Annotated in this window: 57 protein-coding genes (2 of these 57 running past the window's edge); 26 read left to right on the top strand and 31 right to left on the bottom strand. The window is 67.6% G+C overall.

The annotated features are described in order from the left end of the window. Window positions 1-288, bottom strand: partial view of an ATP-binding protein gene (locus LQ953_RS00865; protein WP_231028563.1) — the beginning only. It extends 921 nt beyond the left edge of the window; 288 of the gene's 1209 nt are visible here — the first part of the coding sequence; the start codon lies at window positions 286-288; the stop codon falls past the left edge of the window. A gap of 82 nt (window positions 289-370) precedes the next feature. Between LQ953_RS00865 and LQ953_RS00860 the strand changes: the two genes are divergently transcribed. The 4 genes from LQ953_RS00860 to LQ953_RS00845 are packed head-to-tail and all read left to right on the top strand — an operon-like array spanning window position 371 to window position 2898. Then, the gene (locus LQ953_RS00860; RefSeq protein ID WP_231028562.1) at window positions 371-760 is read left to right on the top strand and encodes a hypothetical protein; all 390 of its coding nucleotides are present in this window, start codon (window positions 371-373) and stop codon (window positions 758-760) included. Between the two features lie 4 nt (window positions 761-764). After that, complete coding sequence (locus LQ953_RS16300) at window positions 765-1049, top strand: HPr-rel-A system PqqD family peptide chaperone (RefSeq protein ID WP_231028561.1); 285 nt, start codon at window positions 765-767, stop codon at window positions 1047-1049. Next, a complete protein-coding gene (locus tag LQ953_RS00850; RefSeq protein WP_231028560.1) occupies window positions 1037-1897 on the top strand; it encodes an HprK-related kinase A in 861 nt (286 codons plus the stop codon). The genes LQ953_RS16300 and LQ953_RS00850 overlap by 13 nt, the downstream gene beginning before the upstream one ends. After that, window positions 1882-2898 carry a nucleotidyltransferase domain-containing protein gene (locus LQ953_RS00845; RefSeq protein ID WP_231028559.1) on the top strand — a complete coding sequence of 339 codons (1017 nt, stop codon included), beginning with the start codon at window positions 1882-1884 and terminating at the stop codon, window positions 2896-2898. The genes LQ953_RS00850 and LQ953_RS00845 overlap by 16 nt, the downstream gene beginning before the upstream one ends. Before the next feature lies 1 nt (window position 2899). Here LQ953_RS00845 and LQ953_RS00840 read toward each other — a convergent pair whose 3' ends face one another. Continuing rightward, window positions 2900-3691: an SDR family NAD(P)-dependent oxidoreductase gene (locus tag LQ953_RS00840; protein ID WP_231028558.1), complete on the bottom strand. Its 792-nt coding sequence runs from the start codon at window positions 3689-3691 to the stop codon at window positions 2900-2902. A gap of 120 nt (window positions 3692-3811) precedes the next feature. Here LQ953_RS00840 and glmU point away from each other — a divergent pair, with 120 nt between their 5' ends. From glmU to LQ953_RS00820, 4 genes are all read left to right on the top strand, one after another. Then, window positions 3812-5164, top strand: coding sequence for a bifunctional UDP-N-acetylglucosamine diphosphorylase/glucosamine-1-phosphate N-acetyltransferase GlmU (gene glmU / locus LQ953_RS00835; RefSeq protein ID WP_231028557.1), 1353 nt, complete (start codon window positions 3812-3814; stop codon window positions 5162-5164). 1 nt (window position 5165) lies between these two features. Then, on the top strand, window positions 5166-6989 hold the full coding sequence (gene glmS / locus LQ953_RS00830) for a glutamine--fructose-6-phosphate transaminase (isomerizing) (protein ID WP_231028556.1): 1824 nt from the start codon (window positions 5166-5168) through the stop codon (window positions 6987-6989). Window positions 6990-7281: 292 nt separating this feature from the next. Then, window positions 7282-8598: an SIR2 family protein gene (locus LQ953_RS00825; RefSeq protein ID WP_231029217.1), complete on the top strand. Its 1317-nt coding sequence runs from the start codon at window positions 7282-7284 to the stop codon at window positions 8596-8598. Further along, entirely contained in the window at window positions 8588-10597 is a 2010-nt protein-coding gene (locus LQ953_RS00820; protein WP_231028555.1) for an ATP-binding protein, read from the top strand. Before LQ953_RS00825 ends, LQ953_RS00820 begins: the two co-directional genes overlap by 11 nt. Window positions 10598-10639: 42 nt before the next feature. Here the strand turns inward: LQ953_RS00820 and LQ953_RS00815 are convergent, their stop codons facing one another. Further along, window positions 10640-12046, bottom strand: coding sequence for a nucleotidyltransferase (locus tag LQ953_RS00815; protein ID WP_231028554.1), 1407 nt, complete (start codon window positions 12044-12046; stop codon window positions 10640-10642). Between the two features lie 7 nt (window positions 12047-12053). Beyond that, a complete protein-coding gene (locus tag LQ953_RS00810; RefSeq protein ID WP_231028553.1) occupies window positions 12054-13040 on the bottom strand; it encodes a CBASS cGAMP-activated phospholipase in 987 nt (328 codons plus the stop codon). Between the two features lie 568 nt (window positions 13041-13608). Here LQ953_RS00810 and LQ953_RS00805 point away from each other — a divergent pair. Continuing rightward, the gene (locus LQ953_RS00805) at window positions 13609-13818 is read left to right on the top strand and encodes a hypothetical protein (RefSeq protein WP_121075362.1); all 210 of its coding nucleotides are present in this window, start codon (window positions 13609-13611) and stop codon (window positions 13816-13818) included. A 38-nt stretch (window positions 13819-13856) separates the two neighbouring features. On the opposite strand, the gene LQ953_RS00800 is transcribed toward LQ953_RS00805, so the two are convergent. From LQ953_RS00800 to LQ953_RS00760, 9 genes are all read right to left on the bottom strand, one after another. Further along, window positions 13857-14297, bottom strand: coding sequence for a DUF411 domain-containing protein (locus tag LQ953_RS00800; RefSeq protein WP_231028552.1), 441 nt, complete (start codon window positions 14295-14297; stop codon window positions 13857-13859). A gap of 58 nt (window positions 14298-14355) precedes the next feature. Then, window positions 14356-14733, bottom strand: a complete 378-nt coding sequence (locus LQ953_RS00795; protein WP_231028551.1) for a DUF305 domain-containing protein — start codon at window positions 14731-14733, stop codon at window positions 14356-14358. Window positions 14734-14781: 48 nt separating this feature from the next. Continuing rightward, window positions 14782-15498: a PepSY domain-containing protein gene (locus LQ953_RS00790; protein ID WP_121075371.1), complete on the bottom strand. Its 717-nt coding sequence runs from the start codon at window positions 15496-15498 to the stop codon at window positions 14782-14784. A gap of 24 nt (window positions 15499-15522) precedes the next feature. Then, the gene (locus LQ953_RS00785) at window positions 15523-15966 is read right to left on the bottom strand and encodes a DUF305 domain-containing protein (protein ID WP_231028550.1); all 444 of its coding nucleotides are present in this window, start codon (window positions 15964-15966) and stop codon (window positions 15523-15525) included. A 35-nt stretch (window positions 15967-16001) separates the two neighbouring features. Continuing rightward, window positions 16002-17174: a copper resistance protein B gene (locus tag LQ953_RS00780; RefSeq protein WP_231028549.1), complete on the bottom strand. Its 1173-nt coding sequence runs from the start codon at window positions 17172-17174 to the stop codon at window positions 16002-16004. Beyond that, entirely contained in the window at window positions 17171-19099 is a 1929-nt protein-coding gene (locus tag LQ953_RS00775; RefSeq protein WP_231028548.1) for a copper resistance system multicopper oxidase, read from the bottom strand. Before LQ953_RS00775 ends, LQ953_RS00780 begins: the two co-directional genes overlap by 4 nt. Window positions 19100-19174: 75 nt before the next feature. After that, window positions 19175-19741: an RNA polymerase sigma factor gene (locus LQ953_RS00770; RefSeq protein ID WP_231028547.1), complete on the bottom strand. Its 567-nt coding sequence runs from the start codon at window positions 19739-19741 to the stop codon at window positions 19175-19177. Next, window positions 19738-20178 (bottom strand): periplasmic heavy metal sensor, encoded by a 441-nt coding sequence (locus LQ953_RS00765; RefSeq protein WP_231028546.1) that lies wholly within the window; start codon window positions 20176-20178, stop codon window positions 19738-19740. The genes LQ953_RS00770 and LQ953_RS00765 overlap by 4 nt, the downstream gene beginning before the upstream one ends. Continuing rightward, window positions 20175-20450 (bottom strand): hypothetical protein, encoded by a 276-nt coding sequence (locus LQ953_RS00760; protein ID WP_205494238.1) that lies wholly within the window; start codon window positions 20448-20450, stop codon window positions 20175-20177. Before LQ953_RS00760 ends, LQ953_RS00765 begins: the two co-directional genes overlap by 4 nt. Before the next feature lie 146 nt (window positions 20451-20596). On the opposite strand from LQ953_RS00760, the gene copC reads away from it, so the two are divergent. Together copC and copD are read left to right on the top strand one after the other, a co-directional pair. After that, window positions 20597-20971, top strand: coding sequence for a copper homeostasis periplasmic binding protein CopC (gene copC, locus LQ953_RS00755; RefSeq protein WP_231028545.1), 375 nt, complete (start codon window positions 20597-20599; stop codon window positions 20969-20971). Between the two features lie 2 nt (window positions 20972-20973). Then, complete coding sequence (gene copD, locus LQ953_RS00750) at window positions 20974-21900, top strand: copper homeostasis membrane protein CopD (protein WP_231028544.1); 927 nt, start codon at window positions 20974-20976, stop codon at window positions 21898-21900. A 37-nt stretch (window positions 21901-21937) separates the two neighbouring features. Here copD and LQ953_RS00745 read toward each other — a convergent pair whose 3' ends face one another. Continuing rightward, window positions 21938-22654, bottom strand: a complete 717-nt coding sequence (locus LQ953_RS00745) for a glutaredoxin family protein (protein ID WP_231029216.1) — start codon at window positions 22652-22654, stop codon at window positions 21938-21940. A 109-nt stretch (window positions 22655-22763) separates the two neighbouring features. Here LQ953_RS00745 and LQ953_RS00740 point away from each other — a divergent pair, with 109 nt between their 5' ends. Continuing rightward, on the top strand, window positions 22764-23156 hold the full coding sequence (locus LQ953_RS00740) for a MerR family transcriptional regulator (RefSeq protein WP_231028543.1): 393 nt from the start codon (window positions 22764-22766) through the stop codon (window positions 23154-23156). A 217-nt stretch (window positions 23157-23373) separates the two neighbouring features. Here LQ953_RS00740 and LQ953_RS00735 read toward each other — a convergent pair whose 3' ends face one another. The 7 genes from LQ953_RS00735 to LQ953_RS00705 are packed head-to-tail and all read right to left on the bottom strand — an operon-like array spanning window position 23374 to window position 31378. After that, the gene (locus LQ953_RS00735; protein ID WP_231028542.1) at window positions 23374-24291 is read right to left on the bottom strand and encodes a cation diffusion facilitator family transporter; all 918 of its coding nucleotides are present in this window, start codon (window positions 24289-24291) and stop codon (window positions 23374-23376) included. Beyond that, window positions 24281-27511, bottom strand: a complete 3231-nt coding sequence (locus LQ953_RS00730; protein WP_231028541.1) for an efflux RND transporter permease subunit — start codon at window positions 27509-27511, stop codon at window positions 24281-24283. Before LQ953_RS00730 ends, LQ953_RS00735 begins: the two co-directional genes overlap by 11 nt. Before the next feature lie 3 nt (window positions 27512-27514). After that, window positions 27515-28666, bottom strand: a complete 1152-nt coding sequence (locus LQ953_RS00725; protein WP_231028540.1) for an efflux RND transporter periplasmic adaptor subunit — start codon at window positions 28664-28666, stop codon at window positions 27515-27517. After that, window positions 28663-29928, bottom strand: coding sequence for a TolC family protein (locus LQ953_RS00720; RefSeq protein ID WP_231028539.1), 1266 nt, complete (start codon window positions 29926-29928; stop codon window positions 28663-28665). Before LQ953_RS00720 ends, LQ953_RS00725 begins: the two co-directional genes overlap by 4 nt. A gap of 54 nt (window positions 29929-29982) precedes the next feature. Then, window positions 29983-30318 carry a hypothetical protein gene (locus LQ953_RS00715; RefSeq protein WP_443026524.1) on the bottom strand — a complete coding sequence of 112 codons (336 nt, stop codon included), beginning with the start codon at window positions 30316-30318 and terminating at the stop codon, window positions 29983-29985. 47 nt (window positions 30319-30365) lie between these two features. Next, the gene (locus LQ953_RS00710) at window positions 30366-30734 is read right to left on the bottom strand and encodes a DUF3703 domain-containing protein (protein ID WP_231028538.1); all 369 of its coding nucleotides are present in this window, start codon (window positions 30732-30734) and stop codon (window positions 30366-30368) included. Further along, window positions 30731-31378, bottom strand: a complete 648-nt coding sequence (locus LQ953_RS00705) for a cation transporter (RefSeq protein WP_121075406.1) — start codon at window positions 31376-31378, stop codon at window positions 30731-30733. Before LQ953_RS00705 ends, LQ953_RS00710 begins: the two co-directional genes overlap by 4 nt. 81 nt (window positions 31379-31459) lie before the next feature. Here LQ953_RS00705 and LQ953_RS00700 point away from each other — a divergent pair, with 81 nt between their 5' ends. Both LQ953_RS00700 and LQ953_RS00695 read left to right on the top strand, forming a co-directional pair. Beyond that, window positions 31460-31870, top strand: a complete 411-nt coding sequence (locus tag LQ953_RS00700) for a MerR family transcriptional regulator (protein WP_231029214.1) — start codon at window positions 31460-31462, stop codon at window positions 31868-31870. After that, the gene (locus LQ953_RS00695; protein ID WP_231028537.1) at window positions 31867-32694 is read left to right on the top strand and encodes a hypothetical protein; all 828 of its coding nucleotides are present in this window, start codon (window positions 31867-31869) and stop codon (window positions 32692-32694) included. Before LQ953_RS00700 ends, LQ953_RS00695 begins: the two co-directional genes overlap by 4 nt. 135 nt (window positions 32695-32829) lie before the next feature. Here the strand turns inward: LQ953_RS00695 and arsH are convergent, their stop codons facing one another. From arsH to LQ953_RS00660, 7 genes are all read right to left on the bottom strand, one after another. Further along, window positions 32830-33576 carry an arsenical resistance protein ArsH gene (gene arsH, locus LQ953_RS00690; RefSeq protein WP_231028536.1) on the bottom strand — a complete coding sequence of 249 codons (747 nt, stop codon included), beginning with the start codon at window positions 33574-33576 and terminating at the stop codon, window positions 32830-32832. Next, window positions 33573-34013, bottom strand: coding sequence for an arsenic resistance N-acetyltransferase ArsN2 (gene arsN2, locus LQ953_RS00685; protein WP_231028535.1), 441 nt, complete (start codon window positions 34011-34013; stop codon window positions 33573-33575). Before arsN2 ends, arsH begins: the two co-directional genes overlap by 4 nt. After that, entirely contained in the window at window positions 34010-35038 is a 1029-nt protein-coding gene (gene arsB / locus LQ953_RS00680) for an ACR3 family arsenite efflux transporter (RefSeq protein WP_231028534.1), read from the bottom strand. Before arsB ends, arsN2 begins: the two co-directional genes overlap by 4 nt. Further along, window positions 35038-35466: an arsenate reductase (glutaredoxin) gene (gene arsC, locus LQ953_RS00675; protein ID WP_231028533.1), complete on the bottom strand. Its 429-nt coding sequence runs from the start codon at window positions 35464-35466 to the stop codon at window positions 35038-35040. Before arsC ends, arsB begins: the two co-directional genes overlap by 1 nt. A gap of 10 nt (window positions 35467-35476) precedes the next feature. Further along, window positions 35477-35809, bottom strand: coding sequence for an ArsR/SmtB family transcription factor (locus tag LQ953_RS00670; protein WP_121075423.1), 333 nt, complete (start codon window positions 35807-35809; stop codon window positions 35477-35479). A 147-nt stretch (window positions 35810-35956) separates the two neighbouring features. Continuing rightward, window positions 35957-37135 (bottom strand): abortive infection family protein, encoded by a 1179-nt coding sequence (locus tag LQ953_RS00665; protein ID WP_231028532.1) that lies wholly within the window; start codon window positions 37133-37135, stop codon window positions 35957-35959. A 57-nt stretch (window positions 37136-37192) separates the two neighbouring features. Next, on the bottom strand, window positions 37193-37558 hold the full coding sequence (locus LQ953_RS00660) for an ArsR/SmtB family transcription factor (protein ID WP_231028531.1): 366 nt from the start codon (window positions 37556-37558) through the stop codon (window positions 37193-37195). Window positions 37559-37773: 215 nt separating this feature from the next. Here LQ953_RS00660 and LQ953_RS00655 point away from each other — a divergent pair, with 215 nt between their 5' ends. From LQ953_RS00655 to LQ953_RS00600, 12 genes are all read left to right on the top strand, one after another. Next, the gene (locus LQ953_RS00655) at window positions 37774-38511 is read left to right on the top strand and encodes a hypothetical protein (RefSeq protein ID WP_231028530.1); all 738 of its coding nucleotides are present in this window, start codon (window positions 37774-37776) and stop codon (window positions 38509-38511) included. Window positions 38512-38567: 56 nt separating this feature from the next. Beyond that, window positions 38568-39449: a 3'-5' exonuclease gene (locus LQ953_RS00650; RefSeq protein WP_231028529.1), complete on the top strand. Its 882-nt coding sequence runs from the start codon at window positions 38568-38570 to the stop codon at window positions 39447-39449. Further along, window positions 39446-40138, top strand: coding sequence for a hypothetical protein (locus LQ953_RS00645; RefSeq protein WP_121075434.1), 693 nt, complete (start codon window positions 39446-39448; stop codon window positions 40136-40138). The genes LQ953_RS00650 and LQ953_RS00645 overlap by 4 nt, the downstream gene beginning before the upstream one ends. Continuing rightward, a complete protein-coding gene (locus tag LQ953_RS00640) occupies window positions 40135-41025 on the top strand; it encodes a hypothetical protein (RefSeq protein WP_231028528.1) in 891 nt (296 codons plus the stop codon). Before LQ953_RS00645 ends, LQ953_RS00640 begins: the two co-directional genes overlap by 4 nt. A gap of 22 nt (window positions 41026-41047) precedes the next feature. After that, window positions 41048-41719, top strand: a complete 672-nt coding sequence (locus LQ953_RS00635) for a multiubiquitin domain-containing protein (protein ID WP_231028527.1) — start codon at window positions 41048-41050, stop codon at window positions 41717-41719. Then, entirely contained in the window at window positions 41694-42890 is a 1197-nt protein-coding gene (locus LQ953_RS00630) for a ThiF family adenylyltransferase (RefSeq protein ID WP_231028526.1), read from the top strand. Before LQ953_RS00635 ends, LQ953_RS00630 begins: the two co-directional genes overlap by 26 nt. 64 nt (window positions 42891-42954) lie before the next feature. After that, complete coding sequence (locus LQ953_RS00625) at window positions 42955-43356, top strand: hypothetical protein (RefSeq protein WP_231028525.1); 402 nt, start codon at window positions 42955-42957, stop codon at window positions 43354-43356. A gap of 286 nt (window positions 43357-43642) precedes the next feature. Beyond that, entirely contained in the window at window positions 43643-44449 is an 807-nt protein-coding gene (locus tag LQ953_RS00620) for a TnsA endonuclease N-terminal domain-containing protein (RefSeq protein ID WP_231028524.1), read from the top strand. Then, window positions 44449-46611, top strand: a complete 2163-nt coding sequence (locus tag LQ953_RS00615) for a transposase family protein (protein WP_231028523.1) — start codon at window positions 44449-44451, stop codon at window positions 46609-46611. The genes LQ953_RS00620 and LQ953_RS00615 overlap by 1 nt, the downstream gene beginning before the upstream one ends. Beyond that, window positions 46608-48260 carry an ATP-binding protein gene (locus tag LQ953_RS00610; protein ID WP_231028522.1) on the top strand — a complete coding sequence of 551 codons (1653 nt, stop codon included), beginning with the start codon at window positions 46608-46610 and terminating at the stop codon, window positions 48258-48260. The genes LQ953_RS00615 and LQ953_RS00610 overlap by 4 nt, the downstream gene beginning before the upstream one ends. 2 nt (window positions 48261-48262) lie before the next feature. Further along, complete coding sequence (locus tag LQ953_RS00605) at window positions 48263-49978, top strand: TnsD family Tn7-like transposition protein (protein WP_231028521.1); 1716 nt, start codon at window positions 48263-48265, stop codon at window positions 49976-49978. Between the two features lie 53 nt (window positions 49979-50031). Beyond that, window positions 50032-51747, top strand: a complete 1716-nt coding sequence (locus tag LQ953_RS00600) for a TnsD family Tn7-like transposition protein (protein ID WP_231028520.1) — start codon at window positions 50032-50034, stop codon at window positions 51745-51747. A gap of 575 nt (window positions 51748-52322) precedes the next feature. Here LQ953_RS00600 and LQ953_RS00595 read toward each other — a convergent pair. The 3 genes in view from LQ953_RS00595 to cysN are tightly spaced (at most 46 nt apart) and all read right to left on the bottom strand, a layout consistent with a single transcriptional unit that may run on beyond the window. Further along, the gene (locus tag LQ953_RS00595) at window positions 52323-53192 is read right to left on the bottom strand and encodes an HpcH/HpaI aldolase/citrate lyase family protein (RefSeq protein ID WP_231028519.1); all 870 of its coding nucleotides are present in this window, start codon (window positions 53190-53192) and stop codon (window positions 52323-52325) included. Between the two features lie 46 nt (window positions 53193-53238). Further along, the gene (locus LQ953_RS00590) at window positions 53239-53994 is read right to left on the bottom strand and encodes a 3'(2'),5'-bisphosphate nucleotidase CysQ (RefSeq protein WP_231028518.1); all 756 of its coding nucleotides are present in this window, start codon (window positions 53992-53994) and stop codon (window positions 53239-53241) included. Then, on the bottom strand, window positions 53976-55582 hold the 3' portion of the coding sequence (gene cysN, locus LQ953_RS00585) for a sulfate adenylyltransferase subunit CysN (RefSeq protein ID WP_231028517.1). Its footprint extends 307 nt past the window's final position; the window shows 1607 of its 1914 coding nt (coding positions 308-1914); its start codon lies off the right edge, out of view; the stop codon is at window positions 53976-53978. Before cysN ends, LQ953_RS00590 begins: the two co-directional genes overlap by 19 nt.

Raw genomic sequence — 55582 nt, 5'->3', positions numbered from 1 at the left:
ATTCGCAGCCTCGACATGGTGGTTGGCGATGACCAGCAGCGGCTCCGCAATCGCTTCGATCACTGCCGCTATCGGGAAATCCTGTTGAGGGGCAGGCGGAGGCGGCGAGGGAATGGCGGCAGGCGGCGCATCCTCTGCGCCTCCCGACGCGACCAGGACGCCGGCTATACCCGACACCAGCACCACCAGGGCAGTCTGCGCGTCGCCGTTCATCAACAGACTGACAAGCGTCCCCAAGGTGACGACGGCGACGGCCAGGAAAGTGCGCAATCCAAGAATTACAGGCATGATCAGGTCCTATCGCAGGTGCACCGCCCTGCGAGAAGCGATTTACGATTGCGAAACGGGCGATGGTGCAGAACAAGTGCCCATGGCGGATGATCAACAAGGACCTGAGGCGACCCGGCGTCGCGCACTCATGCTGGGTGCGGCGGGAGCATCGGCGATCGTGTCGATCCGTCCGGCTCTGGCGCAGACCAGTGCCTCGATCACCAATTGCGAGATCCCCGTGCCCGATGCAGGCCGGGCTGGCAGCTACATCGCGGCGGATGGATCCCTTGTTCCGGCCGGTACGCCTGGCGCGTTCCCGCCACCTAGCGCACCGTTCAAGGCAGAGGATGTCCGCCGCGCGCTTGCTGGTGGCAACTTGCCGGGTGCCGATTACGACAGCAGCCGAGCCTACACCAACTACATCCGCCGCTTGCAGTCGGGTACCAGCGGCTTCACCTGTTTCGCGTCGTTGCAGATGCCGCGCGGCTGAGGCCGTGGAGGCAGCCACCTATCGGGCAGCGCCAGACGCGACGCTTCGTGTCGTTCCGCTCGATGCGCTTACCCTCATATTTCACCGCGCTTCAGGCATCACGCATGTGGTGGACTCGCCCGTGCCGGAGATTCTGGAGCTGCTCGGAGATGACGCACTGACCACGGAGCAGCTGCTGGCGCGTCTTGCCGACCATTTCGCCGTAGCGGATGCAGACGCCGATGCGCTTCGTGCGCGGCTGGATGAACTTGTGGTCGCGGGTCTGGTGGAGCGCCGATGCGCCACCTGACTCATGTACGGATCGGTCCGGTAGGGTTTCGGGTCGGCAGCGACTGGCGCGAGCCGATAGCGTCCATTCGCGACCTGTACCGGGACTATCCTGCTCCAAATGGCGGCGTTCCCGACTTCAATGTGCACCTATACGCGGGGCGTCCTTGGCGCCGTTTGATCCGCCCCGCCGTGCACATAGGCGGCGATTTCATCATCCCAGACGCCGCGCCCTTGCCGCTGCGACAGGGCTTGCTGGCGGCGGAGATGGGGATGAACCTGCAGATGGCGCTCGGGCAGCGCCGCTACCTGCTTCTCCACGCCTCCGCAGTGGAGCGCGATGGCAAGGCCCTTGTCATGACGGGCTTGTCGGGTGCCGGCAAATCTACGCTTGCAGCGCTGCTGATGGCCCGCGGCTGGCGGCTGATGGGGGATGAGTTCGCGTTGATCGATCCTGCCACTGGCCTCGTATATGGATTCCCACGGCTCATAAGCCTCAAAAATGCGGCGATCGAGGAAGTGTCACGCACACTGCACGGGGCGCACTTCGGCCCCGTTCTTGAGCGCACGCCCAAGGGCACGATCCGCCATCTGGTGCCAAACGGTGCATCGATCACAGCGATGGAACAGCCCGCGACACCTGCGCTGCTGCTGTTTCCAAGCTTCGGCTTCGACGCGAGCGTGCGCGATGTGCTGCCGAGCGAAGTATTCGTGCGGCTGACCCAGGCGTCGACCAACTATGTCGCGATGGGCGAGCGCGGCTTCGCAGCACTCACGGACCTGGTGCGAACCATACCGGCGCGCGCGATCGACTATCCCGACACTCGAACCGCGTTGGCGCAGGTCGAGCGGCTATGGAGCGAGTTGTGACCGACGGTCTCCTGCTGGTGAGGGCACTGCGGGAGCCCTTGTCCACAAGGCTGGATGCAGATGGGTGGACGGCGCTGCTCGCCATCGCGCGGGCCGAGCAGATCATCGGTACCTTGGCCTTTCGGCTCGGCGGGTTGGATGTGCCTGCACCCGTCGCGCGAATCCTGGAGGAAGCAAGGCAATCAGTCGAGCAAGGCCGTGTGGCGGCACTGTGGGAAGCCGAGATGGCGCGGCGAGCGCTTGCGAATTCGGCCATCCCTGTGATCCTGCTGAAAGGCACCGCCTTTGTTGCTGGAGGGCTGTCGGCCGGGGTAGGACGGTCGATCGGCGATCTGGACATCCTGGTACCACGTGAGCGCCTGGAGGATGCCGAAGCCCTGCTGCTTCAGGCGGGGTGGGAGTGGGTAAAGCCCGACACATATGACGACGCGTACTACCGCCGTTGGATGCACGAATTGCCGCCGCTGATCCATCGCGAGCGAGATCGCATGATTGATGTCCACCACACGATCCTGCCGCTCACCGCGCGGATCAGGCCGGACGCAGAGGCGCTGATCGCTCACAGCGTGGCCTTGCAGCCGGGGCTGCGCATGTTGTCGCCGCCGGACATGCTCTGCCATGCCGCCGCGCATCTGTTTGCCGATGGCGAACTGGCTGGCGGATTGCGCAACCTTTGGGACATACACTGCCTGATCGGCGAGTTCGGGACCGACGGACTACGCGAACGCGCCGAACTGCATGGATTGGGAGGCGCCGTGGCCCGCGCGGCGCGGCTGTCGCACGCGTTGTACGGGACGGAAGTTCCAGCAGCTTGGCGTGGGTTGCGCGGTGCCGATGCCCTGTACCTGCGGCGTCTGGCCGCGCGCGATGGCTGGGGCAGGCCGACACGACGCATCACCCGGCTGGCCTTCTATGTGCGAAGCCACTTCATCCGCATGCCGCTGGCTATGCTCTTGCGCCACTTGTGGACCAAGTGGCGCAAAGGGCATGTGCCACGATAGCTCAGGCGCCGTGGTACCGGGGCGCCGGTCTGTCGTGTGAGGAGTCCTTCGCGACCAGCGCTTCGGCGGCGACGTAATTGTCCCAGTTGCGGATGTCTGGCAGTGAGGGGATGCATACCGGCTCCTCCATCTCCAGTGCACGGAGCGACGCCACCACCAGATCGTCGGGTTGCATCACGCGTTCGGGTGGGAAGTTATCGAGGGAGTTTCCGGCGATCTCGTGGAAGTCGGTGGCGATCACGCCGGGGACCAGCAGCTGGACGCGGACGCCGGTTCCCGCGGCTTCGGCCTGCATGTGGCGGGTGAAGGCCATCACGTAATTCTTCGACGCGCCGTAGCCAGCGTTGCCGGGTAATCGCATGAAGACGGTGCCTGAGCATAAGTTGACGATAGTGCCGCGGCGAAGGGCCGTCATGGACCGCATCGCCGAGGCGGAAAGCTTGCTGAGCGCTACTATGTTGACACTTAGCATTGCGGCGAGCGCCTGCGTGTCCAGTTCGGTGACCTTTCCGCGAGCGGCGTAGCCTGCATTGTTGACCAGGAAGGCGGTGTCACCTTTGTCGATCCGGGCCGTCACCGCATCCACGCCGTCGTCAGTGCCGAGGTCGGCGGGGAGCACTTCTACTTCGGCCTGCGTGGCCTCCCGCAACTCGGCGGCGAGCGTTTCGAGGCGATCGGCGCGGCGGGCGACGAGGACAAGATCGTGGCCGGTGCGGGCAAGGTGCTCGGCATAGCTCTTGCCGATACCGGCGGACGCGCCGGTTACCAGTGCGCGGGGACGTGCATCATTCATGCTATGCTCCTGTCTGTCTGCCTGGCTGGTCCGAACGCGCGAGAAGCCGGCTCAGCCCACGGGCAGCCCACTGGAATTCGCAGGCGCAGCGTGGCAGGAGGACGCGCGGAGGGGTACCTGATGACATCGCCGATCGCCGCCATCATCCTTGCCGCGGGCAAGGGTACGCGGATGAAATCCGACACGCACAAGGTGCTGCATCCGATTGCGGGACGGCCGATGCTGCTGCACCTGATCGACAGCGTCGCTGCGCTCGATCCTGCGCGCACGGTCGTGGTGGTAGGCGCCGGGCGCGAGCAAGTAGAGCGTGCCGTAGAGGCGCTGGGCGCCGAAACGGTGGAGCAGGTTGAGCAGCTGGGCACCGGCCACGCTGTGCTACAGGCCGAAGCCGCGCTGGCGGACTTCACCGGCGATGTGCTGATCCTCTATGGCGACGTTCCGCTGGTCACGGCCGAGACGCTGCGCCGGATGCTCGACCGGCTGCACACGCCCGACATGCCGGCGGCCGTGGTGCTCGGCTTCCGCCCGGTCGATCCTGGCGCCTATGGCCGGGTTATCGCCGACGCGGATGGTCGCATCGCCAAGATGGTCGAGTTCAAGGACGCTTCACCCGAGGAGCGCGCCGAAACGCTGTGCAATTCCGGGCTGATGGCAGTGCGCTCGGCCGACCTCTTCAGCCTGCTGGCGCGCGTCACCAACGACAATGCGGCTGCCGAATATTACCTGCCCGACATCGTCATGCTGGCCGCGCAGGATGGCCGCGCTTCGGCAGTGGTGGAGACCGAGGCGACCGAGGTGACGGGCGTTAATAGCCGCGGCGAATTGGCGGCGCTGGAGGCCGAGTGGCAGCGCGCGCGGCGCATTCGTGCGATGGCGGAAGGCGTCACCCTGGTGGCACCGGAGACGGTGTGGTTCGCGCATGACACGGTGATCGGCCGCGACGTGACGATTGAGCCCAATGTCGTGTTCGGGCCCAAGGTCGAGGTGGGCGAGCGAGTCACCATTCACGCCTTTAGCCATCTGGAGGGGGCGAAGGTTGCCGCCGGTGCGGACATTGGCCCGTACGCGCGGCTGCGGCCCGGCTCGGTGATCGGCGAAGGCGCGCGCGTCGGCAATTTCGTCGAGACCAAGAATGCGGTGCTGGAGGCTGGTGCCAAGGCCAATCACCTGACCTATCTGGGTGACGCGCGGATCGGCGCGAAAGCGAATATCGGCGCGGGTACGATCACCTGCAATTACAACGGCTATCTCAAGCAGCGCACCGAGATCGGCGCGGGCGCGTTCATCGGGTCGAACAGCGCGCTGGTGGCGCCGGTTCGTATCGGCGACGGCGCGATCGTTGCGGCAGGCAGCGTGGTGACGCAGGATGTCGAGGCCGACGCGCTGAGCCTGACGCGCGCGCCGCAAACCGCCAAGCCCGGCTGGGCGAAGAAATTCCGTGAAGTGATGCAAGCCAGGAAGGCAGCGAAGTAACATGTGTGGAATCGTCGGGATCCTGGGCAAGGAAGACGTCACCGGCCGCCTGTTCGAAGGGCTGAAGCGGCTGGAATATCGCGGCTACGACTCCGCGGGCATCGCCACCATCCATGACGGCGCGATCGACCGCCGCCGTGCAGAGGGTAAGCTGGTCAATCTGGGCAAGCGGCTGGCGGAGTCGCCGCTGCCTGGCGTGATCGGGATCGCCCATACCCGCTGGGCAACGCATGGCGCGCCGACCGAGGACAACGCCCATCCGCACATCGTGGGCGACGTTTCGATCGTGCACAACGGCATTATCGAGAACTTCAAGCCGCTGCGCGACGCGCTGATCGCGGAAGGGCGCACCTTCCGCAGCCAGACCGACACGGAAGTGGTGGCGCATCTGGTGAGCCGCGAACTCGAGGCCGGTAAGAGCCCGCGCGAAGCGGTGGCGGCGGTGCTGCCGCAACTGCACGGTGCGTTCGCGGTGGCGTTCCTGTTCAAGAACGAGCCCGACATGCTGATCTGCGCGCGACTAGGTGCGCCGCTGACGGTGGGTTATGGCGACGGCGAGAACTACCTCGGATCGGACGCGCATGCGCTCGCCTCGCTGACCCAGCGCATCGTCTATCTCGAAGAAGGCGACTGGGCGGTGCTGACCCGCGACCGCATCGAGATCTTCGACAAGAACAATGCGGCAGTGGAGCGCCCGGTAGTCCAGTCGGGCGCCTCGGCAGCGCTGATCGACAAGGGCAACCACCGCCATTTCATGCAGAAGGAGATCTACGAACAGCCGGTCGTAGTCGCCCAGACGCTGCAATCCTATCTGCGGCCGGTGGAGCAGAAAGTCGCGTTGCCCGACATGACGTTCGACCTGTCCAAGATCGAGCGCGTGGCGATCGTCGCCTGCGGCACGGCGAGCTATGTCGGCATGATCGGCAAATACTGGATCGAGCAGTTCGCTCGGTTGCCGGTCGAAGTCGATGTGGCGTCCGAGTTCCGCTACCGCGACCCCGTGCTGCTGCCGAACACGCTCGGAGTGGTAGTCAGCCAGTCGGGCGAAACCGCCGACACCCTGGCGGCGCTGCGCCACATGAAGGCGAACGGCGTCACCACCGCCGGCATCATCAACGTGCCGACCAGTTCGATGGCGCGCGAAGTCGACCTGTTGCTGTCGACCCATGCTGGTCCGGAGATCGGCGTCGCGTCGACCAAGGCGTTCACCTGCCAGTTGGCGGTGATGGCTGCGCTGGCGGTCAATCTGGCGCGCGCGAAAGGCAAGCTGGGCGAAGAGCAAGAGCGTGAGATCGTGCGGCACCTGATCGAGGCGCCGGCAGGGATCAACGCCGCGTTGGCGCATGATGCCGAGATCGAGGCGATGGCCGGCACGATCGCACAGGCGCGCGACGTGCTGTATCTGGGGCGCGGGCCGGATTACCCGCTGGCGCTGGAAGGCGCGCTGAAGCTCAAGGAAATCAGCTACATCCATGCCGAAGGCTATGCCTCGGGGGAGATGAAGCATGGCCCGATCGCGCTGATCGACGATTCGGTCCCGCTGATCGTGCTAGCGCCCTCGGGCCCGCTGTTCGAGAAGACCGTGTCCAACATGCAGGAAGCCAAGGCGCGCGGGGCCCGGGTAGTGCTGATCTCCGACGCGGCGGGCCTAGCGCTGGCAGGGGAGGACGCGGTGGCGACGATCGAGATGCCGCAGGTCCATCCGCTGATCGCGCCGCTGGTCTATGCGGTGCCGGTGCAGCTGCTGGCGTACCATGTCGCAGTGGCGAAGGGCACGGATGTGGACCAGCCGCGAAATTTGGCGAAGTCGGTTACGGTGGAGTAGGCGGGAGCGGGTGCGGCCACGTAGTGTGAAACTACAATAAAGTTTTCCCCTTCCCAATAAAGTTCTCCCACCGACAATAGATTTCTCCTGTGACATGCCCGGCCGGTTCGTCCCGATGATCAGGTTTGCCCTGATCATCGAACCGCATTGCGGCACACAGCCCAATTCGGAGCCGACTGTCGGCACGGCTTGCGGATGATGCGCTGGACTCGCAGAAAGGTTTGCACGGGTGCCGATGGCGGACGGCATGTGGAGAAGAGTCGCGTGGCGGAGGGGGCGGGTTTTGAGCGAGATGGGCGACGGGGCGGATCAGGGTATATTTGGCGCGACTGCATCGAGTGTGTCGCAGTATTTTACCTTCGTCAGGTCTGGCGACCACGGGACGCAAGAACTGGACTGGGACAAGGGTCCCGAGCAGGTGCGCAAGGCGCTGGGCGAGGCGCTCGGCGCGCGCAACGTCGCCTTCCTGCTCGGCGCGGGCTGCTCGTCGATGATGAAGGACGGCGCCGAGCGCGGCATCGCCACGATGGCGCCGCTGGCGGCGGAGTTCTGCGGTGCGGCCGGTGCCGCCGCGGGTGGCCCCGCCTGGGCGCTCGACGCATCTGATCTGTCATGTCTAGCGGGGCACGGCCTCACCCTGGCCGGCGACTATACCCGCAACCTGGAACGGCTGATGGAGACTCTACACGCGCTGCGGTTCGTGCTGTCGCGGAGCGACGACGCCGGGGACGTGGACGAGGTGGCGGCGATCGACGGCATGATCGCCAAGGTGCAGGCGTTCCTGTGGGAGCGGTGCACGGCTGGGGCCTTCGCCAGCGGCGACGACCAGGTGCTCGGCCTCTACGAATCCTTCTACCGCCGCCTGGTGCTGCGCGACCGCTCGCTGCCCCGGCCATGGATCTTCACGACGAACTACGATCTGTTCAGCGAACGGGCGATGGACCGTCTTGGGCTGCCATACGCGAACGGGTTCTCAGGCGTCGTCGAGCGTCGCTTCAATCCGGCAACCTTCAGATACGCGCTCGCAGAGCAACTCGACATCTCGAATCGCAAGTGGTCGGCGGTCGACGGATTCGTGTACCTGTGCAAGCTGCACGGCTCGATCAGCTGGACGGAGGACGACCACGGGCTCTTCCCGATCCGCGAAACCTGGCCGCAGACCACGCCGTCGAAGGTCATGATCTTTCCGACGCCGGCGAAGCAGAACTCGAGCCTCGGATCTCCGTATTCCGACCTGTTCCGCGAGTTCCAGTCGCGCATCGTGCGAGAGCAGAGCGTCCTGATCACGATGGGCTACGCCTTCGGCGACGAGCACCTGAACAACATCATCTACCAAGCGCTGACGATCCCGACCTTCAGGCTCATCGTGTTCGCCGATCCTGGTTTGGGCGGCGACATCGCCAAGCTGCGTGCGCTGGCGGATCCGCGCATCTGGATCATCGGCGGGTCGGGCCCGCCCGGCGGCGCGCCGGCCCATTACTTCAGCACCATCGTCGAGCACCTGCTGCCGAGGCGGCCGTCGGACCGCATCGACGACGCGGTGAAGCTGGTGCTCCAGACCATGGCCGCCAGCTCGGCCGCCGCCGCGGTGCCGACCGATGACGACTGACGATCGGCGCCGCGCGATCGGCTCGGTCGTCGCGGTCGCGGCCGACAGGTTCGTCATCGAAATGCATGGCGGCACCGACAGCTTTACGGTGGTCGGCTTCGACGACGTGCACTACGTCGCCCGGCTGGGCTCGTTCGTCATGATTCCGGCCCAGGCGGAATACGTCGTGGCGGAGATCGTGGGGCTGCGCGAGCGCGACGCCGGTGCGGGTGGCGAGATGGACAAGGCCGGCTCGGCCAAGTTCCTCGACGTCGTGCCCGTGGGCATGCTGCCCGTGGAGGGCGGAAGGTTCCGCTTCGGCGTCTCCATTTTCCCCTCCCTCTACGCTGATGCCCTTTACGCGCTGGACAAGGAGCTGGACCGCATTTTCGACACGAGCCCGGCGTCGGAAAGGTCGTCGGGTCCAGATGGCGGCGACTGCGTGCCGGCTGAGGCGACCCGGCTGCGCATCTTGGAGATCGGGCAGTCGGTCGTGTTCGAGGATTACCGGGTCAAGGTGCGTATTGACGAGTTCTTCGGCGGCCACGCGGCGGTGCTGGGCAACACCGGAAGTGGCAAGTCGTGCACCGTCGCGTCGATCCTGCAGGAGCTGTTCGACAAGCCTGACGAGCACCATGCCAGGGGCGCGACCTTCGTCGCGCTAGACGTCAACGGCGAATATCACCAGGCCTTCGACAGGCTGGCCGCGGCGGGGGTGATCGGCGTCGACCGGCTGGTGCTCGACGGCACGGCCGCTGCCGACCGGTTCAGGATTCCGCATTGGTTCCTGGACCTGTCGGAGTGGGAACTGCTGCTCCAGGCCAGCGAGCGCACGCAGGTGCCGATCCTGCGCATGGCGCTCGGCCTGGCCACGCTGTTCGGGGGTGCGGCCGACGGACAACTCAACGGCATCCGCAACCACATCCTCGCCAAGTGCATCACCCAGATCCTGTCGGACGAGAGCCCCCCAGGCGCCAAGGAGACGCGGATCCTTGGCATTCTCCAGCGTTTCAGGACCGCCGAGATCAGCTCGGGCACGATCGGCGCGATGGTGCACACGCACTTCGGCAAGATGGACCATATTGAAGACGCATTCGAATACTTGGTCGGTGCGGATGGCGACGGCGGCTTTGTCATCGAAGAATTCAAGCTGCCCGACTATTCGAACAGCCCGTTCGAGTTTTCGACATTGGGTGACGCTATCGACCTGGCGCTGCTCTACGAGGAGGCGCACGGCAACCGCCAGATCCGGGACCATTGCTCACAGATGGTAACTCGCTTCAAGGCCCTGCTGGAGCGTGAGGATTACGCCTTCCTGCGCCACCCGACGGCGGGCGCGACGGGGGATACCGGCCCGTTCCTCGCCCGGCTGCTGGGCCTCGGCGTCCAGAACGGCTGCCATGTGAAGAACTCGCAGGTCGTGATCATCGACATGAACGCGGTCGAGGACGAGGTCGTCGAGCTCGTCAGCGCGGTGGTCGCGCGCATGGTCTTCAGGCTGCTGCGGCGCGCCGACCCCCGCAGCCGCTTTCCAGTCCACCTCCTGCTCGAAGAGGCGCACCGCTACATCTCGTCCACGCCGTCCCGCTACGCGCTGGACGCCGGCCGGGTCTTCGAGCGGATCGCGAAGGAAGGGCGCAAGTATGGCCTGTTCCTGCTGGTGGCGTCGCAACGGCCGAGCGAGCTGTCGAAGACCGTGCTGTCGCAATGCTCGAACTTCGTCGTCCACCGCATCCAGAACCCCGACGACCTGTCGCAGATCAGGCAGATGTCGCCGTCCATATCCGACGGCGTGCTGCGCCGGCTGCCGACGCTGCCCAAGCAGCACGCCCTCGTGTTCGGCAATTCGGTCAACCTGCCGACGACGTTCAAGGTCCGGAGCGCCGATCCCCTGCCGGCGAGCGACGACGCGAAGATCGTCGACCTGTGGTTCCACGAGGCCGGACGCAAGGCGGGCATCACCCTCTCGGCCGCGCCCGCCGAACTGATCGACGAGGAAGAGGACGATCCGCCGTTCTGACCGCCCGTCTTTTCCTCTCAACCGGGGACCACCTCGCCAAGCCTAGCGGCGCCTGAAGACCCGCTTCATGGGCTTGTTCCTCGGCGGCATCACGCCGCCGCGCACGTTGATCTCGACCCGGCGCCGGCCGATGATGCGGCCCCACTGGTAGACGGTGACGTCCATGGCGTGGTTGCCGTTGTAGGCGGAGTGCTCGTCGGCCGTTAGCTCGGCGCCGGCGAAGTGCCCGATGTCGTTCTTGCTCCAGGCGTCGTGCCCGCGGTTGCGGACGGTCCAGCGCACCGAGGCGCCGGCCGGCAGCTCGTCGGCGTTGATCAGCTCGAAGTGGATCGAGCAGTTCTTCACGATCGTAGCGATGGAGTTCACGCCGTCGCGGACGTAGCTGGCGTTGTCCTTCGAGACGGCCCGGATGTAGATCCGGGGGTCAAAGGTGTAGGCGACCAGCGCCGTGCCCTTGGCGACGGTCGTCTGGCTGCGTTCGCCCTCATTCTCGCCATCGAAGTCCTCGGGCATGGGGAAGAAGTGCTCGAAGGCCTCGGTCCATATCTCGGCGGCGCTCTCCTCGCTGGTGGCGGCGTTGGCGCGTCGTGCGGTGTCCTCGAACTCGCGCAGCCGAGCGACGAGATCATCGCTGGCTTCGGACGTAAGCCTGTTGAGGTTTTCCTCGGTGTCAGCCGGATTGAAAACCGCGGCATCCTCATCCAGCCGGTCGGCGACGGCGGTGATCGTCTTGTCCAGCACGTCGTCATCGTCGACCAGGTCCGATCGGTCGAGTTCGCTAAAGGCCTCGGCGGCCAGGACGGTGAGCATGATCGACGACGGGCGCGCGGCCTCGTCCTCGATCTTCAGCGCCGCCCACATCTTGAAGTAGCAGACGAGACGCCGCAGTTGAGCGCGGTCCCGCGCATCCTCGTGCAGGTCCTTGAACCAGGTGTAGATCGCCTTGGGATCGCTGTCCTCCCATCCGCGCGTCTCGGTCGCCAGCGCGCGCCGGTCGGCGCCGCGGTCCAGATGATAGCAGGGCACGTCGATGTGGAAGTCCGGCTTGAAGGCAATGCGGCAGCACCGCTCCTTCGGGTCCGCAACGCCAGATGCGTCGTTCTCGTCATCGTCGGCATAGTCCAGCAGCGCGTTCTGCACGAGTTCCTTGAACCCCTCGGGCTCATAGTCGCCGTCGTCGTCGTCGCCCACCCATTCGAAGTAGAGGCCGAGGTCGATGTCGAACTCGGCGCCGGATTCCCACGGGCGGATCTGGGTGTCGAACTTGTAAGAGCCCTGGAGCCAGGTGCTCATCGTGTAGCCCGTGTCGTCCTTGAGCCGCGACTTCAGGAAGTCGGCCAGGTCGTTCCAACGCGCCTGCTGTGTCGCGAACTGGTCGCTGGACGGCGTGATGCGCGCGTAGAGCGTCTGGTCGGACTTGGAATGGAACAGGCGTGCGGCGCGGGACATGGGGGCCTCAGATGCTCGCGTTGACGAAGGTGAATGGCGGCGCCTCGTGCGCGAGGAACGCGCGCAGCCGTTCATCCGCGGACACCTCGGCGAACGAGGCGCGCGCGATCGACTGCAGGTTGGCGACCGCGCCTGGCGTGGCCACGTCGAGCGCCAGCTCGCTGCGCTGCTCGTCGGCCTGACGCCGGTCGATGCGCATGTACCGGTCGGCGAGGACGTGCTTCATCATGTCGTTGATCAACGCTTGCTGCGACCCGATCATCACGTCGGTGAGCCGCTGGTTTCTCGTCCATCCCCAGACCCCCATGTCCGGGTCGAGCGAGCTGGACACGGCGAAGTCGGTGGTGGTCGTCCCGACGCTGAGCACGTGAATGTCCTCACGCCGGGCGCCTAGGAACATCTCGGCCTCGTGCGTCGCGATCATGTCGGGCGAGTTCGCGAACATGCCGCCGTCGGCGAAGAGCTCGTCGCCGATCCGGTGGGCTGGGAAGTATGTGGGCGCGGCGGAGGTGGCGAGCGCCACGTCGGCCACCTTCAGACGCCAGTCCAGCACGAAGCGCGGATGATGCCCCGTCTTGAACACCTTGGGACCGCCCTTCGTCAGGTTCACTGACGGGATCACCACGGGCCGGGTCAGGTCCGACATGCGGGTGTCCTTGCCGACGATCTGCTCGACGGTGTCGCGCAGCGGAGCGGCGCCGTAGAGCGGCTTGGGCACGTTGCGCGCGAACCGGAGCAGCGAGGCGATCTTCGTCTTCGGCGCGGCGCCTGGGAAGATCCGCGGTCCATGTTTGATGAACGCGTCGCGGATGTGGCTGGCCGGGCGTCCGGCGGCGAGTCCGAGCGCGATGATGCCCCCGATCGAGGTGCCTGCGATCAGGTCGAAGCATTGGTTCAGCGGCTTTCCCGACCGCTCCTCGAGCTCCGCCAGCACGGTGGCGGTGTAGAGCCCGAGGAACCCACCTCCGGAAAGCGACAGGATCTGAAAGGCCACGCGCACCCCCTGCCTCGAACATAGCGCGAACAGGCTTGGATGCAACGATGATCCGCAAGTTACGGTGGCGGGTGACATCCCCCGACTTCGCGTCTGGCTCGGGCTCGTTCGTCGCCGCATTTAACAGCCAGGGCGTTGTTCGATTGTCTGGGGATCTGCTACGTTGAGACGATGTTCGGGCCGCGTGCACTTTACCGCCTATTCGCCATGTCGCTCGTCTGCCTGCTGGTCGTCGTGCGGGCGGGACCCGCGTGCGCGGGAATTCCGATGCCGACCGGCGCCGCTGCGATGGCTACGGCCGTATCGGACGCGGGTTGCCATGAGCGCACGGCCGGGCGCGCGCCGGACGGACACGAGGGTTCCTCGAAGGGCGAGACGGCTTGCGGGGTGGCCTGTGCGGCCTTGCCGGCAGAACTTGTGCGCCAGCCGCTTCAGCCTGCCGTCGCGGCGGTGACCGCGGCGCACCTGCAGCGCATCGCCGCAGGATTGAAACTGGCCCCAACACCACCTCCGCCCCGCACGTGAGCCGATGATTCGAGCACACGAACAAGAGGTTAGAGGAACACATATGAAGACGATCAAGATCATCGGCGCCGCGCTGGCGCTCACCATCTCGGGCGCTGCCGCTGCAGCCACCGCCGACTGCTGCAAGGACATGGCCTGCTGCAAGGAAGGCGCGGACTGCTGCAAGGACGGCAAGCAGTCGGACTGCTGTCACGGCATGAAGAAGGGCGGCGACCATGCCGGCCACGACATGTCGGGCAAGCCCGCGAAGTGACGTGACGGAGAGGAGCGCGCCCGGCGCGCTCCTCTTTCTCAGTGCCGTGCGAAGACGCGGCGCCCGCCGGGCCCGAATGCGACCACGACGTAGGGCTGCGCCTTCACGCCCGGCATCTCCATGCCGGGCGAACCCATCGGCATCCCCGCCACCGCGAGGCCGGTCACGCCCTTCGGGCGCGTTGCGAGCGCGCGCTTCATGTCGGCGACGGGCACATGCCCCTCGAAGGTCATGCCGTCGATGACGGCGGTGTGGCAGGATGCGAGATCCGCCGGGACGCCGCGCGCCTTCATGAATGCCGGACGCGCGGCATCGTCGACGACCGTCGCGGCCCGACCGAACTGCGCCTTCACCTGCTGCACCCACTTCTCGCAGCACGGGCAGCCCGGGTCGCGGTGCATCAGGACGGGGTCGGCCGCGATGGCGGCCACGGGGATCGCGCATGCGAGCGCGGCGGAGACCAGGTGCGGTAGCTTCATGTCGGACTCCAAGGTTGCACCCCCCGGTCCGTGGGGTCGCGGGGGACGTGATGCCCGCCTACTGCGCCCGCTTTCCGTGCGCGCGCAACCAGGCGTTCAGCTCGGCGACCTCCTTCTGCTGCATGGCGACGGTCTTGGTCGCCATCTGCCGCACCTTCTGGTCGCGGGTCTGCCGGATGACCATCTGCGACATCTCGATGCCGCCGCGATGGTGCTCGATCATCTTCCGGACCCATGTCTCGGTCGCGTCGGCGCCGACGGCGGCCATCATCTTCTCGTGCATCCGCATCTCGGCCGGCGGATAGGGATTGGCAGGCGTCGCCTGCATCGTCATTCCGGCCGCCGGATGGTGGCCGGCATGGCCGCTCTGCTGCGCGACGGCGGTGCCTCCCGCGATGGCGGCGAGGGCGATGGCGCTCAGGACTGCTTTTCTCACACGAACTCTCCAGTTGCCCCGCTCACGCACCATACGCAGGAGCGCCGGCTACCCCTCCGCCCTGCGACGCCTTTTTCTCGGCCAGCGCAGATAGAGAAGGATCGTCCCCGCGATGGCGAGCAGAAGCCCGCCGATGGCGAAGGCCTTCAGCCATGGCGTGTTGAAGTCCTCGTGCTCGCTCCAGTCCATGATGTGGAGCGCCCAGAAGAAGTCGTAGAACCGCCATGTCCCGGTGCGGACGGCGGCGATGCGCCCGGCATCGTCGATGTAGATCCGCGTCGCCTCGCCATCGGCGAATGCGGCCTGCCACGCCGGCAGTCGGCCCTTATACTCGGTGCTGCCGGTGGTGACCCGGGCGACCGCGACGGCGGGCGCAGGCCGCCCCCTGTATGCGGCCGACGCGATGCGGCTCGCCGTCGTCGCATCGATCGCCGGCAGTCGGTCGCCCGTTGCCGCGTCGTGAAGCCGCAGCTCGCCGGATGCGGTCTCGATCTCCACGACCGGGCGGCCGAGCAGCAGGCGATGCCGCGCGCTCCGCAGCGGCGTCCCCGCCGCGATGCGGTCGAGCGGCGCGTAGTCCTGCGCTGGCAGGACGCCCCCGTCCTCGCGCTCGACCAGGTGCTCGCCGCGCACCCGCTCGATCGGCAGCAGGCTCATGACGAGCCCGCTCGTGAACCACAGCAGCAGCTGAACGCCGATTATGAGCGCCAGCCAGCGGTGAAGTCGGCTCGCCCCGATGTGCAGCCGCATCCTCGTGCTTCGCATCCGTCCCCCTCGTGGTCGGGCGCCTCACTGGCGAGCGAGCATGCCCTTCATGTGGTCGATTTCCTGCTGCTGCGAGCGGATGATGTCCTGGCACAGCGACTTCAGCTCGGGGTCGCGCAGCGACGCCTCGCGGCACATCAGGATCGCGCCCGAGTGATGCGGGATCATCGAGCGCAGGAAGGCCGTGTCGCCGATCGTCGTCTGGGTGCGTATGAGCGCGAAGCTCGCCACGAACACCACCGCCGACCCGACGAGCAGGGCGGCGTTTGCCCGCTTCGACGGGAACATGTGCGGCATGGCGATGATCATCAGCACGACCATCGGCGTGACCATCATCAGCGCCATGTAGAGCATATTCAGGTTGTTGAAGAAGCTCGACAGGCGGTCGATCATCACGAACATGACGAAGTACATGATGATGCCGCCCACGAGCGACTGGACCGCGAGGTTCACGTAAGGGTTCTTCATGGCGTCACTCCCTGTTGCCCCGCTCTCCACTCCGCTCAGAACCAGGCGCGGATCCCCGCGACGAGGCTGAAGCCGCCGGTGCCTTCGCCCGCCGCGCGGCTGTATCGAGCGGTGTCGCCGAACCTGCGCTCCCAGGACACGCCGACATAGGGGGCGAACTCGCGCCTGATCTCGTAGCGCAGGCGCAGCCCGGCCTCGGCGTCGGTCACGCCCGATCCGATGTTGCTGGACGGCACGTCCTGCGCCGACAGGTTGAGCTCGACGCGCGGCTGCAGCACGAGCCGCTGGGTCATGCGCTGGTCATAATAGCCTTCGAGGCGCCCGAGCACATCGCCCCTGTCTGACAGGAACAGCGCGCCTTCTACGTCGAACCAATATGGCGCGAGGCCTTCGAAGCCGACCGTCGCGTAGGTCCGGTCCGGGCCGCGACGGAAGTCCTGCCGGACGCCGGCCTGCAGATTGAAGTAGGGTCCGACGGCGCGGCTGTAGAGCGCCTGCACCTCGCCCTCCGCGTCCTCGCGGAACGTCCCTTCGCCCTCGCTCTTGATGGTCAGCCGGTTGATGTCGCCGCCATACCAGAACTCGCCGTCCCATCTGTAGCCGTCGCGGCCGTCGCGGAACTGCACCTCGGCGAGATTCAGCATCAGCTGCGAGAACGACATGCCGCCATGCTCGCTGCGCAGCGTGGCGCGCGCAGGCGCCATCCCGTCGCGGCCCCAGACGCGGTCGGCGTAGTTCGCCTCGGGCGCCGCGGGCGCCGGCGCGTTCCCGGCGGGCAGCGCCGTGCCGCCGGTGGCCATCGCGGCCGGGGCGGCGGCGGGCGCGACGGCCTTCGACGTGCAGTGCCCCATGGCCGCGTGCTCGGGCGGACAGTCCGGATCGCTCGCGGCCGCAGCAGCAGGCGCGGCAGCCGCGGGGGGTGCAGCCTGTTGAGCCGCCGGTGCCGACGCCTTGGGCGTGCAGTGACCCATCGCCGCATGCTCGGGCGGGCACGACGGATCGACCGGCGCGGTGGCGCGTGAGGGCGGTGCCGAACGCTCTGCCGGGCGCGCGGGCGCCTTGGCCGCCGGCGTCGGCCTAGCAGCCGGCTTGGGCTTGGCCGACTTCGGCTTGGCGGCGGCGGGCATCTTGCAGTGGCCCATCGCCGCGTGCTCGGGCGTGCACTGGGCGGCCGATGCCAGCAGGATGGCGCTGAGGACGAGGCTCATTTCGTGTCTCCATCGCGCGGGCGGACGGAGACGACCTGCATCATGCCGGCGTGCATGTGATAGAGCATGTGGCAGTGGAACGCCCAGTCGCCGACGGCGTCGGTGGTGACGTCGAACGTCGCGGTGCCGCCCGGCTGGACCTGGATCGTGTGCTTGCGTGGCGCATACTCGCCGTGGCCCGTGACGAGATCGAAGAAGTGGCCGTGCAGGTGGATGGGGTGGCCCATCATGGTGTCGTTGACCAGCGTGATGCGCACCCGCTCGTCCTTGAGGAACGGGATCGGCTTCCTGACCTCGCTTAGCTTCTCGCCGTCGAACGCCCACATGTAGCGTTCCATGTTGCCGGTGAGGTGGATGCGCATCGCCCGGTCGGGCGCGCGCACGTCCGGATTGCGCTCGACCGCCATCAGGTCGGTGTAGACGAGCACCTTGTGCGCCACGCCCTCGAGCCCCTGGCCGGGTTCGCCCATGCGGTCGACCGGCATCGGCGAGATGGTCTGCACGGTCGGCGTCTTCTTGACCTCCGGCGCCACCGAGAAGTCGCGCATCGAGTGCTTCATCCCGCCCGAACCGTGGTCCATGCCTGCATGCTGGCCCGATGCCGCGGGCGGAGGCGTCCCCGTCGCCGGTGTGGGCGTGCAGTGGCCCATCGCGGCGTGCTCGGGCGGGCACGCGGCGGCGGTGGGAGCGACGGTTGCGCCCTGACCCGTCGCGGAATGGTCCATCCCCGCCATCGCGCCGCCGGAAGTGGCCGCGCCGTGGTTCATCCCGGCCATCGAGCCGCCGGGACCGTGGTTCATGCCGCCCATGTCGCCCATGCCCATGTCCTTCATGTCGGCGAGCGGGCGTCGGCGCAGCGGTGGGACGGCGGCGGCCATGCCCTCGCGCGGCGCGAGCGTCGCGCGGGCCATGCCCGACCGGTCGACGCTCTCGCCGACGATCGTGTAGGCGCGCTCGTCGGAAGGCTGGACGATGACGTCGTAGGTCTCGGCGACCGCGATCTGCATCTCGTCGACGGCGACCGGGCGGACCGGCAGGCCGTCGGCCTGGACGACGGTCATCCTGAGGCCGGGGATGCGGAAGTTGAAGGTCGTCATGGCCGAGGCGTTGATGATGCGCAGCCGCACGCGCTCGCCGGGGCGGAAGAGCCCAGTCCAGTTGTCGCGCGGGCCATGGCCGTTGACGAGATAGGTGTAGGTGCTTCCGGTCACGTCGGCGACGTCGGTCGGGTCCATCCGCATGGCGCCCCACTCGCGACGCTCCTTCGCCGACTGGTCCTTGCCGGCGAGCAGCCCGGCCAGCGTCTGCTTCTGGAAGTTGAAGTAGCCGCCCTGCTGCTTGAGCTTCTTGAAGATGATGTGCGGGTGCATCTGGCTGTGGTCGGACAGCACGATCACGTGCTCGCGGTCCGAGCGGATCGGGTCGTCGCCCCTGGGGTCGATAACGATCGGGCCGTAGTGGCCCAGCTGCTCCTGCAGGCCGGAATGGCTGTGATACCAGTAGGTGCCCGACTGCACGATCGGGAACTCGTACGTGAACGTCGATCGCGGCTTGATGCCCGGGAAGCTGACGCCGGGAACGCCGTCCATGTGGAACGGCAGGATCAGCCCGTGCCAGTGGATCGAGCTGTCCTCGTCGAGTGCGTTCTCGACGTGCAGCCGCACGGTCTGGCCCTCGCGCAGCCGGATGAGCGGCGCAGGGACCGTGCCGTTGATGCCGATCGCGTGGCTCTCGCGGCCGTCGATGGTCATCATCTGGTGCGCGATGCGCAGGGTGATGTCCTCGCCCGACACGGTCGGAAGCGGCTTCACGATTCCTGCGGACACCGACTGCGCCCAGGCAGGCATCCAGGCGGACAACGCCAGCCCGCCGCCGGCGAGCGTGGCGCCGCGCAGCAGGCGTCGGCGGTCGATGGTGGCGTTCATGAGGGCTTTCGGTTCTCGGTTGAGCGGACAGTGCTTGTTACGCAATGGCGGGGCACACCCCTCGCCAGTTTCGGATCAGCGGCCGAGCATTTCCGCGAGGCGGGCGCGGGCGCGCCTGATGCGGGTTTCGACCGCCTTTTCGCTGATCGAGAGCAGGGTTGCCGCTTCGGCCTGGCTGAGACCATCGACCGCGCACAGGACCAGCGGCTCGCGCTGGGACGCTGGCAGCTGTGCGACGGCGCGGGAGAGGCGCGCAAGGTCCGCCCGGTCTGCCGCTTCGGCATCCGGGAGCGGTCGGTCGTCGGCGTGCAGGTCGGCGACCTCGTCGAGCGGAGTGGCCAGACCGAACAGCCGCCGAACGGCTCGGCGCCGCCCCCAGTCGCGGCACTTGTTGAGCGCGATGCGCGCGAGCCACGCCGACATGGGCCGGTTCGGATCGAAGCGGCGGAGCGCGCCGTGCGCGGACGCGAACGTCTCCTGCACGAGGTCGAGGGCCTCGTCAGGATCGGCGACGTTGGCGAGGATGAGGCGGTAGACGCGCTGGCGGTGCCTTCGCATGATCTCGGTGAACGCCTCGTCGTCCCCGCCCGCCGACAGGCTGGCGAGGTCGCCGTCGGCGAGTGCCGCCAGGTCCGCCCTCACCGGGCGCCGGTGGTCAGCGACTTCGTGACCGCGCGGTCGAACGCCGCCCTCTGCTCCGGGCGCAGCACCTCGCGCATGGCGAACACGTGCGTGAGCGTCGCCTTCTGCAGCTCGCCCATGGCGCGGTGCGACGCGTCGACGGCAGCGGCCACCTTGGGTCCGTTCCCGTGCTCGGCCTCGATGGCGGCGGCGAGCCGCGCGTTGTCGGCGCGGAGCTCGGATTCCAGCGATTGGCGCCTGCCGGCGAATTCACGCTCGAGCTGCTCGATCCTGGCTTCCTGATCGGCGTCGAGCTTGAGGTCGTGGTGCAGCAGGGCGTGCAGCTCGGACGTCTGCGCATGCCGCGCGGGGATGATCACGCGGCCGACGAACACGCCGCCGATCGCGGCGAGGAAGGCGACGACGGCGACCAGCGCGGTCCAGCGTCCGCGCGTCATCGGTCGGCGAGCAGCAGCGTCGACGGCGCGAGCGGGCTCGCCACGCCGAAGGGATCGATGGGGGCGGCACTCGCGGGCGACGCCGCGGAGCCGGCGGTCATGGTCCCGAGCATGATCGCACCGACCGCGGCGAACGCGACGGCGCCGATGCCGGTCCGCGCGCTCGTCCGGTTCGCCCGCACGCGGTTGAACACGGCCGCCTCGATCGAGCGCAGTCCGGGATGCTCGTCGTCGGCGACCCGGCGGAGCGCGGCATCGAGATCGAGGTCCATCTGGTTCTCCATTCCGTCTTATACGGGCTGGTTGCTAGCAGCCCTCGCCGATGGGCGCAGTCGCGAAGTGCGACGCCGCCGCGAGGGGGCGAGCGGCGCCGCGCGTATTGGTCGAAGATCCCCCTGATCTCACGATGGAGTCGAAGATGCGTTTCCAAGCTGTCGCCGCCGCTGCCGCCCTCATGGCGATCGGGGCGCCCGCCATGGCCCATCCCAAGCTGGTGTCGGCCAATCCGTCGCCGAACGCCACGGTCGCGCCGACGGCGCGGGTGCAGGTGACCTTCACCGAGGCGCTGCTGCCCAAGCTCTCGGGCGCGGACATCGTGATGACGGGCATGCCAGGCATGGACTCGCACCCGCCGATGAAGATGCCGGCGAAGATCGGCGTCAGCCCTGACCGCAAGACGATGATCCTGACGCTGGCCAAGCCGCTGCCCAAGGGCACATACCGTCTCGACTGGCACGGGGTGTCGGCCGACACGCACCGCGTGAAGGGCAGCTACGTCTTCAAGGTCAACTGACCGTGGACTGGGCGGGCGTCGCCGTCCGGTTCGCGCTGTATCTGGACCTGATGCTCGCCTGCGGCCTGGCCGCCTTCGCGCTGACCGCGCCGGCAGGGACCGGCAGGGCCATGCCGCTGCGCACGGTGCTCGTCGCCTTCGGGTGCCTGGGTCTCGTCCTGTCCGCGGGCGGTCTGCTCGTCATGACGGCGGCAATGGCCGGCACCACGCTTGGGCAGTTCGACCGCGAGACGCTGACGATGATCGTCGACGAGACGCCCTATGGCGCTGCCTGGACGGTCCGGATCGTCGCGCTCGTCCTGGCGATCGGATCTGCATCGACCATCCGCGGCGCGGAGCCCGCATCGACGCGCATCGCGGCGTCGGCGGCCGCCTTCGCGCTTGCGGTCGCCACGCTGGCCTGGGGCGGCCACGGTGCGATGAGCGAAGGCGCTCTAGGGTTTCTGCACCTGGGCGCGGACATCGCGCACCTGCTCGCGGCGGCGGTCTGGATGGGATCGCTTCTCGGCCTCGTCCTGCTCGTCGCAAGACCGGGGGCGAGGATGGACGCGGGGCATCTCCATCTGTCCTGGCGCGCGCTTGATGGCTTCTCGCGGACGGGCACGGCGGCGGTGGCGATCATCGTCGTCACGGGGATCGTGAACGGCTGGCTGATCATGGGGCCGGACGCCGTGCCGGACCTTCCATCGACGCTCTACGGCCAGCTGTTGCTGGCGAAGCTGGCCACTTTCGCCGCCATGGTGGCGCTGGCCTCGCTGAACCGGTTCCGGCTGACGCCCGCCCTGGGCTCCGTCGCGTCGTCCGGTGCGGCGGCGCGGGAGCTCGGCGCGTTGCGGACGAGCCTTGCGTTCGAGGGCACGCTGGGGATCGCGATCCTGGCGCTCGTCGCATGGCTGGGCACGCTGGAGCCGGGCGCGGCGACCGGGTGACGGTGCGGGCGGCCGCGCGGCGACCGCCCGCAGGCCCTCACATTCCGCCGATGCCGGTCAGCATCCAGACGGCCATCGCGATCATGCCGAGGTTCTCGGTGAGCGAGACGAATCCCAGCGGCACGTTGGACGAGCCGCCGACGCATGCGCACTTGAGTTCGCGCCTGTCGATGTAGACGGCCTTGAAGACCGACACGGCGCCGACCGTGCCGATGAACAGCGCGATCGGGATCGAGAGCCAGTCCAGCGCACCGGCCACCATGAGGACGCCGGCCAACCCTTCCGCGAAGGGGTAGACGTATCCGTAAGGGACCCAGCGCTTGGCGAGCAGGTCGTAGTTGAGGAACATCGTCGAGAACTTCTCGACGTCCTGCAGCTTGAGCAGCGCCAGGATGGCCATGCTGAAGCCGCCGAACCATTGCAGCGCGTGGAGCGTGAACGGCGTGCCGAAGGCGGCATGGCTCGCCGCCAGCGCGAGTAGCGCGGTCATGGCGAAGAGCGCGATGACCGGACGGTAGCTGGTGGCGCCGGGTTCGGCGACGTGCATTCCGAAGTGCCGCCGCAGGTCGTCGTATCCGCCGATGCGCTCGCCGCCGACGAACACCTGCGGCGTGGTCTTCACGCCGTGCTCGGCCTTGAAGGCGTCGGTCTCGGCGCGCGTGGTGAGGTGGTGGTCCTCGACCTCGAAGCCCTTGCGCCGGAGCAGGTCCAGCGCCTTGAGCCCGTAGGGACAGGTGTGTTCGGGCATCACCATGCGGTGAAGGACGGCGGTGGGAAGGGTCGACACGGGTGCGCTCCTCGTTTGCGGTTCAACGGCACCCGGCCCATATGGGGTCCGTAGCATGGTCCGGAGTCAATACCCGATGTCGACGTTCACGATCGCGAGGTTGGCGGAGGCCGGCGGAGTGGGCGTGGAGACCGTGCGATACTATCAGCGGCGGGGTCTGCTGCGCGAACCCGAACGGCCGGGCGGCGGCGGCTTCCGCAGCTACGGCGACCCGGATGTCCGGCGTCTGCGCTTCATCCGCTCGGCACAGGGCGCCGGGTTCACATTGGACGAGATCGGCGAGCTTCTCGAGCTGGACGCGATCGATGACAGGGCTCGGGCTCGTGAGCTGGCACGCTCCCGGGTGGCCGCGCTCGATGCCCGGATCGCGGAACTCCAGGGCGCCCGTGCGGCGCTGGCGCGGCTGGCCGACGCCTGTGCCGGCGGCTCCGCCGGGGCCTGCCCGATCATCACCGCCTTCGAGCCGTGATCACCTGCGCCGCGGATACGACCGCCACGGACGCTGCGACGGCGTGAGGGTGAGCCCCAGCACCTGCGCCCGGCCTCGCAGGCCGTCGATCGTCCTTCCCATCTCCCGGGCGATCTGCGCCGTCTGCTGGCGCGACTCGAGGCGGACGCGGAGTTCGGCGTCGTCCTCGTCCGTCCACCGGCGCGGCGCCCGCCGCGCCGCCGGCGGCTCCTCGTCGTCAGCTATGGAGATGCTCGCTCTCCTCGCACGCCTCGCCCGGTCCCTCGGTCTGGATCGTCGCGTGCTCGATGCCGAACCGCTCGTCGATGAGCTCGGCGACCGCCTTGCGGACGATGTCGGCATCGGCGCCGGGTGCCAGCGTGATGTGCATGGTGCAACTGACGTCGTCGTTGGACATCGACCAGACGTGCAGGTCGTGGAGCCCCGCGACGCCGGGGACGGCCGAGACCGCCGCCCGCACCTCGACCAGCCGCAGGCCAGACGGCACGCCCTCGAGAAGCACGTTCGTCGTGTCGCGCAGCAGGACCCAGGTCCGCGGCAGCACCCACAGGCCGATCGCCACGGCGACGATCGGGTCGATCCACGTCCAGCCGGTGAACTTGATGGCGAGCGCGCCGATGATGACGCCGACCGACCCGATCATGTCCGCCCACACCTCGAGATAGGCGCCCTTGACGTTGAAGCTCCCGTCCTTGCCGGCGGTCAGCAGCCGCATCGAGATCAGGTTCACGACGAGACCGATCGCCGCGACGATGAGCATGCCCCACGACTGCACCGGCTCGGGATCGGTGAAGCGCCGGACCGCCTCGACGAACACGTAGATCGCGATGCCGAACAGCAGGATCGCGTTGAAGGCCGCGGCCAGGATCTCGAAGCGGCGGTAGCCGAACGTGCGGCGGTCGTCAGGCGGACGCTGCCCGATCCGGATCGCCATCAGCGCGATCACCAGGGCGGCGACGTCGGTGAGCATGTGGGCGGCGTCGGACAGCAGCGCGAGGCTGTTGAAGACGAAGCCGCCGACGACCTCCGCCACCAGGTAGGTGGACGTGAGCGCGAGCGCCCAGCCGAGCATCCTCGCGTTCGCGCCGGCCGTGTGGTCGTGGGAATGACCGCCGGCTCCGTGATCATGCGCCATGCGTCCGGGCTCCTTCGATGTCGGTGGTCTCGAAAGTCGGTGCTGTCTCGATCCGCCGCTGGCCGAAGCGGGCGTAGAGCGTCGGCAGCACGAACAGCGTCAGCAGCGTGGCCGAGATCAGCCCGCCGATGACGACCGTCGCCAGCGGCTTCTGCACCTCGGCCCCCGCGCCATGACCCAGCGCCATCGGCACGAAGCCGAGCGAGGCGACGAGCGCCGTCATCGCGACGGGCCGCAGGCGCGCCAGCGCGCCCTCGCGGGCGGCCGCGGCCCGGTCGAGGCCTCGGGCCATCAGGTCCTGGATCGCCGACAGCATCACCAGTCCGTTGAGCACCGCGACGCCCGACAGCGCGATGAACCCGACCGCTGCGGAGATGGAGAACGGCATGCCCCGGAGCAGCAGTGCGAGAATGCCACCGACCAGGGCCAGCGGCACGCCGGTGAAGACGATCAGCGCGTCGCGGACCGAGCCGAGCGCCCCGTAGAGCAGCAGCATGATGACCGCGAAGCAGATCGGCACCACGACCATCAGCCGGTCACGCGCCGACGCCAGGTTCTCGAACTGGCCGCCCCATTCCAGGTAGGTGCCCGGCGGCATCTTCACCCGTGCGCCGATCGCCGCCTGTGCGTCCGCCACGACGCCCGCGACGTCCCGGCCGCGCACGTTCGCCTGCACGACGACGCGGCGCTTGCCGTTCTCGCGGCTGATCTGGTTGGGGCCGTCGACGATCTCGATGTTCGCGACCGTCGACAGCGGCACGAACCCGCCCTCGGCCGTGGGCACGGGCACCTGCGCGATGGCGGTGAGGTCGGAGCGTGCCGACTCCGGCAGGCGGATCACGACCGGGAAGCGCCGATCCCCCTCGAAGATCATGCCGGCCTCGCGACCGCCGATCGCGGCGGCGACCGTGTCCTGCACGTCACCGGCCGTCACCCCGACCCGCGACATCGCGGTGCGGTTCGGCCGGATGTCGAGCATCGGCAGGCCCTCGGTCTGCTCGACGCGCACGTCCGTCGCGCCCTGCGTCCGGCGCAGCACGCCGGCGATCGCCTCGGCGGTCGCGTTCATCTGCGCGAAGTCGTCGCCGAACACCTTGACCGCGACGTCGCCGCGCACGCCCGCGATGAGCTCGTTGAAGCGCATCTGGATGGGCTGGGTGATCTCGTAGTTGTTGCCCGGCAGGGTCGAGAGGCGCTTCTCGAGCCGCTCGACGAACTCGGCCTTGCCGAGGTTCGGGTCGGGCCACTGCTCCCTCGGCTTCAGGATCACGAAGGTGTCGGTGATGTTCGCCGGCATCGGGTCCGAGGCGATCTCGGACGTGCCGGTCCGCGAGAACGCGAACTGGACCTCCGGCTCCTTGGCGATCGCCTTCTCGACCTGCGCCTGCATCGCCTGGCTCTGGTCGACCGACGTGCCGGGGATGCGGATCGCCTGGACCAGCACGTTGCCCTCGTCGAGCTGCGGCAGGAACTCCTGGCCGAGCGTCGTGAAGGCGACGGCCGACAGCGCGAGTGCGCCCACCGCGATGCCGAGCGTGGCGTTGGGGCGGCGCAGGGCGGTGTCGAGTCCCGGCTCGTACCGCCGGCGGAGCGCGGATATGATCCGCCCCTCCTTTTCCTCCACCCGCTTGCTCAGCCAGATCGCGATCGCGGCGGGCACGAAGGTCAGCGACAGGACGAACGCGAAGACCAGCGCGATGATCACCGTCAGCGCCATCGGCTCGAACATCTTGCCCTCGACGCCCGTGAAGGTGAGCAGCGGCGCGTAGACGAGGATGATGATCGCCTGGCCGTAGACGGACGGGCGGATCATCTCGCGGGCGGACGCCGCGACGATGGCGAGCCGCTCGTTCAGCGGCAGTGGCTCGTCGCGCCCGTGCTGCGCCTCGGCCAGCCGCCGCAGCGAGTTCTCGACGATGATCACGGCGCCATCGACGATCAGCCCGAAGTCGAGCGCCCCCAGGCTCATCAGGTTGGCGGACACGCCGGCCTGCAGCATGCCGATGCTGGTCAGCAGCATGGTGATGGGGATCACCATCGCGGCGATCAGCGCCGCGCGGAAATTGCCCAGCAGAGCGAACAGCACGACGATCACAAGCAGCGCGCCCTCCGCGAGGTTGCGCGCCACGGTGGCGATGGTCGAGTTGACCAGGTCGGTGCGGTTGAGCACCGGCTTGACCACCACGTCGACCGGCAGCGACGGCCCGATCTCCTCCAGTCGCTCCGACACGCCCGTCGAGACGGTGCGGCTGTTCTCGCCGATCCGCATGACGGCGGTGCCGACGACGACCTCGTGCCCGTTCTCGGACGCCGAGCCCATGCGCAGGCCCTGACCGGTCCTGACCTCCGCCACCTGGCTCAGCACGATCGCCACGCCTTCGCGCGTGGCGATTACCGTCCGGGCCAGTTCGTCGGCCGTGCGGACGCGGCCGTCCGCGCGCACCGACAGTCCCTCGCCGTTGCGGTCGACGACGCCTGCGCCAGCGCTCGTGTTGTTGCGCTCGAGCGCGGTGGCGAGGTCCTGCAGCGTGATCTTCATCGCCGCCATGCGCTGGACGTCGGGGACGACCAGGTATTCCTTGGTGTAGCCGCCGAGCGAGTCGATGCCGGCCAGGCCGGCGGTGCCCTTCAGCTGCGGCGCGACGATCCAGTCCTGCACGGTGCGCAGGTAGGTCGCCTTGTCCGCCTCGCTGACGAGATGGTCGCCTTCGGGGCTGATGTAGCTGCCGTCGGGCTGCAGTCCGGGCTCGCCGCTCTTGTGGTTGACCTTGTCGAGCTCGCGGTATTCGACCGTCCACATGAAGATGTCGCCGAGCCCGGTGGCGATCGGTCCCATCTCGGGGTTCACGCCCTCGGGCAGGTCCTCCTCGGCCGTGCGCAGGCGCTCGGACACCTGCTGGCGCGCGAAGTAGATGTCGGTGCCCTCGTCGAAGACGGCGGTGATCTGGGCGAAGCCGTTGCGGCTGAGCGAGCGGGTGTATTCGAGGCCGGGGATGCCGGCGAGCGCGGTTTCGACCGTGAATGCAACCTGCTTCTCGACCTGGTCGGGCGAGAGGGCTGGTGCGACGACGTTGATCTGGACCTGGTTGTTGGTGATGTCGGGGACGGCGTCGATCGGCAGCCGCTGGAGCGCGAGCATGCCGGCGATGGCGGCGACGGCGGTGAGCAGCAGGACGAACCAGCGCCGCTCCACCGAGAAGGTGACGATGCGGGCGATCATGGGTCAGTCCTCGTGCTCGGCTTCGCCCTTTCCGAGCTCGGCCTTGAGGGTGAAGGAGTTGGTGGACGCGATGCGTTCGCCACCGTTGAGACCGGCCGTGACGACGACCTGGCCGCCGTTGCGCCGGCCGAGCGTCACCGGCACGGCCTTGAAGCCGGTGGCGGTGCGCACGAACACGTGCGGCTTGTCCTCGATCATCTGGACGGCGGCCGAGGGCACCGCGACGGTGCGGTCGCCGCCTGCCGGCACGATGATCGACGCGTTGACGGTCTCGCCCACGCGCCAGGTGTTGCCGCCGTTGTCGAGGGTCGCGATGACCGGCACCAGCCGGGTGGTCTCGTCGAGGACCGGCGACACGAACGTGACCCGTGCCGCCTGCCGGCGTCCGGGACCCGTGACCTCGACCTGCGCGCCGGGCTGCACGCGTCCGGCATCGGCCGGAAGCAGCGACATGGCGACCGAGACCTTCGAGAGGTTGGCGATGCGGAACAGTTCGGCGTCGGCGGCGACCGTCTGGCCGAGGGTGGCCGAGCGGGCGATGACCTGCCCGGAGATGGGCGAGCGCACGGTGACGCGGTTGAGCGCGCCTCCGCCGCCGCCCGTCGCGGCGAGCTGCTGCTGCGCGAGCCGCAGGGCGATGTTGGCCTCGGTCGCGGCGGTGCGGGCGGCGATCAGGTCCTGCTCGGGCGACACGCGCTCCGCGAACAGGCGCTGCTCGCGGCGGAGGTTGGACTGCGCCAGCGCCGCGCGGGCGCGCGCCGCCTCGATCTCGCCCTTCAGCGATGCTGCCTCGCGGCTCTCGATCACGGCGAGCACGTCGCCGCGCCCGACCGGCTGACCGAGGTTCCTGGTCAGCGACACGAGCCGCCCGCCGATGGCGGCGGACGCGACCTGCACGCCCTGTGGATCGCCCTCGATGGTGGCGCTCACCTCGATGGCGCCGGCTACGCCGCCTACGGTCGGGCGGACGACCTCGATTCCGGCCTCGGTGATCTGCTGCTGCGTGAGCGTGACCACGCCTTCCTCGGCGTGGCCTTCCTCGGCCGCGTGCTCGTCGGCGGCGTTCTGGGCCGGCGCGTCGGTGCCGCCGCCGCAGCCGGCGAGCGTCAGGGCGAGGGTCGCGGGGACGAGCGCCCGCAGGATGGTCTTCTTCATGGCTGGACTTCCGTGTTGACGGGCGCGCGGGCGGTGAGCCGCTCCAGGCGTGCCTTGGCGTCTTGGTAGGCGGCGAGCGCGTCGATGGCGGCCGACCGGGTCTGGGCGAGCGTGCGCTCCGCCTCGAGCAGGTCGAGCTGGCCGAACTTGCCCTCGCGGTAGCCGATGCGGGCAATGCGGGCGGCCTCCTGCGCCGCCGCGAGCGCCGGGCCGTTTGCCGCTCGCGCGTTCGCCTCCGCGTTGGTGAGGTCGGTCTCCGCCGTGGCGATCGCCTGCTGCGCGTCGAACAGCGCGACCCGCCGCAGCGCCTCGGCCTGCTCTCGCTGGGCGCGGGCGGCGTCGATGCCCGCCCGGCCGTTGTTGAACAGCGGGATCGGAAGGCTGACGCCGAACACCGCCGCCACGTCGTTGGTGGCCTCCAGCCGGCGGGCCCCTGCGCTCAGCGTCAGGTCCGGGACCCGCTGGCTCCGGGCCAGTCGCACTTGGGCGTTCGCCGTCGCGAGCTCCGCCTCCGCGGCGGCCAGGGCCAGCGTCCTTTCCGGACTGGCGGGAAGCCTCGGGCCGACGCCGGCGGCGACCCTGTCGAACCAGCCGAGGTCGAGCGCGCCGGGTTCCCGCCCGACCAGGCGGGTAAGGTTGGCGCGCGCGAGCGCCGCCGCCCGCTCCGCCTGGGCGAGCGCCGTGTCCGCGTTGATGCGCGCGACGTCGGCGCGCTGCTCCTCGAGCGGCGAGGCCCGGCCGGCGCGGACGCGCACGTTCGCCGCCCTCAGTCCCTCGATGGCGATGCGCTGCTGGTCGCGCGCGATCAGCAGCCGGCGCTCGGACGCCACCGCCTCGTTGTAGGCCTGGGTGACGCGGAGCCTGAGATCGGCACGGGCCGTCACCACCGCCAGTCGGGCGCGGGCGGTCTGCGTGTCCGCCACTGCTATCCGCGCGGAGCGCTTGCCGCCGAGCTCCAGCGGCAGCGACATGCCGACGGTGGTCTCGGCGCCGCGGATGCCGCTGTATGCGCCCGTGCCGACGACGTTCTCGACCTCGACGTTGACCGAGGGGTTGGGCCGCTGCCCGGCGACGCGGCGCTGGGCCTCGGCAGCCCTGACCCCGGCGTCCGCCGCACCGATTCCCGGCGCGTTGGCGCCAGCTAGGTCGAGCGCCTGCTCGAGCGTGAGCCCGTCCTCCGCGGTTGCCGGTGGACTGGTCTGCGCCTGCGCGGACGATGCGCAGACGGATGCGGCCAGCGCGGCCGCGATGATGCGATGCATGTGTTGCTCCTGACGTGGGATGACGGCCGCCGGGCTCCGGCGGCGCGGCGCACGTCAGGCGATCGGCGGTCTCAGCGTGGAGTCGGCCTGCGCCATGGCGAGTTCGGCGCTGTCGCCGGCCATATGCTCGCCGGCGCTCGTCAGCGGGGCGGCTTGTGTGATCCGGTCGAGCGGAGCGGCGACATGGTGGCCGTGGCAGCCCCCATGGTGGTGGGGGTATCCCTTCTCGGAATCGGCGGGCACCTGGTCGGCGTCGCCGTCGACGTGGCCGGCGACTGCGGTCGCTTCGACGCCCGGGATGCACATCTGCTCGTTCGCGTGCGCGGCCACACCCAGCCCCATGGAGGCGAGGAGCGCGAGGCTCATCAGAAAGCGCAGCATGCGTGACACCAGGGACGCCATAGCACCGTCGGACGCACGTGTCAGCGACGGACCGGTCACGGCCTGGTCTCCGCATCGACCGCGGCGCGCAGGTCGGCCGGGATCGGCATGGCCTCGAAGGCGCTGACGTTGGAGCGGCCCGTGTTGCCGACCGGTATGCGACCGGTCAGCGAGCCGATCGGCGCCAGCGCCAGCCGCAGCGTCTGTCCGGCGACCTCTCGCAGGTCGCCCGTCCGAACGGCGTAGCCGAGCATGGTCCAGTGCACCCGCAGATGCAGCGGAAGATCGGGCTGCGAGAGAATGTGGGCGCGCTCGAGCGCCCACCACGCTGCACCGGTGTCCCCGATGGCGGCCGACGCGTCGTGGCGCTCCAGTTCGAGTCCGACGAGTTCATGCCGCCTGGACTTGGCGAGGTGCGTCATCATGCTGCTCCGCTCTGCAGGACGTTGGCCCGGCGGCCGCCGCTCAGCTCGGCGCGCGCCTGCCGGATGATCTGGACGCCGCCCGAGATGCCCAGCGCGGCCATGATCCCGGCGACGATCAGGTCTGGCCAGGCGGTGCCGGTGCCGAACACGCCGGCGGCGGCGAGCACCACTGCGACGTTGCCGATGGCGTCGTTGCGCGAGCAGATCCATACCGAGCGCATGTTCGCGTCGCCGGTGCGAAAGCGATAGAGCATCAGCGCCACGGCGGCGTTGGCGACGAGGGCGGCGACGCCCACGACGCCCATCACCTCGGCCTCGGGCATCCGACCGTGCCAGACCGCCCATAGCGTCGCGCAGAGCACGTAGATGCCGAGGGCGGCGAGCGTCGCTCCCTTCAGCAGGGCCGCGCGGGCCCGCCAGGCGAGCGCCATGCCCGCGACGCCGAGGCTGATCGCGTAGTTGGCGGCGTCGCCCAGGAAGTCGAGCGCGTCGGCCTGGAGCGCCTTCGATCCGCCCGCGACGCCCGCCGCCATCTCGGCCACGAACATGGTCGCGTTCACCGCCAGCGCGATCCACAGCGCGCGGCGCCACGACGGGCTGTTGTTGGGGTCGGGCTTTCCCGATGCGCAGCTGCTGCAGACCATTTCCACCTCGTGCGACTCGACGTGGATGGGTATATGGACCCTGTAGCAACTACAGACTCAAGGGGTTTTCTCGTGGCGAACCTGACCATCGGTCGCCTGGCCGAAGCGACGGGCGTGAAGGTGGAGACGATCCGCTATTACGAGCGGGCCGGCCTGATCGCGCCGCCGGCGCGCACCGCCGGCAACTATCGTGCCTATGCGAGCGACGATCTCGACCGGCTCCGCTTCATCCGCCGGACGCGGGACCTGGGGTTCACGCTGGAGGAGGTGCGCGCCATGCTCGATCTCGCGGCCCAGCGGGACCGTTCGTGCGGGACCATCGACGCGATCGCCACGAAGCATCTCGACGAGGTGGATCGGAAGATCGCCGATCTGCAGGGGCTGCGGCGCGAGCTGTCCGCCATCATCTCGAGCTGCGCGGGCGGCACGGTCGGCCAGTGCCGGATTCTCGAGGCGTTCGCCGAGCCGCATGCCCGGGATGCTGCCGCATGAGTTCCGGTCTCGAACGCAAGCCGGAGACCGCACCCCCGAGGCTGGAAGGGCTGGAGCGCGACGAACGCGTCGAGGCCATGGTCGGCTGGTTCTTCGAGAACTTCGAAGACCCGGGAGCGCACACGCCGCACGACAGCAGCGAGGGCGGGTTCCAGTATATCTGGGGCGGCCCATACGATGCGCTGGACCAGATCGGGTCAGCCTTCCCGGATGCGGAGCAGGACGAGATCGAGGAGGCGGTGGACGAGGTGCAGGCGGACGGCACCTACGACTGGGCACCGTCGGACCGCCGCATCCAGCCCGACGACCTGGAGGATCCGGACATGGATCTGGACGGCGGCCTGGAGCTGGACGGAGGCGCGGCACCGGAACCGCTGGCGGATCGGCTGGCCGTCCTTGGCGAGCAGCTGGACCGGATCGAAGGGCACGTGTCGGCGCTGCTGAAGCTGCGCACGGAGGAGACCGGCGGCCTCGCGGGCATCGGCCACAACCGCCCGCCGGAGGACGTCGACGGCGAGATCGACCTTCATGCCGTTCAGGAGAGCATCGAGGATGTTCGTGCCGAACTGGCCAAGCCAGCGCGCGAGGACGACGCGGACGCCGAGAAGCTGGCTCGCGCCGAAACCAGCTTCCGCCGGTTCTTGGCCTGGGTGAAGCAGCAGGCCGCCGAGGCGCCTGGCAAGTTGGTCGGCGGAGCGATCGCCGCAGCGGGCGGGCTGATGTTCAAATACGCGGTGGAGCACCAGGACCAGATCCTCGGCGCGCTGGAGCCTGCGATCTCTACGATATCGTCCTGGGCGGTGGCGGTGCACGCCTTGTTCTGAAGCTCGGGTTGGCCGGCGGCTTGCACCCCGCCGGCCGCCCGGCCGGGCGACGTCCGGGCCTTCCACAAGCCCGGGCGTCCGGCAATGCGTGATACGTTCAGCGCGTCTTTTCGAACAATTTTCAGAATCTTTTCGTCAGCGCGGCGCGATGGCGACGGCCGAGTGATCCGGAGGCGCATGGGCTTTCGGACCCGCCGCCTTGCGCTCCGAATACCTGTCGACGAGCTGGGCCGAATGGGGCCGCAGCAGGACGGTGAACCGCACAAGCTCCTCCATCACGTCGACGATGCGGTCGTAATAGCTGGATGGCTTCATGCGCCCGGCATCGTCGAACTCCTTGTAGGCCATGGCGACCGACGACTGGTTGGGTATCGTGAACATGCGCATCCACCGGCCGAGCAGGCGCAGCGTGTTGACCGCGTTGAAGGACTGCGATCCGCCGGACACCTGCATGACCGCGAGCGTGCGGCCCTGGGTCGGCCGCATGCCCTTCATCTCGAGCGGGAGATGGTCGATCTGCGCCTTCATGATGCCGGTCACCTGTCCGTGCCGCTCCGGGCTGCACCAGACCATGCCCTCGGACCACAGCGCGTGCTCGCGCAGTTCGTGGACGGCGGGATGGTCATCGCCTCGGACCTGGTCGGGCAGCGGAAGGTCGGAAGGGTCGAAGATGCGCGTCTCGGCGCCGAACAGCCGGAGCAGCCGCGCCGCCTCCTCGGTCGCGAGGCGGGAGAAGGAACGCTGGCGCAGCGATCCATACAGAAGCAGGATGCGAGGCGGCGGCTGGTCCGAGCCGAGGCCGTCTGCCGGGCGGCGGATTACGAACGCCGGGTCCAGCGCCGGCAGGACGTCCACGTCATGCAGCTGGCGGAGGCGGCTCATGCGAGTTCCTTGACGAGATATGAGGCGCTCGCTGGGCAGAGCGACGAGAACTGGGCGGTGCCGGTGATTGCAGCCGGGGCCGTCGTGCGGTCGCCGTCGCGATAGCCGCGCCCGCGAAACAACCCGGCGACGCTCGTGGTGAGCAGGTGCAGGCGCTCGACGCCTTCCCGGTGCGCTACCGCCTCGGCATGAGCCATGAGAAGCCCACCATGTCCTTGGCGCTTGCGGCTCGGCAGCACCACCAGCGAGCGGAGCAGGCGATCCGGTCCATCGCCCTCGATGCCGATGAACCCGATCGGCCCGTTGTCGTCGGACAGCTCGAAGAAGGCGCGGCCTGGGTGGTCGAGGTCGTCGGTCGGAAGACCGGCGGCGTCCAGCGCCAGCTTCAGGATGTCGCGTGCACCGCCTGCCAGTGGGGCGAAGATCGTACGGTTCACGCCGGAGCGCCTTCATACCAGAAGCGCGTGCGCTTGACGATGGCGACGACGCTCAGCATGACGGGCACCTCGACCAGCACGCCGACCACCGTCGCCAGGGCTGCACCGGACTTGAGGCCGAACAGCGAGATCGCCGCCGCAACCGCGAGCTCGAAGAAGTTGGACGCGCCGATCAGCGCGGCGGGCGCCGCCACGCACCAGGCAACGCCGAGGCGCCTGGACAGCCAATATGCGATGCCCGCGTTGAAGTAGACCTGGATGAGGATCGGCACCGCGATCAGCGCAATGACGAGCGGCTGCGCGACGATCTGCTCGCCCTGGAAGCCGAACAGCAGGATGAGCGTCACGAGCAGCGCGACGAGCGACGCGGGACCGAGCCTGCGCAGGATCCGGTCGAGCGCCGGCTGACCGCCGCTCGCCAGCAATGCCCGGCGGACGATCTGCGCGGCGATGACCGGCACGACGATGTAGAGCACGACCGATAGCAGCAGCGTATCCCAGGGGACGGTCACGGAGGCGACGCCCAGGAGCAGCGCGACCAGCGGTGCGAACAGGAATACCATGAGCAGGTCGTTGAGCGCCACCTGGCTCAGCGTGTAGGTCGGCTCGCCCTCGCACAGGTTGGACCAGACGAACACCATGGCGGTGCAGGGCGCAGCGGCCAGCAGGATAAGGCCCGCTATGTAGGACTGGATCTCCCCCGCCGGCAGCAGCGGCGCGAACAGCCAGCCGAGGAACATCGTCCCGAGCGCGGCCATGGAGAAGGGCTTCACGGCCCAGTTGACAAATAGCGTGACGCCGACGCCCTTCCAGTGCTGCCGGACCGAGCCGAGCGCGGCGAAGTCGATCTTCAGCAGCATGGGGATGATCATCAGCCAGACGAGCGCCGCCACGACGAGGTTGACGCGCGCCACCTCGGCGGCAGCGATCGCGGCGAAGACCTTTGGGATCGCCTGTCCGAGCGCGATCCCCGCGACGATGCACAGCGCCACCCAGACCGACAGGTATCGCTCGAACGTGCCCATCAGCGCACGCGCTGGCCGGCGGCGTCGACGACCTGTTCGCCGTCCTCCTTGGCGAAGGCGCCACGCTGCGGCCCGGGCAGGATGTCGAGCACGGCTTCGGAGGGGCGGCATAGGCGCACGCCGAGCGGCGTCACGACGAGCGGACGGTTGATCAAAACTGGGTTCGCCATCATCGCGTCGACGAGCCCCTCATCGCTCAAGGCTTCGTCGCCCAGACCGAGCTCACCGTATGGCGTGCCCTTCTCGCGCAGCAGCTGCCTTGGGGTGAGACCTGCTCGCTCGATCAGCTGGACGAGCAGCGCCCGGGCGGGCGGCGTCTTGAGATACTCGACGACGTGCGGCTCGATGCCGGCGTTGCGGATCATCGCCAGCGTGTTGCGTGACGTCCCGCATTCGGGATTGTGGTAGATGACGACGTCGACAGCCATCGGCGGTTCCTCAGCAGCAGGCGGTGAGTTCGGCGACGAGCGGCTCGCACAGTTCGGCACGGCCCTGGCAGCAATCCTTAGCCAGGAAGGTCATCAGGTCGCGCAGCGCGTCCAGGTTGGCGCGCTGGACCATGCGGCGGCCCTGCTTGTCGGATTTGACCAGTCCCGCCTTGGCGAGAACCGCGAGATGTGTGGAGAACGTGCTCTGCGTGAGCGAGAGCATTTCGGCGAGCTCGCCCGTCGAAAGCCCCTTCGGCTCGTGCCGAACCAGATGGCGGAAGGTCGACAGCCGCGTCTGGTTCGCCAGCGCGGCCAGCACATCAAGAGCATCGGCCTGGTTCATGCATCGGCATTATCCGATGCAAATGCCGCGCGCAAGAAGCATCGGCATTCCCCGATACATTGCGGATTTGGCCGGACCTACGACTACCTGGGGTGCTGCCGCTCGCATGGCGGCAAAGTTGGCCGAGCTGGTCTTTCCTCGGGCGGATCAGTCGTCGACTGCCGTTCCGGTCGGTGTCTTCCGCCTCGTGTCCCAGGTTGCGATCAGGAAGGTCGCCATCGAGCCTGCGAGGTTGACCGCGAGCTCCGCGTGTCGTGCCGCCGGACGCGCCCGCTTCGGTCCGCCGCCGTGCGCATCGCCGAGCTTGTTGCGGAGCGCGCCGAGCGACTCGACGATCGACTGGCAGTTGCCGAGGATCTGCTTGAACACCTGTTCGCTGTGATCGTCCGGCGCCAGCTTTAGTCCTTTCGACAGCTTGCGGTAGAGCGCCGGCAGGTCGTCCTGATCCGCCGGGATGTCGAGATCGTCGAGCAGCCAGCGGCAGACGTCTTCCAGGAGCGTGCGCGCCAGCGTGATGGCGCCGGCGGGATCGTCGCTGCGACGGTCCAGGGCCGCGGTCCAGCGCGCATGCACCTGTTCGGGTTCGAACTTGGCCAACGTGTTCGAGATCGTGGCGTCGGCGGGCGATCCGATGGCGGCAGCATTGACCGTGTAGACCGGGCTGCCCGAGATCCTGCCGGTGCGCGACAGGCGGTAGCCGTCGTGCTGGAGATGGCGGTTGATCCTCTCGACGCGATCCTTCTGGCCGTTCTCGTCGATCGCCGTGGGATGCACGGCCGCTTCAAGGAAGCGGAAGAGGAGCGCCTTAGACGCGTCGTGCAGGCCCAGTCGCTCCAGCAGCTCGCGGTTGGTCCAGTCGTCATTCCGGATGGTGTGCTGGACGATGTCGTCCTTCAGCGAGCGGTGCCCCCAGACATCCGTGTCGGCAAAGGCGGACGGCATGGCTGCGACCGGCCATATCTGCTCGATGAAGTCGAGCTGGTCATACTCGGTGCACAGCGGCTCGCCCTCGAACGCATCGAAGATACGCCGCCGCGTCAGCACGGATACCGGGGGCGTCCCCTGTTCCGCCACCTTCGCGACGTGCTCGGCGAGCCAGAAGTCGCCATCCTGCTCCAGGAGTTCCTGCGCGATCGTGACCAGCCGCGCGGTCGGCACTGAGTTGAGTCGCGAGTTCACGTAGCGCAGCTTGCTCCGCATCGCCTCGTCTTCGGTCCCGGGCGCTAGGCCGAGCCGGGCGCAGATGGCGGGAACGTCATATGCCTTGTTGCCCGCCACGACTTCGGCGATGCGGGTTCTAAGATTATTTGCGTTCGTGCGGGTCATGCTGGCAGCGTATATGATGCGACGATCTTCCACCAAGTGGCTGCGCCTCGGTCGGTTTTAGTCGATCGGGGCGTCGCCGATCACGTCCTTGACGCGCTCGCCGCAGCAGCAGTCCATCCGTTCGAGCTGCGGGTCGATGACGTCGGCACAGCCAAGGCAGCAATCGTGCATGAGGAACAGCGCGAGGTCGCGCACGGCGTCGGGCTCCGCCCTGTAGGTGATGTTGCGCCCGGCTTTGGTCGATGAGATCAGGCCGGCGCGGGACAGGATGGTCAGGTGCACCGACATGGTGCTCGCCGGCGTGCCGATGCGTTCGGCAAGCTGGCCAGGGGACAGGCCGTCCGGCCGCGCCCGAGCGAGCTGGGTGAAGACCTCCAGACGGGTCGGCTGCGCGAGGGCGCTCATCACCTCGATCGCTTTCATCTTTTCCACTCCTCTAGAATAGTCGAAGCGACAGCCGCCGCAAGCCGTTCCGGCGTGGCCACACTCGTGAAACGAGCGTTAAGCACCAAAACATATTTCGTTGTTTCTAGAAAGGTTGAAATAAGGAGCGACGGGTCCATATCGTCGCCGTCCGGCCATCCGTCGCCAGGGTCGGGCGAGTGAGCGTCAGAACCACCGGCGACTGGGAGTAGGCTATGAACGCCATCACTCTGGGCGCGGATCATGGCGCCATGCGGGTCGACTATCCGACCAGCGACATCGACTACCAGGATCCCCTGGATGCGGACGAGCCGAACGACGGCATCGTCGCCACCTCGCGGCGGGGGCTGACCCGTCTCGCTCTCGTCGCCGCCGAGGCGGGCGCCCGTTTCCAGCGTGAGGGGATCGCCCACGATCCCGTGGCCTGGATGCTCGCCCCGCGCCAGCTCTTCCGCGGAGCCGCGGCGATCGAGGCCTGTCTCGAACGCGACGACTGCATGCGCGCGGTCCTGCTGCACGGGCTCTCCATCGGGCTGGATGCCGCGCCGGCTCGCATCGACGCCCTGCTCGCTGACAGCCCGGGCGACGACGACCTCGGCGGCCCGTGGCTCGGCGGGGAGCGTGGAGGGATCGCGAGCGGTCCGCCCGGCAGTCGCCGGCTGCGCCTCTACAGTGCGGTCATCGTGATCGCCCGGGGCGGCGAGCTGCTCCACGCCTTCCACGCGTCGGTCGCGCCGTCGGCGGCCGTCGTTCGCGAGCGCATCCGCGCGCGGTTCGGCTCGGCGGCGGCGGCACAGGCGGAGATCCGGGTCGGCTTCGACCCAGACTGCCCCGCGACGATGGGCATGGTGCCGCCCGCCGTCGTCGACACGCTGATCGCCGCCGGCCGCCGGCGCCGCCCCGCCATGCTCGCCGGTCTCGACATCACGGTGGAGCAGCGCCTGCCGTCCTGATCCCGGGCGAGCGCACCAGACGACGACCGACACCACAATCGAATACGGAGGCAACCATGTCGTTCTCGAACGTCGGGTGCGAAGTCGCGCCCGCGGATCACAACGATTCGTCCGTCCGCATCCTGCACAGGCTCGACGTGCACGAGGGCCCGACCGGTGAGGGCGCAGGCAAGGGCCCGCATGTTGGGCTGGTGCTCGACGTCGAGACCACCGGCCTCGACTTCGAGCGCGATGCCATCATCGAACTCGCCGCGCGCCGGTTCCGCTATGACGATGAGGGCGTCATCACCCACATCGACCGGCCCTACGAATGGACCGAGGATCCGGGCAAGCCGATCCCGCCGGAGATCGCCGCGCTCACGGGGCTGCGCGACGAGGACGTCGCCGGCCGGTTCATCGATGACGAGGCCGCGACGCGCCTGCTGCGGTCCGCGACCGTCGTGATCGCCCACCACAGCCGGTTCGACCGCCGCTGGGTCGAGCGGCGGCTGGACGGTGCGCAGGGTCTCGCATGGGCGTGCTCGATGGAGCAGATCGACTGGCGGGGGCGCGGCTTCGATGGCCGCAGCCTCGGCTTCCTCCTGTGCCAGGCGGGCTGGTTCCACGACGGCCACCGTGCGGGCGCCGACGTGGACGCCGTGATCCAGCTGCTGCGCCACCCGTTCGAGGACGGGCGGACGGCCTTGGCGGACCTGCTCGAGCGTTCGGCGAGGCCGAGCTGGGTGGTGCGGGCGGTCGGTGCCGACTTCTCGGTCAAGGATCTGCTGCGCTCGCGTGGTTATCGCTGGGACCCTGCGCGCAAGACCTGGTGGACGGAGGTCACGGACGACGAGCGCGTGCGCGAGGAGTTCTGGCTGGCGGCCAACGTCTACTCGACCTCCGCGCGAGCGCTGGGCCCCACATTCGAGGAGATCTCGGCGACGACGAGGTTCCTGTGACCGGCGGCGGTCATCGTCGCGGTCATCGGGCCGCCGACCGGAGCGCCGTGCTAGTCGAGGCGCCCCACCTTGGTGAGGGCTGCTGGCCCGCGCTCGACGTCGAGGCGTCTTCCGTTCTGCTTGTGCGCCCGGTGCCCGGTCACGATGGCAGGCGCAACGCGATCTGGAGCCTCGATGCCGGTCCGGCTCGCGCCCAAGCCGTGTTCGACTGGATGGCGAATCGGGTGGACCAGTGGCCGCTCTGGGCGAGGCTGGCCTGCCTGTTCGGCGAGCAGGCGGTCACGGCGATCGTGGTCGACGGCGCGGAACGCGACGCCGAGCAGGCGGCACTGCGGGAGGAGAGCGCAAGGCTGGAGGCGGAGGAGCGTCGCAGGCTGCACGAGCGCATCGAGCTGTTCGTGCTCGACCCGAAGAACAAGCGTCCCGGCCTGTCCCTGGAGAGTGGCGACGAGGACAAGCCGTTCTTCGTCATGCGATTTTCCGAGAAGTGGGAGCGCGAGCGTGTCCTTGACTGGATGCGTTGGCAGAAGCCGCGGTTCCAGGAGTTTCGCGGGATCGCCGAGGCCGAAGGCGCGGTCGTGCTCGAGCGCGTGGTAATTGCCGGCATGCGTGAGACCGAGGCCGAGGTGAAGCGCCGCGGCATCGGCTCGGGCGGCCGTCGCCCGCTCCGGTTCTGGAGGGGCGAATGACGGGATCCACCGTCCGTGGCGATGCGGACGGGGGCACTGAGGTGTCGCCCGTGCAGGGTCAGATAAATGCCCCGTCGGTGTTGATCGCGCAGGGCTTTGGGGCCGACGCGCCACCGCTCGGTCTGGCCGCTGCGCTTCCGCTTCGCGGCGGTGGCAGCCGGGTCCGGGATCGGTTGATGTCCGAACTCGGCTTCCACTGGCAGGCGGAGTTGCGCGGTGTGGTGGAGCGAGCGGTCGCTCGTTCCCGCGCCGTGGGAGCAGATTGGCTGACGATTCCGCCGCTGCTGCTCTGCGGCCCCACTGGCGTCGGGCGCACGCACGTCGCAAGGCGCATCGCAGAAATGGCAGGTCTCCCGCACGTCGGCATAGCGGTCGGGGGCTCATCGGGCATCGAGCAGCTTCGACCGAGCAGCTGCGGTCCCGACCTTCTGCTTCCGTCGGCGCCGGTCCTGGCCATGGCGGTCTCGCGATGCGCCAACCCCGCCGTCAGCGTCTTCGGAGTGGAGGCGCTCGACGCTCACGGGCAGGCCGAGCTCGCACGGATGATCGATCCCGCAACGGCGGAACGGTGGGTCGACTATGCCTGCGGGGCCACCGTCGACCTCCGGCACGTCAACTGGATGGTCCAGGCGCACGAGCCGGCAGCGCTGGTTCCGTCCCTCTTGCGTCTGCTTCAGCCGGTCTGGCTCCGCTTTCCTGAAGGTGCCGATGCCCCGCTGCACCTCGCCGAGATCCTAGCCGAGGCGGCCATCGATCTGGGGGTGATCGACCGCGTCGGGAGCCGCGCCAGCGACGGGGTGGAGCATCTCTCGCGCCTGCGCGGTGAGCTCTCGACCGCGCGCATTTACGCAGCCGCGCGGCAATGGCTCGACTCGCAATTCGGATGATCAACGGAAGAAGGAGATGAAGATGAATGGGGACGACCGTTTCGAGATTGAGGTCGACGGCAGGATGGTTGCCGCGACCGGGTCCGCGGTTTCGGCGGACGGAGTTCTGGCGTTGTCCGGGCTTGGCGATGGCGGGATCGTGATCCGTGTCGATGGCGGGCGGGCCGCCCACCTGGTGCATGGAGCCAGCGTGTCGCTCGAGCCCGGCATTCGGCTCGCCTTCAGGACGTTCCGAGGTGCGACGGTCCGCCACCTGCGAGTGGCCGGCCTGATCTGGGATTGGGGCGACCCGGCAATCACGGAAACGGAGATCCGCGCGATCGGCGGCATCGGTGACGACGTTGACCTGTGGCGGGATGGCGGGAGCGAGCCGCTGCGCCGAGGCTCGGTCGTCGATCTGACCACCCCATGGCCGCCGCAGATCGATGCTCGCGACGCGGTGCCGGAACGCTCGTCGGTGCCGGTAGTCATCAATGGCCGACAGGTGCTGCTGGAGCGGCCCGAGGTTACGTTCGAGGATCTCGTCGGCCTGGCTTTCCCTGGCACCGACCTCGTCAGCGCGTCGAGCCGCGCCCTGACCGTCACCTATCGCCAGGGACCACCAGATCGACCGGAAGGCTCGTTGCTTGCGCAGGAGGCGATCAGGGTTCGCCAGGGCGAGGTGTTCAATGTCAGCGCCACGAACAAGTCGTAGCCCCGATCTCCAGCGCCTTGTCGACGATGGCTACGACGTCGCCATCGTCGGCGGGTTCCTGGTCGTGCGCGACGTTCCCTATGTCGATCGGTATAGGCAGGTCAGACGCGGGCAACTGGTGTCGCGCCTCGATCTCGCCGGCGACCGCACGGTCGCCCCGCGCGACCATCAGGTCTGGTTCGCCGGCGCGCTCCCTTGCGACCGGGAGGGGCGGCCCCTCGTCAATATGGTCCATTTCCAGCACGAGCGGCGGGACCTCGGCGGCGGACTGGTGGTCGACCACTGGCTCTGCAGCAGGCCGATCGGTCGCGAGTTCGTGGACTATCACGAGAAGATGGTGACGTTCGTAAATCAGATCTCGGGCCACGCGGCGGCGATCGATCCCGCGGCGAGCGCGCGGCGGGGCAGGATCGTCGCTGCTGACCCGTCGGACTCCCCGTTTCACTATGTCGACACCGCCACCTCGCGCAACGGGACCGGTAGGCTGGCCGACCGCATCGCCGGTCAGTCGGTGGGCATAGTCGGGCTAGGCGGAACTGGGGGCTATGTGCTCGACTTCGTGAGTAAGACGCCGGTCGCCCGTATCCATTTGTTCGACGACGACGAGTTCCTGCAGCACAACGCCTTTAGGGCGCCCGGTGCTGCCTCGCGCGACAGCCTTGGGGAGAGGCGGGCCAAGGTCGATCACTTCGACCGGATCTACTCTCGGTTGCATCGGGGTGTCGTGCCGCATCGGGTGAGGATGGGCCGTGCCACTGTGCATCTGCTCGACGGCATGGACTTCGTGTTCCTCTGCCTGGACGATCCTGCGGCGAAGCGGCCCGTGATCGAGCGACTCGAGGATCGGGGCGTCGCCTTCGTGGACGTCGGCATGGGATTGCAGGCCGGAGACGGCGGGCTGACGGGCATCTTGCGGGTGACCACAAGCACCGCGGAGGTGCGCGACCACGTATGGGATAGGAACCGCATCCCCATGGCGGGCGACGTCGCCGGCGATCCGTATTCGACCAACATTCAAGTGGTCGAGCTGAACGCCCTAAACGCAGCGCTCGCCGTGATCCGGTGGAAGCGCCTTTTCGGCTTCTACGTCGATCTCGGCGCAGAATACTTCGCCACATACGACGTCGCGGGGAACTACATCATCAACGAGGATATCAGCACAATTACTTGAGAGTTGGACTCTAGAGTCCAACTCTCAAGTTGACTTAAACTCAGAGTCAATGATTTATGAGGACATGACAAAGGCCGACAGATTCGCCGGTAAGGTGCTCCTAAGGAAGCGCAGCTCCTGCATCGCAGATCTGGAGCAGCTCTACGCGGAACGTGACGAGCTGATCGAGCAGTTGAGACAGCTCGATGCGATGATCGGTGCGACGCAGGCATACATTCGCGAGCTCGACATCCGTGCTGGCGACGCGCCTGCGGATCGCCGGCTACGCGGCGCACGCAGCATACGGGAGATGGTGCTGACGGTCGTGACGCAGGCCGGCGGGCCGCTTCGGGCGAGCGACATTCAGGCCCGGATCGAGAAGGAGTTCAGCCGCCGTGTCGAGCGGACCAGTCTGTCGCCCGTCCTCTCGAAGCTGAGGTGGGCGGGAAAGCTCGGACACGGAGAGGAGGGATGGAGTATCCCGTGAAATGAGGCGGGGCCGTTCGCGCCAACGAACGACCCCGCAGTGGCTTAGTCGATTCCAGACAGCCCTCGAAGACCAACCAGCGGGTTGCACCCCGCCAGCCAAGAAAGGAACTCAACCATGACCTGACAGAACAAGCCTGAAAAGTCCGCCGACTCGAGAGTCGCACAGTCGCGAATCGGGGTCAATCCCGCACCATCTCCTGCCGGCAATCAGTAGAAATCGATCTCGGTCCGACGCCAGGCGCCGGACCGATGGAGGCATGCGGGTGGCCAAAAGGCAGATAAAGATGACGGAGCAGGTGATCGGCGAGCGATATCGCGCCGGGCGCGGGATCGGCGACCGCGACACCTATCGGCCGTGGCTCGACGTCCATGACCTATCCTCTCTCGGGCTCTCCGCGCGGGTGCCGTGCCCGAAGACGGGCCGGTTGCATCACCTGCTGTCGGGCCTCGAGACCGGGGCGTTCATGGAATTCATGTTGATGCCGGACGTCATCGATGTCCAGGAGCAGTATCCGCTCGACCGCGAGGACACACGATCGATCGCCCTGGAGATGGGGGTAGCGCATCCGACCTATCCTGGTGGGAAGGTCGACGTTGTGATGACTACCGATCTCGTCGTTCATCGCCGCACGCCCAACGGGGTCGTGCGGTATGCGCGCTCGGTGAAGCAAGTCGCGGAGCTTGATGACGCGCGGACGCTCCTGAAACTGGAGATTGAGCGGCGTTACTGGAAATCGCGAGGCATCGAATGGATGCTGGTCACGGATCTCGATCAATCCCGCCGTCGGCACACCGGCATCGCGTGGATGTATGCGAGGCTCGCGCTGGAGGAGCATGAAGACCCGGCCTATTGGTCGTCACGCGTCGACGCGCTCCTAAGCGCATACCGGGCGGGCAAGGCTAAGACGTTCGCCGACATCGATAATGAACTCCGGCTGCGTGGACACGCGGCGGAAGGCGAGACGGTGGAGATCGTGCGGCACCTTTGCGCCACCGGCCGCCTGATCTTCGACTCCGAACGCGTCTTCGACATCAGCTGGTTGCTGACCGAGCTTCCGCTGGTCGAGACAGGCATGCGGCAGGCAGCCTGATGTCGCACGGTCCGATCTTGCAGGGCGACGTCTTGCGGTTCGCAGAGACCGGGCGTCATGTCCGTGTCGTCTGGATAGAGCAGCCGGCGGACCTGCTCGTGGTCTTCGATCTGGAGGGCGACGAAGGCTTCTCGCGGGCGAGCTTTCGCGGGACCGAGGCGATGATCGCCGCCGGGTCGGTGGAGCCCGTATTCGAGCACGGCTTCGACGCACCCATTCGGCCCGGGCCGATATCGGAGAAGCGTGCGGATCGCGGCAAGGTGCTGATGAAGGCCATCGAACCGCTCCTCGCGATGGGGGTCGAACTCTTCGACGACCGCAAGCGTGGTTCAGCCGTGATGCGCGCTGCGGCCGACGGGCCCGACCGCAAGACCCTGCATGCGGCTCTCGACCGCTACTTCAGACATGGCATGACGCCTGCGGCCGTGATTCCGGGTTTCCTCAACTGCGGCGCACCCAATAGGAAGAAGCGTCGGGGCCTGGTGAAGCTCGGCCGCCCGAGGAGGCTGGGCAAGCGGCCGGGCACCAACGTCACGCCTGAGATCGAGAAGATCTTTGAGCTTGGGATCAGGCGTTACTACGGACGGAACGGGCGCATTAGTCTTGCGAAGGCGCGAGTCCTCATGCTGACCGAGCTCTGCATGGAGCGCCGGATTGATCCGGACACGCGCAGGATCGTCTACACGGCGAAGCCGCTCTATGAGGAGGAGGATTTCCCGACCATCCGGCAGCTCTCCTACTGGTTCAAGGAGAACGCGGACATCTTCGCGATCAAGCGCGAGCGGACCGGCCGCAAGAGCTACGATCGCAACCTGCGCGGTATCACGGGCAGCGCTCAGTCTCACGTCAGGGGACCAGGTTCGCGCTACGAGATCGATGCCACGATCATCAACATCTATGTCGTTTCGGAACTTGAAGACGGGCTGATCATCGGCCGACCGGTCCTCTATGTCGTCGTCGACGTCTTCAGCAAGATGATCGTCGGCTTCTACATTGGCCTCGAGGGACCCTCTTGGGTCGGTGCGATGATGGCGCTGGTCTCGGTGGTCGAGAACAAGCGCGAGTTCTGCGCCCGCTACGGCGTGATCATCGGTGATGGCGAGTGGCCCTGTGAGTTCCTACCGGAGGCGCTCCTCGGCGACCGCGGTGAGATCGCGTCTCGCATCATCGAGATGCTGCAGCAGCGGCACAACGTGATCGTCGAGAACGCGCAATCGCACCGTCCGGACTGGAAGGGGACGGTCGAGAAGCGGTTCGACCTCATCGATGTTGAGTATCGGCCGTTCGTGTCAGGCTATGTCGCCCCCGATTTCGGCGAGCGGGGAGTTCGCGACCCGCGGCTGGACGCGATCTGGACCATCTCGGACCTCTACAGGACGATGATCCCGCTGATCCTCCACTTCAACAACCGGCACAAGTTGGTCGACTATCCCCGCGACGGTGCAATGATCCGCGACGGGGTGCGCGCCATTCCCGCAGAACTGTGGGAGTGGGGGATTGCGACCCGCCAGGGACGGATGCGACGCGCCTCGGTCGATGCGGTCAAGTTCGCGGTGATGCCGACGGACACCTGCACGGTGCGCCATAAGGGAATCTACTTCCGCGGGCTCTATTACACGTGCGACAGAGCCGAGGTGGAGGATTGGTTCGCCCACGCGCGCCAGACTAGATGGTCGTCGAAGCCGATGTCCTACGACTTGCGGTCGGTGCGGCACATTTACCTTCACGACGACAGCGCCCCGGAGGGCTACGTCGTCTGCAAGCTGCTGCCGCAGTTCGAGTGCTACGAGAACCTTTCCTTCACGGAAGTCGCGGCGATCATGGCGAGCGACAAGGCGGACACCGCCGACCGGTCGGTGGAGGATGTCACGTCGCAGGCCGACGTCGCCGCGATGATGCAGGAGACCGAGCGCGCCGCCCGTGAGAGGGGCAAGGCCTTTCGGTCGCGCCGTCCGAAGGATGTGAAGGGCATCCGCGAGAACCACGCCGGCGAAAAGGCCGAACGGCGCCGGGACGAGGCCTTCGATCTCGGCGAGGGCCGCGCGAACGGCGGCAACGTACATCAACTTCCGATGCCTTCACGCCACGACCGGAACGACGACGATGATGGCGCCGAACCGACGCTCTCGCAGCTCCTGAAGCGAAAGGACGACACACGATGACCACGTCCGGAACTTATGCCAGCGGCAGCTTCTACACCACCGGCCTTCCCACGGTTCGTGCTGCGGCCGATCTCTATGCTGATCTTGCGGTGCCGCCGCGTTGGACGGAGGACGAGCGCAACCTCGACCATTGTCATCGTCGCATCTGCGTGGTGAGGCTCAGCAACTACTTCAAGCCCGGTGCGCGGCACATCAAGTTTGCGGAAGGGTTCCTCATGTTCCTGCACAAGGGATACGAGGGCAGGGGGCGGCTTGTGACGGACCACCAGCGCCGCATCCGGGAGTTCGCGGCCGAACGCGCGGCCGGCACGTTGCTCGACCTGTCGGATGAGGCTGGCCCGCACGCTCCTCGAGTCCATATGACGCGCAAGGCGATGGGCACGAACAACTCGGCGAGCAGCGCGGTGCTGCTTGGCATGGCTGGCATGGGAAAGACACTCACGACGGAGGAGATCCTCAACGGCGTGCCGGAGGTGATCGAGCACACCGCTCCAGTGACGATGAAGCAGGTTGTGTGGCTGAAGCTCGACTGTCCCCACAAGGGGTCAGTGCGGGCGCTCTGCATCGACTTCTTCGCTGAAATGGATCGGATCCTGGGCACCGCCTACAAGCGTCAGTATGCCTCCTCCCGCGCCACGGAGGAGTCGATGATGAGCGACATGGCGCTCGTTGCGAATCTTCATGCTCTGGGCGTGCTGGTGATCGACGAGATCCAGCACTTGGGACGTGTCCGCGAAGACAATGACGTCCTGCTCAAGTTTCTCGTCACGCTCATCAACAAGATTGGGGTGCCGGTGTTGCTCGTCGGGACGACGGCAGCGACTGACATCGTTCGCAAGACGCTTCGGCTCGGTCGGCGTTCGGTCGGTCTCGGATCGGCCTCATGGGATCGCTACGACCGTGCCGACGCCGACTGGAACGAGTTCGTCGACGACCTCTGGTCGTATCAGTGGACGGATGTCGAGACGCCGCTCGACGATGCCCTCCGTGAGGTATTCTACGACGAGACGCAGGGTGTCGTGGACCTCGCGGTGAAACTCTACATCCTGGCGCAGATGCGTGCGATCCGGCGGGGCGAATCCGGTGGCAACGAGCGGATCACGCCAGCCATTGTTCGCCGCGTCGCCAGCGAGGATCTCGCGATTGTCCGTCCGCTCATCGATGCGCTGCGCTCGGGTGATCGCCGCCGCATCGAGAAGTATGGCGATATGTCGTCGCTGCGTGACGAGTTCACGAAGGTGCTTGAGGCGCAGTTGGGGCGCCCAGGCTTCGCTCTGCCGGCGCCGACGCCGGGACACCGCGGCACCCGTGCAGAGGGCGAGGCCGAGATGTCGGACGATGACCGGTTTCTTCAGCAGGTGTTCCGCCAGCTTGGGATTGGAGACGACGTGGGGTCCCGGATGGTGGAGGACGTGCGGCAGGACGAACCCGGCGCGGACGTCTGGCGGATCGCGGACCTGCTGCGTGCTGACCGTGGGACGCCCAAGCGCAAGCCGCGGATCGCTGCTGCGAAGGCACCGGCTGTGCCAATGCAGGCCGACGATATGCGCGCCATCGTGGCCGCTGGAGGCGCTGACGGGCTTTCCGCCTATGCGTCGCTGGCGAACGCCGGCCTGGCCGGCCCTCAGACCTTCTTCAGGACGGTGTAGGCGTGCTCGCCTACTTCCCTGAAGTGATGCCGGACGAGCTGCTCTACAGCGCCCTCGCCCGGCTGCGGCGACATCGCGGGATTGGGGCTTCCAGTCAGTTCATGGAGGAGTTGTTCGGACGCAGCCACGCCGTTGCCTCATTCGACTTGCCCGGCGGCATTGGAGCTCTCGTCGAGCGGCTGGGGTCGGCTTGCGGCCTCGACGCTGGGGCTATCATCCGCCGCACTACGCTGTTCCCGTTCTACACCGCCTTTGTCTCCGCAGAGGCCAGGGAGACCACCTGGCGTGCCATGGTCGAAAGCACAGTGGGCGTTCATCTTCGGCTGGGGTTGGCTGCGTCGCGCATCCCCGTCGTGCGCGCACTTCGCTACTGTCCCGAATGCCTCAGCTCGATGGTCGCCAGCGGAGGTGAGCGGTATTGGCGGCGTGCGCATCAGCTGCCGGGCATCACCATCTGTCCGGACCATGGAATTGCGCTCCACCGTTCGTCCCTCGTCGCGGGCCAGACGAGACGCCATGGGTTCGTCGCTGCGGACGACGCAGACCTTGTCGTCGTCGGATCAGGAATCCCGGTGATCGCCTCACCGGACGCCGCACGTCTGCAGGCCCTTGCGGTGGCGGCCGCACGGCTTCTTGAAACGCCGCCCGAACCAGCGGAGCCAGCGAACGTTTCCGAAGGTTATCGCGCCAGGTTGGCGCGCGTCGGACTAGCGACGGGCGCCAAGGTCCACCAAGCCGAGCTTGAGCAGGCATTCCGCGGATACTGGGGGGCGGCGCTTCATCATGTTCCGGGCATCTTATCCCGCGCCGCGTTGCAGGGGGATTGGCTTGCCTCCCTCGTGCGGCCGCGTCCCCGCGCGATGCACCCCATCTACCATCTTCTACTCAGGCTGTTTCTCGACGAACTGGCTGAAGTCCAGCCGCCGTTCGGCCCCGGGCCATGGGAGTGTCTTAATCCGCTTGCCCCCCACTTTGGCGATTTCGTCGTGACCGACTTGCGGGTGAGACGTGATCGCTCGCATCTCTACGGCGACTTCGAATGCGGTTGCGGTTACGTCTACACACGCAGGCGAGACGTAGATGGGACGGTCGGTCCAGCCCGTTATCGCTCATACGGACCCAGCTTTGCGCCGGCGCTCAGGGCAGCGATCGCGCGCGGTGAGGGTCTGCGGGCTGTAGCGCGCCGGCTGAAGCTCGATCCCAAGACGGTGATGCGCGAGGCTGCGATCGCCGGCATCCCGACGCCTTGGCGGCTGGCGCCGTCCGGTGCTGTAACGCGGGGTAATCCCGTCCGTGTGCGATGCAGATCGGAGTCCACCATTCAGGCATCGCATCATGGGTCCTGCGCACGGGACTGGTCGTTCATCGATCGTCTGATAGCGAGGGCTGTCGGCGCTGAGGCGGCGGCCGTCCATTCGCTGCTGCCGCCGGTGCGGGTGACGTTCAGCGAACTGGAGCGACGTATGACAAGCCAATCGTGGATCCGTGACCGCAGCGCCAAGCTGCCGAGGACGATCGCGCGCATCGACTCCGTCGTTGAGTCTACGAACGCATTCCGCGAGCGTCGTCTCGGCTTCGCGCTGTCTGAAGCGGAGGGCGCCACGAACGTCACCGCGTCGTGCATTCTCAGGAGCGCCGGACTCCCAACCACATGGATGCCCAGGGTTCGTGCTGCGATGGCTGCGAGGAGCACGGTCCAGGTGGAAGAGGCCGCGTGACAAACGCAGGCAACTCTTCCGGGACTGGCGGGCCTCTCGCAGGGCTCGCCTACATGCCGGAGCGCCTTCCCGACGAACTGCTCTTCAGCTGGCTAAGCCGCAGTCACGTCCACTACGGATCGCCTGATCCGGTGACGTTCACCCGCTCGCTCTTCGGCTCGAAGAGGATGGCCTCGTCCTACGACTTGCCGGGGAACCTGCGGCTGCTTTCGTCATGTTTGCCGACGCGCACCGACCTGGCAGCGGAGATGATGCTCTGGGAAATGACCCTGTTCCCCTACTACGCCGCGTTCGCAGATCGTGCGAACCGCGACGCGGCCATGGCGGCGCTGATTGAGGGGGAAGGAGCCCAGGGTAGGGCCCTCCTCGGGATGAACGCGCGGAGCCACAAGTTATCGGCATTTCGATTCTGTCCCGAATGTCGCGACGAAGATATTGCGGAATTCGGCGAAACCTACTGGCGCCGCGCCTTTCAGGTAGAGGCTGCACTGGCGTGCCCGAAGCACCAAAGGATGCTCTTGGCATCGGATTGCCAGCTCGAGGGTAAGTATCGCTTCCAGGCCGCGACTCGTGAGAACTGCCGCGATGACGCGGTCCCTGTTTCAGTAGCGACGGATGCAGGGGTTATCGAGCGCCTGGCAAGACTTACGTCCGCGGTGCAGCACCTCTTGGTGCTTCCTCCGGCAGCGATGTCGAGGACGGAACTCAGGGATGATTACAGGCGACGTTTCGCCGACGTGGGCATCGCCCGCATGCGTGGCGACAAGTATAGTGCCGCGCTCAATCAAGCGATGGTTGAGCACTGGGGAGGAGCGCTTGCCTGCTTGGGCTCGCAGGCGGAGATCGACGAGAAGGTGCCTTGGCCTACGCGGATGGCGACATCGAGCTACGGCCATTCGGTCGTTCGCCATCTGCTGCTGAGGGGCTTGCTCGATGCTGCCCAGGATGGGCGATTCGGACGTGACCGCCCCTTCGGTAACGGACCATGGAATTGTGAGAACCCGCTCGCTGAACACCGAAGGCAACCAACGATACCGACTTGCAAGCTGGGCCGGAGCTATGCTGGCGGCGGGCGCGCCGGCATCTTCGAATGTTGTTGCGGTTACGTCTACACGCGCAGATTGATGCCTGACGGCTCCATCAAGCAGCCGGCACGGCAGAGTTGGGGGCCACTTCTGGAGCCGTACCTTCGAGAGTGCGCATCCAACGGCCTTGACGCGTCCGTCGCCGCCGTGAGGCTCGGCTGCACTCCGAAAACCGTGCGGAGCCTGGCGGCTCATTACAATATGGACATGGGTGCGTCACGTCAGGTGTATCGAAATTCTTGGGGGTCTAACCATGTTGATGGGCCTCGGCGTCGTAAGTCCAAGCCGCGAGCGACTGACGCCCAAGGCAAGAAGCCGGGCAAGCGCGGCCGCGACTGGGGGGCTTTCGATTCCGACCTCGCAGTTCGACTGGCTGCCGCGAACGCAGAGATCCTGTCGGCAGACCCTCCCATCCGTGTAACGCTGGAAGCACTGGCGGCTCGGATCGACGAGTGGCCCGCCGCAATATCGAGCAATCTGCACCGCATGCCTCAAGTCGCGGGATTCTTGCGCGCGGCAATCGAAACGAAGCGAGAGTGGGATACTAGGCGAGCGAAGATGGTCGTCCCTTTTCTCCGGGCGAACTGGGATAGCGTGTCGAAATTGGAGCGTTTGCGGCTGCTTGCGAGCCCCGGCGTCCGCCAAAGGCGCGCATTGGATCGAGCGGCAGGCGATCCGTGGTAAGACTCTATTGGCTCAGATCAGATTGGAGTGAGGAAGATTTTCGGTCCGCTTTCTCGACTGTGGGAAAACTTTTGAGCGGAACCGGTCGCAATGGGGGGCGGCGTAGCCAGCGGCTCAGTGGGAGTTCTTTATTGCACTTTTACACGTAGCTTGGTGCTGGTTCCCCGGCGCAGGCTGGGGCCCAGTTGCAATGGTGCCCGAGATGGTGGTCCGCCCTTGCGAATGCGCCGAAGCTGGGCCCCGGCCTTCGCCGGGGAACTAGTTTAGCCTTCTCTTCGTCACCCCCGCCTTGAGCCGGGCCCCTCTGCCTTGCGCCAGTAGAAGAAGAAGCGGGATCCCGGCTCAAGGCCGGGATGACGGCAGCGGTTATCCCGTTGGTTTCAACGCCGCCTGAAACTCGGGGCGATGGTGGTCGCCCTTGCGAGTGCGCCGAAGCTGGGCCCCGGCCTTCGCCGGGGAACTGGTTTGCCCTTCTCTTCGTCACCCCGGCCTTGAGCCGGGGTCCCTCTGCCTTGCGCCAGTAGAAGAAGAAGCGGGATCCCGGCTCAAGGCCGGGATGACGTAAGAAGGAGAGGCTAGCGGCGGAGGGCGAGGACGGCTTGGGCGCGCTTCAAATGGGGCATGTCGAGCATGGCGCCGTCTAGGCCGATCGTGCCGGCGCCTGGATTGGCGGCAAAGGTCGCAACGATGCGCTCGGCCTGGGCGAGTTCCTCCGCTGAGGGCGAAAAGGCGCGGTTGATCACCGGCACTTGTTCGGGGTGGATGGCCATCATGCCCTTGAAGCCTGCACGCCGAGCGCGTGTGGCGACTTTCTCCAGGCCTGCCAGGTCGCGGAAGTCGCCGTGGATGGTTTCTATCGCGGTTACGCGCGCCGCCGCCGCCCCCGCCAGGCATAGCGAGCGGAACAGCTGGTAGGGGAACTCATACTCACCGGCCTCGTCGCGATTGTCGCTGGCGCCGAGCGCGGCGGCGCTGTCTTCCGCGCCCCAGGTGAGCGCGGACAGGCGCGGGCAGCCGGCATAGTCGCCCAGGCCGAACAGGGCGGGGGCGGTTTCGGTGGCGATGGCGATAGTCGGGATCGCGCCGAGCGGCAGGCCGGCTGCGGCTTCGAGGGCGGTCAGGTAATGGTGGAGCCGGTCGGCTTCGGCGCGGGTCGCCTTGGGCAGCATGATGCCGTCGGGCCGCGCCTGCACGATGGCGGCGAGATCGTGAATGCCGTGCTCGCTATCGAGCGGGTTGATGCGGACCCACCAGGGCTGGGGGCGCTCGGCATTGGCCAGCCGCTCCGCGACATGGGCGCGCGCTTCGGCCTTCTTCTCCCAGGCGACGGCGTCTTCCAGATCGAGCAGCAGCAGGTCGGCGGCGCTGGAGGCGGCGCGGACCAGCTTGCGTTCGGAATCGCCGGGTACGAACAGCAGCGAGCGGGCGGACAGGGTCTGGGTCATGCAGCCAGACGTAAAGCCCGGCTGTGGGCGCGTAAACCGTTGTGGCTTACCGTTGCGCTTCCCTACAGGCGCGTATTGCGTCCAGTACTGGCGCTGCCCATTCCTTGCGGCAGATCAGCAGGTCGGGAAGGTTGGTGTCGGGCTGGTTGTAGACGATCGGCGACCCGTCGATCCGCGACACGTGCAGGCCCGCCGCGAGCGCGACCGCCGCTGGCGCGCAATTGTCCCATTGGTGCTGACCGCCGGCGTGGAGGTAGATCTCGGCCTCGCCGCGCACCACCGCCATCGCCTTGGCGCCGGCCGAGCCCATCGGGACGGACTGGGCGCCGATCGCCTGGCCGACATCGACACAGAGCGGGACGGCGCGGCTGCGGCTGACGAGCATGCGCGGGGGCTGGTGCGCGGGCGCGAGCGCGGGCGGGTTGGCGCTCGACAGGGTGATCCCGAGCCGCGGGAGGGCAACGGCACCGACGGCTGGAGCGCCGTCGATCGCCAGCGCGATGTGGACGGCCCAGTCGCCGCGGCGCTCGGCAAACTCCTTCGTGCCGTCGAGCGGGTCGATGATCCAGACGCGCGAGCGGGTCAGCCGGGCAGAGTCGTCGGCGGATTCTTCGGACAGGATGGCGTCGTCGGCGCGGGCGGCGCGCAGCTGTTCGAGGATGCATGCGTTCGCCTCGCGATCGCCCCGGGCGCCGCTTGCGCAATCGGCCTGGATGGCGAGCAGGAGCTCGCCTGCCTGGGTAGCGAGCGCGGCTGCGAGGCGCGCATCGTCGTGCAGGTCGGTCATAGCGTCGGCGACCATATGCCCATGATTTCCTCCACGATCCGCTCTGCTGCTTCTTCGGGCGTGCAGCGCGTCGTGTCGATACGGATTTCCGGGTTGAGCGGCGGCTCATAGGGGCTGGAGATGCCGGTAAAGTGGGCGATCTCGCCGGCACGCGCCTTTTTGTAGAGGCCCTTCACGTCGCGCGCCTCCGCCGCCTCCAGGGGCGTGTCGATGAAGATCTCGAAGAACTCGCCTTCGGGCACCATCGAGCGGGCGAGATCGCGTTCGGCCCGGAAGGGCGAGATGAAGGCGGTCAGGACGATGAGGCCGGCGTCGGTCATCAGCTTGGCGACTTCGCCCACGCGGCGGATATTCTCGATGCGATCGGCGTCGGTGAAGCCGAGATCGCGGTTGAGACCATGGCGGACATTGTCACCGTCGAGCAGGAAGCTGTGCTTGCCGAGCGCGTGCAGCTTCTTTTCGACCAGGTTGGCGATGGTCGACTTGCCCGAGCCCGACAAGCCGGTGAACCAGAGCAGGCGGGGCTGCTGGCCCTTTTGCGCGGCATGGGCCTCGCGGGTGATCTCGGTGGCTTGCCAATGGACGTTCTGCGCGCGGCGCAGCGCGAAGCTGAGCATGCCGGCCGCGACAGTGGCGTTGGTCGCCTTGTCGATCAGGATGAAGCCGCCGAGATCCTGAGAATCGGCATAGGGTTCGAAGACGAGCGGGCGATCGGTGGCGATCTCGGCGACGCCGATGTCGTTCAATCCCAGCGTCTTGGCGGAGGTTTTTGCCAGCGTGTTGATGTCGATGACATGCTCGGGCGCGCGGACGACGGCGCTGACCGTCTGGGTGGTGAGCTTGAGCCAATAGGCGCGACCGGGAAGCAGGTCTTCGCCATCCATCCATACGATGGTGGCTTTAAACTGGTCGGCGGCCTGGGGCGGCATGTCAGCGGCCGCGATCACGTCGCCGCGCGAGCAGTCGAGTTCGTCGGCGAGGGTGAGGGTGACGGACTCGCCTGCGCCTGCCGCTTCCCGATCGCCGCCGAACGCGACGATGCGCTCCACGCGGCTGGCGCGGCCGGAGGGAAGGATCCGGACCGGGTCGCCTGGGCGCACGGTGCCGCTGGCGATCAGGCCGGCAAAGCCGCGGAAATCGAGATTGGGGCGGTTGACCCATTGTACCGGCATGCGGAACGGCTGGGCGCGGGCGGCTTCTACCTCGACCTCCACCGTTTCGAGATGGTCGAGCAGCGCGGGCCCTTCGAACCAGGGCATGTTTGCCGATGAAGCCGCGATGTTGTCGCCCTTGAACCCCGAGATCGGGATCGGGGTGAACGCTTCGATGCCGATCGACTGCGCAAAGGCCGTGTAGTCGGCGACGATGTCGGCATAGGCCTGCTGGTCGTAGCCGATCAGGTCCATCTTGTTCACCGCCAGGACGATGTGGCGGATGCCGAGCAGGTGGCAGAGGTAGCTGTGGCGGCGAGTTTGCGTTAGCACGCCCTTGCGCGCGTCGATCAGAATCACCGCCAAGTCGGCGGTCGACGCGCCGGTCACCATGTTGCGGGTGTACTGTTCGTGGCCGGGCGTGTCGGCGACGATGAACTTGCGCTTCTCGG

Source organism: Sphingomonas sp. IC-56 (assembly GCF_021043375.1).
Taxonomy (GTDB): Bacteria; Pseudomonadota; Alphaproteobacteria; order Sphingomonadales; family Sphingomonadaceae; genus Sphingomonas.
Note: the sequence above shows the minus strand (reverse complement) of the source record. Positions and strands in the feature narration are given on the sequence as shown.

Excerpts from the sequence above, each read along its gene's own strand:
- LQ953_RS00860 (WP_231028562.1), top strand. The coding sequence starts at position 371 with ATGGCGGATGATCAACAAGGACCTGAGGCGACCCGGCGTCGCGCACTC.
- LQ953_RS00850 (WP_231028560.1), top strand. The coding sequence starts at position 1,037 with ATGCGCCACCTGACTCATGTACGGATCGGTCCGGTAGGGTTTCGGGTC.
- LQ953_RS00845 (WP_231028559.1), top strand. The coding sequence starts at position 1,882 with ATGGAGCGAGTTGTGACCGACGGTCTCCTGCTGGTGAGGGCACTGCGG.
- LQ953_RS00840 (WP_231028558.1), bottom strand. The coding sequence starts at position 3,691 with ATGAATGATGCACGTCCCCGCGCACTGGTAACCGGCGCGTCCGCCGGT.
- glmU (WP_231028557.1), top strand. The coding sequence starts at position 3,812 with ATGACATCGCCGATCGCCGCCATCATCCTTGCCGCGGGCAAGGGTACG.
- glmS (WP_231028556.1), top strand. The coding sequence starts at position 5,166 with ATGTGTGGAATCGTCGGGATCCTGGGCAAGGAAGACGTCACCGGCCGC.
- LQ953_RS00825 (WP_231029217.1), top strand. The coding sequence starts at position 7,282 with ATGGGCGACGGGGCGGATCAGGGTATATTTGGCGCGACTGCATCGAGT.
- LQ953_RS00820 (WP_231028555.1), top strand. The coding sequence starts at position 8,588 with ATGACGACTGACGATCGGCGCCGCGCGATCGGCTCGGTCGTCGCGGTC.
- LQ953_RS00815 (WP_231028554.1), bottom strand. The coding sequence starts at position 12,046 with ATGTCCCGCGCCGCACGCCTGTTCCATTCCAAGTCCGACCAGACGCTC.
- LQ953_RS00805 (WP_121075362.1), top strand. The coding sequence starts at position 13,609 with ATGAAGACGATCAAGATCATCGGCGCCGCGCTGGCGCTCACCATCTCG.
- LQ953_RS00800 (WP_231028552.1), bottom strand. The coding sequence starts at position 14,297 with ATGAAGCTACCGCACCTGGTCTCCGCCGCGCTCGCATGCGCGATCCCC.
- LQ953_RS00790 (WP_121075371.1), bottom strand. The coding sequence starts at position 15,498 with ATGCGAAGCACGAGGATGCGGCTGCACATCGGGGCGAGCCGACTTCAC.
- LQ953_RS00785 (WP_231028550.1), bottom strand. The coding sequence starts at position 15,966 with ATGAAGAACCCTTACGTGAACCTCGCGGTCCAGTCGCTCGTGGGCGGC.
- LQ953_RS00780 (WP_231028549.1), bottom strand. The coding sequence starts at position 17,174 with ATGAGCCTCGTCCTCAGCGCCATCCTGCTGGCATCGGCCGCCCAGTGC.
- LQ953_RS00775 (WP_231028548.1), bottom strand. The coding sequence starts at position 19,099 with ATGAACGCCACCATCGACCGCCGACGCCTGCTGCGCGGCGCCACGCTC.
- LQ953_RS00765 (WP_231028546.1), bottom strand. The coding sequence starts at position 20,178 with ATGACGCGCGGACGCTGGACCGCGCTGGTCGCCGTCGTCGCCTTCCTC.
- LQ953_RS00760 (WP_205494238.1), bottom strand. The coding sequence starts at position 20,450 with ATGGACCTCGATCTCGATGCCGCGCTCCGCCGGGTCGCCGACGACGAG.
- copC (WP_231028545.1), top strand. The coding sequence starts at position 20,597 with ATGCGTTTCCAAGCTGTCGCCGCCGCTGCCGCCCTCATGGCGATCGGG.
- LQ953_RS00745 (WP_231029216.1), bottom strand. The coding sequence starts at position 22,654 with ATGGTGATGCCCGAACACACCTGTCCCTACGGGCTCAAGGCGCTGGAC.
- LQ953_RS00740 (WP_231028543.1), top strand. The coding sequence starts at position 22,764 with ATGTCGACGTTCACGATCGCGAGGTTGGCGGAGGCCGGCGGAGTGGGC.
- LQ953_RS00735 (WP_231028542.1), bottom strand. The coding sequence starts at position 24,291 with ATGGCGCATGATCACGGAGCCGGCGGTCATTCCCACGACCACACGGCC.
- LQ953_RS00730 (WP_231028541.1), bottom strand. The coding sequence starts at position 27,511 with ATGATCGCCCGCATCGTCACCTTCTCGGTGGAGCGGCGCTGGTTCGTC.
- LQ953_RS00725 (WP_231028540.1), bottom strand. The coding sequence starts at position 28,666 with ATGAAGAAGACCATCCTGCGGGCGCTCGTCCCCGCGACCCTCGCCCTG.
- LQ953_RS00720 (WP_231028539.1), bottom strand. The coding sequence starts at position 29,928 with ATGCATCGCATCATCGCGGCCGCGCTGGCCGCATCCGTCTGCGCATCG.
- LQ953_RS00710 (WP_231028538.1), bottom strand. The coding sequence starts at position 30,734 with ATGATGACGCACCTCGCCAAGTCCAGGCGGCATGAACTCGTCGGACTC.
- LQ953_RS00705 (WP_121075406.1), bottom strand. The coding sequence starts at position 31,378 with ATGGTCTGCAGCAGCTGCGCATCGGGAAAGCCCGACCCCAACAACAGC.
- LQ953_RS00695 (WP_231028537.1), top strand. The coding sequence starts at position 31,867 with ATGAGTTCCGGTCTCGAACGCAAGCCGGAGACCGCACCCCCGAGGCTG.
- arsH (WP_231028536.1), bottom strand. The coding sequence starts at position 33,576 with ATGAGCCGCCTCCGCCAGCTGCATGACGTGGACGTCCTGCCGGCGCTG.
- arsB (WP_231028534.1), bottom strand. The coding sequence starts at position 35,038 with ATGGGCACGTTCGAGCGATACCTGTCGGTCTGGGTGGCGCTGTGCATC.
- arsC (WP_231028533.1), bottom strand. The coding sequence starts at position 35,466 with ATGGCTGTCGACGTCGTCATCTACCACAATCCCGAATGCGGGACGTCA.
- LQ953_RS00670 (WP_121075423.1), bottom strand. The coding sequence starts at position 35,809 with ATGAACCAGGCCGATGCTCTTGATGTGCTGGCCGCGCTGGCGAACCAG.
- LQ953_RS00665 (WP_231028532.1), bottom strand. The coding sequence starts at position 37,135 with ATGACCCGCACGAACGCAAATAATCTTAGAACCCGCATCGCCGAAGTC.
- LQ953_RS00660 (WP_231028531.1), bottom strand. The coding sequence starts at position 37,558 with ATGAAAGCGATCGAGGTGATGAGCGCCCTCGCGCAGCCGACCCGTCTG.
- LQ953_RS00655 (WP_231028530.1), top strand. The coding sequence starts at position 37,774 with ATGAACGCCATCACTCTGGGCGCGGATCATGGCGCCATGCGGGTCGAC.
- LQ953_RS00650 (WP_231028529.1), top strand. The coding sequence starts at position 38,568 with ATGTCGTTCTCGAACGTCGGGTGCGAAGTCGCGCCCGCGGATCACAAC.
- LQ953_RS00640 (WP_231028528.1), top strand. The coding sequence starts at position 40,135 with ATGACGGGATCCACCGTCCGTGGCGATGCGGACGGGGGCACTGAGGTG.
- LQ953_RS00635 (WP_231028527.1), top strand. The coding sequence starts at position 41,048 with ATGAATGGGGACGACCGTTTCGAGATTGAGGTCGACGGCAGGATGGTT.
- LQ953_RS00630 (WP_231028526.1), top strand. The coding sequence starts at position 41,694 with ATGTCAGCGCCACGAACAAGTCGTAGCCCCGATCTCCAGCGCCTTGTC.
- LQ953_RS00625 (WP_231028525.1), top strand. The coding sequence starts at position 42,955 with ATGACAAAGGCCGACAGATTCGCCGGTAAGGTGCTCCTAAGGAAGCGC.
- LQ953_RS00620 (WP_231028524.1), top strand. The coding sequence starts at position 43,643 with ATGACGGAGCAGGTGATCGGCGAGCGATATCGCGCCGGGCGCGGGATC.
- LQ953_RS00615 (WP_231028523.1), top strand. The coding sequence starts at position 44,449 with ATGTCGCACGGTCCGATCTTGCAGGGCGACGTCTTGCGGTTCGCAGAG.
- LQ953_RS00610 (WP_231028522.1), top strand. The coding sequence starts at position 46,608 with ATGACCACGTCCGGAACTTATGCCAGCGGCAGCTTCTACACCACCGGC.
- LQ953_RS00600 (WP_231028520.1), top strand. The coding sequence starts at position 50,032 with ATGCCGGAGCGCCTTCCCGACGAACTGCTCTTCAGCTGGCTAAGCCGC.
- LQ953_RS00595 (WP_231028519.1), bottom strand. The coding sequence starts at position 53,192 with ATGACCCAGACCCTGTCCGCCCGCTCGCTGCTGTTCGTACCCGGCGAT.
- LQ953_RS00590 (WP_231028518.1), bottom strand. The coding sequence starts at position 53,994 with ATGGTCGCCGACGCTATGACCGACCTGCACGACGATGCGCGCCTCGCA.